Genomic DNA, 49,063 nt, shown 5'->3' with positions numbered 1-49,063 from the left:
TTACGTCAACGGTGTTCGCGGCTAGTTCGGTTAAGCTTATCGTTCTCCAAAAAGTTGACCCGGCACATTGATTCTATTCGGTTCGTGGTCATGCACTACAACCTATCATTACAAGTTTAGGACTACCAGATTATCAAGGAGCATCCTGATGTTAACTTGTATGACGATGATAGCCATCCCTCTAAACTAGGCGCTTACTTTAACGCCTGCATTTTTTACCGGTGTCTGTTAAATCAGAAAACGGGCTTGTTACCTTACGCAACAGATATAGACCCAAAGACGGCTCTCCTATTGCAGAAAGAATCGGATACAAACTGATTACAGGCGAAATGAATACATAGCACTTAAATAGACATGGTTTAATTACTACCGCATCTTATGAGATTTTGTTACAAGCTCACTAACTGCCTCACCAGCACTTTATTGATGCGAACGTAGCTTTCGTGTGTCCAGCCGGCAATGTGCGGAGTAAGTACGACCCGGTCTGACTGACGCAGGTAATCAAAAGCCGCCTGTTGGTCAGGGGTTAGCTTAGCCAACTTCTCATTCTCAAGTACGTCCAGACAGGCCCCACGCACTTTACCATTTTCTAAACCACGTACCAATGCCGACAGCGACGTTATTTCGCCACGGGCGATGTTAATTAGGAAAAACGGCCGAGCAAACTGTTCGATGAACGTATCGTTAATCATCATACGCGTATCGTCAGTCAGAGGGATGTGTAAACTCAATACATCAGCTTCTGCAATGAGTTGTTCCATTGTAGCTTCTTCGGCAAAATCATCACCGTAATTCGTCAGAAACTTGTCGTAGGCCAGCACCCGGCATCCAAAGCCACTAAGCCGTTTAGCCGTAGCCCGTCCGTTGTTTCCGTAGCCAACAATGCCAACGGTCAAACTACCCAGTTCGTAACCCCGGTTACCTTCACGATCCCAAATACCTTGCCGTACTTCGCGGTCGGCTTTCAAAATGTTGGCCAGCAGCCCCAGCAACATGCCAACGGTATGCTCGGCAACGGCGTCGCGGTTACCTTCGCCCGCGTGAAACACCCTGATACCCCGCCGTTCGGCAGCATCGAGGTCAATCAAATCCAGCCCGGCTCCCGCCCGGCCAATGAACCGTAGTTTAGGAGCTCTACTAAGTAACTCTTCGTCAACAGTGGTTTTACTACGAATAATGAGTCCGTCGAACAGCGCGAGCTGTTCCAGCAAACCAGCACGTGTAATGGTAGGTTGATATTCGTAGGTGAAGCCCGCATGATCGAGCATGGCAAAGATCGACGGGTGCATTTCGTCGGCAATGAGAATGAAAGGCTTATTCTGGGACATCCGTTGGCTTTTCGTAACTTGCAGCTATCAAACTGAATAATGTATAACGAAATATGAATACCAATTGGCCTTCTGGCTTATGGATAATTCTGGTTTCATTATGCTATAACATTTGGCGAAACTAACAAAAGTAGATGGAACAACGCCAATCTGAGGAGTCGAACGAACCCCGTGTGGAACCAGACAACGGAATGAACCAGGCCGATAAGTCTGCTACTCAGCAACCTATCCAGAACCAGTTGCCACCTGAGCAGCGTCCGGCTAACCAGCAAAATAACGTACAGCTGAACAACAGCCAGACTGAAGGAGGCCCGGGAAACGAAGCCGCTCGTCCACGTAACGATCGCCCGAATGGCTCGGAGCCAAAGCAGCGCGAAAACCGCCCACAAAACAGTAGAAACAACCGGGACGCCGGACCACGGGACGCCGGACCGCGAGAGGCTGGGCCACGGGACGCAGCCCCTCATAACAGCGGCACGCAAAATAGCGAACAAGCCGAGGTAATTCCTAAACCGCGAAACGACGGACCACGTCAAGAACCCCGGCCAAACGAACGGGATGCCGGACCGCGCGACCGTTCAAATCGAAACCGGAGTGACGTACCAAACGAGCCAGGTGCTCGTGACAGAACGGCTCGCGAACGAGAAAACAACCAGCGGGAGGCTTCCGCTCGGGAGACTAATCATTCGGAAGCACAATCGGCCGAAAATAACCGCAACGGGGGCGATACCGGAGCAACTGGACGCGAGGATCGACTGGTGATTGGCATATCACTCGGCGACTACAACGGCATTGGCCCGGAGGTCATTCTGAAAGCGCTGCAATACAACCGGTTACAGAAGTTATGTACGCCCGTCATCTATGGATCAATGCGCGTACTGAACCGTTACCGCAATTTGTTGAACTTCAAGGACTGGAATCTGAATGGAGCGCCGACCATTGGGCAGATCAGCCACAAAATGACGAATGTTATTACGTGCTGGCCCGACCAAAACCAGGACATTCAGCCGGGTCAGGTAACCCCCGAAGCCGGGCAGGCTGCTTTCGCTTGTTTACAACGGGCCGTTGATGATTTGAAGAATGGTAAGCTGGACGGAATTGTAACGGCTCCTATCAATAAATACAACATCCAGTCGGAGGAGTTTAAGTTCCCTGGTCATACGGAGTACCTGGCGCAGGAATTTGGCGTACAGGACAATCTGATGTTCATGGTCAGCGAACGATTACGGGTAGGCGTTGTAACGGGTCATGTTCCCCTGGGGCGTGTCCGCCAGAACGTAACCCGCGAACGTATTGCGCAGAAATTAACCCTGATGATGCAATCGTTGAAAGTGGACTTTGGCATCGACAAACCCAAAATTGCGGTACTGGGCCTGAATCCCCACGCGGGCGAAGAAGGACTACTTGGCAACGAAGAGCAGGAGATTATTAAGCCACTGCTTACCGAATGGCGGAATAAAGGGCATCTGGTGTTCGGTCCCTATCCCGCTGATGGCTTCTTTGGTACGCGCGGCTACACGAAGTTCGATGCGGTTCTGGCCATGTACCATGACCAAGGCCTGATTCCCTTCAAAGCGATTGCGTTTGAGGAAGGCGTTAACTTCACGGCAGGTATGCCCGTTGTCAGAACATCGCCCGATCACGGCACGGCCTATGACATTGCGGGAAAAAATCTGGCCGACGAAACGTCCATGCTTCAGGCCATTTACACCGCAATTGACGTTGCCCGCCAGCGAAAGGAATATTTAGAACTAGAAGCAGGCGCTTTAAAATAATTTACAGGTTTACAGGTTAAGGGTTACGCTGTGCTGACGCATTGCTTCGTAATCCTTAATCTATACCCCTCAAACCACAATTTTATGCTTAAATCAATGACTGGCTTCGGCAACGCGACTGTAGAGGCCGGTGGCCTGTCTGTAACGGCTGAAGTCAAAACGCTTAACTCTAAGTTTTTAGATATTTACTGCCGAATTCCCCGACAGTTTTCCGACAAAGAGATTGAGTTACGCGCTTTACTAACTCAGCAATTAGAACGTGGCAAGGTCGAACTGTCGCTTAACCTGGCCCGAACCAACGCCGTACGGCCCGGCGTAACCATCAACCGGCCTTTAGTAGCAGCCTACGTCAGCGACCTGAAAGAAACGGCGAACAGTATGCTGATGAGCGTATCCGACAGCGACGTACTCCAGCTAGCTCTGCAACAACCGAATGCGTACGTAACGGAGTCGGCTGATCCAAGCGCTGATTCGTCGGATTGGGCAACCATTCAGGCCGCCGTGCAGGAAGCGCTACGTCGGTGCGATGAGTTCCGTCGGCAGGATGGAGCCGTTCTGGAGAGTAAATTTCAGGAATATATCAAAATCATCAGCGACCGGCTGGCTGATGTCGAGCAGCAGGATGTCCAACGAATTCCGGCCGTACGCGAACGGATGCGCAACAATGTGAAGGAACTGCTGGAGAGTGAAACCTTTGACCATAACCGCTTCGAGCAGGAGTTGATGTACTACGTCGAAAAGTTTGACATCTCTGAAGAAAAGGTACGTCTCAAAAACCACCTCAGCTACTTTTTGGAAGTGTTGTCAACCGAAGAAGCGAACGGCAAGAAATTGAACTTTATTTCGCAGGAGATCGGCCGGGAGATCAACACGATTGGTTCGAAAGCAAACGACGCAGCTATTCAACGGTTTGTGGTACAAATGAAAGACGAGCTCGAAAAGATCAAGGAGCAGACAATGAATGTGATTTGATGGATCATGACTAAGCTTCCGCTCGATTTTTACGAACAGCACGACACCCTTACGCTCGCCCAACTGCTACTTGGCTGCGAACTGGTTCATGAGTCACTTGAGGGAACAACCGCGGGCATTATCGTAGAAACCGAGGGATATATCACCGGCGACCCGGCCTGCCATGCGTATCGTAGAAAGACCGATCGGAATGCGGCCATGTTTGGCCCCGCTGGAACGCTGTACGTTTATCAGATTTACAACCATTACCATTGCATCAACGTAGTGACGGGTCCCGAGGGGGTTGGCGAAGCTGTATTGATTCGCGCGCTCGAACCCACTGAAGGACTTGAACTAATGGAAATGCGCCGGAACGAAGCCTTCAAAACGGGCTTTGCCCGTTACCGGAATAATACCATTGATGCGTCGACGACCGAGGGGCAACGCAACCTGGCCAATGGACCGGGAAAATTGGTGATCGCAATGGGCATCAATCGGGTCGAACATAACTTCTCATCCCTTACCACAGGCCCCATTTCTATCCGGCCAGTTGTGTTGCACGACTTCGACATGGTTACCACGACGCGCATTGGCCTGACTCACGGAGCCGATTTGCCGTATCGATACTACGTTAAAGGAAACCGATACGTCAGCAAGAAATAGACAGCGTTAAGGTTTCAAGTAGGCTACCAAATCAGTTATCGATTGTATATCCAGCGCTTTTGCCTGCTCTCGACGCATCATCAGCGAGTAACTGTTGTTAAAACCCAGCGGCTTTAACCAGGTGAGTTTATACCGCTGAGTGAACTGTCGGTTGACAAAATCATATACTGATTCCGGTTGCATTGATAATGTATCTAATACAGCGGCTGGGGGTTGTAAAATGACCAGCAGACCGGTGCCTGTGTACTCAGGATAAAAGTCGATGGCTCCGGTACGTAACGCGTCGAAGCAGATCTGAGTGCCACCCAGGCCGGTCCGCGAGACGACCCGCAATGCCGTATGCCCTTCGATCAATTGACGATAGATCTCAGCCAGAATATACTGTTCAGTAAAGACCTTTGAACCCATGACGATGGTTTGAGCGCGTTCGACCGGAGCAGGCATCTTGTAGATTCCAGCCTGTTTCAAGAAATACCTCGCCACGTTTTCTGGTGATTCTTTGCGGTAGTCAACTCGGTAGTTTAGGGCTGTCATTACCGAGTCAGTTAGTTTACCAGCCAGGAGATTGAGCGTTGTACCGAGCTCTGGATAACGATCTAGCGTCGTTTGGCGAACAACCGGCGCAGCTCCGTACGGCGGAAATGCATGACGATCATCATTGAGCACCAGTAGATCGAATGCTTTGATCCGCCCATCCGTAGAATAGCCGCTAATGATGTCGACCTGCTTGCGATGGATAGCCTCGTACATCAGATTCTGGTCGATCAATCGGGGAGTTATATGCAGGCCATACGTCTTTTTCAAGCCTGGATAGCCATCTGCCCGACCGTAGAACTCGTGTGCAAATCCGGCAATTAATTTGTCAGTACGGCCCGGTAGCAGATAGAATGCCGATAGAAACGGCAACAGTATAACAAAAAGCACTGCGCCGACCCGCAACTTACGAGCAGATAATCGCTGGAGCCTGGCTAATCCATAGTCGAATCCGACTGCCAACAATGCTGCTGGAATGGCCCCGGCCAGCATCATGTTTACGTTGCTCAGGGCAATACCGCCGAAGATAAACTCCCCTAGCCCACCGGCCGCTACGTAAGCCGCCAGGGTGGCAACACCCACGTTAATAACCGTTGCCGTTCGGACACCGGCAAAGATGACGGGTAGCGCCAACGGTAATTCAACTTTCGTTAAAATCTGATTATCGGTCATGCCTACCCCCCGTGCAGCTTCTTTCACCGACGCGCTAACTTCTGTGATCCCGACATACGTATTGCGAATAATAGGCAGCAGCGCATATAAAAACAGCGCAACTAGCGCCGGACCAACACCAATACCAAACAAAGGTATCAGAAAGCCTAGCAAGGCTATACTTGGTACGGTCTGTAGTACGCCCGCGACACCCAACACCGCGCTAGCCAGCCGTTTGTGACGCGCAATCAGAATACCGAGCGGTACACCTAATAGCAAAGCCAACAACAACGACACAAACGTCAATCCAATGTGAGTTAACGTTTGCTCGAGGAGTTTATCGGCATTCTGGCGTATAAATTCAATCATAAGTCGGAGTCAATCCTATAGCATGACGTTTTGCAGAAGCTAGTGTTGTTTTATGGACCGCTGACTTTTAAGATCACTATGATTTGCGCTGATTCTGCTAAGTAAACTCAATCATAAACAGCAGCGGTCTACTAGTTAGTACAAGTCGAGGAAATCTTTTACAAAATCGGTGGCCGGATTGTGCAGGAGCTCATCGGGGGGACCAATTTGTACAATGCTCCCTTGGTTCATGAGCGCAATGCGGTCAGCCAGTTCCAGCGCTTCACTCACATCATGCGTGACTAACACGACCGTCGTTTCCTTTAATTCGCTTAACCCAAACAGTTCCCGACGGACATGTCGGCGCGTAAACGGGTCAAGCGCCCCGAACGGCTCGTCCATCAGCACGACAGGCGGCCGGGCGGCCAGGGCTCGGGCCAGACCAACCCGTTGTCGCTGGCCACCACTGAGCTCGGCGGGATACCGATTGAGCGCTGTTTCGGGCAGTTGGAGTTTGGCCATCAGTTCACGCGTACGTTCGAGGATGGCACTTGGTTCCCATCCAAGCAGTTTGGGCACAGTGGCAATGGCTTCGGCGACGGTATAATGCGGGAATAAACCGCCATCCTGAATGACATAGCCAATGCGTCGGCGAAGTTCAGGTCCAGACTCCCGACGCACATCGATACCGTCAATCAAAATTGAACCGCCTGACGGTTCAATCAGGCGGTTCATCATTTTCAGCGTCGTTGTTTTGCCACAGCCGCTCGTTCCCAGCAGGACCAGCGTTTCGCCCCGTGCGACGCTGAGTGACACATTATTGACGGCTGTATGAGAGGCAAACTGCTTTGTTACGTTACGAACCTCAATCATGCTCACGAAACGACCTGTACGCCTTTCCAGAAAGCTACCCGGTCTTTGATTTCGCTGGCGGCTGGCTTTGGTTCCGGATAATACCAGGCCGCGTCAGGATTAGTTTTGCCGTCCACAGTCAGCGAATAATACGAAGCCAGCCCTTTCCACGGGCAGGTGGTATGCGTTGAACTGTCCGTTAGAAATTCGTTATTAACCGACTCTTTGGGGAAATAATGGTTGTTTTCTACGACGACCGTATCGTCACTTTCGGCAATTGTCTGCCCGTTCCAGATTGCTTTCATTTTATCAGCTAGTAGGGTTTATTAACGCGTTAACTTCTTCCTGAGTGAGATTTGTTAAGGTCATTACCATAGGCACAGAGAGACCATTGGCCAGGGCAGCACGGGCAATCTGGATAGCCTGTTGATGCTTACCTTGCTCTATGCCCTGCTGAACTCCCTGCTCTATACCTTGCTCAATGCCCCGCTGAATGCCCTGTTCTACACCTTGCTGAATGCCCTGCTCTATGCCCTGTTGAATGCCCTGTTGAATGCCTTGTTCTATCCCTTGCTGAATACCCTGTTCTATCCCTTGCTGAATACCCTGCTCGAAACCTTGTTTTACTCCTGCTTCCAGCGATTTCATTTCGGCAAAACTCAATACGTTCTTTAGGTCCCGATACGACTTTAAACTTTGCTCATACCGGTCGCGTTCCGCTTTACTGAAGTTAGCTACTTCAGCCGCATCAAACAGTTTTTGAAAAACAGATTCTTCCATCTCCTTAGGTCTTTCGTGTAACTGATCGAGATTATTAAAGATGTACTGCCATTTGTCCGCCTTTGTTTTCAACTCATTAAGCGACTTAGTGAATTTGGGCATTTCCAGGTAGATGAATGCCAGCTTATCGTAAAACAACCGGCCATACTGATCTTTTAACTGTACGATAGAAACAACTTCCGATCCATTGTCATTCTCAGGCAAAACAAAATTTAAGATACCGATCGTATAAACAGCAGCCAGCTTAAAGTCCCAGTCTCCGGTTTGCCCCTGTTCCTGAATTGGAAACGAAGCATAAAATATACTTCGGTCCTTGAAATACAATTGTTGAGCCTTTTGTAATTCAACAATGAACCGATCGCCCGTATGGCTGATACAATATACATCAAAAACGGCCTTTCTGTCCAATTCATTTGACCCCAATTGTTCGGTGCGTGCATACCGCAGATCGGCAACCTGATGTGGGGTAGGGAGGAACTGATTTAGAAAGTCAATCAGGATGTCTTTGTTAGCTTCGGTGCCGAATAGTTTCTTAAAGCCATAGTCAGTGAATGGATTAATAAATGTACTCTCTATGCTCATAGTACGGTGGTTATAAAAATCAAATACAACGTTTGTTGTCTAAGCGAAAAGATTATCCTTTCGCTTAGACAACGATAAACTTATTTTAGCACCTGCACTTCGATGACCGAGTTGTCGTACACCCGATGTGTGGCTTTCTGAAAGTCTTCGGCATTGGCTTTGAAGATGTTATCGACGTACTTCTGCGGGTTGCGGTCAATCAGTGGGAACCAGGTACTCTGCACCTGAATCATGACGCGATGGCCCTTCTTGAACGTATGAAGCACATCCTGCAAACGAAACGTAACGTCGGTTACTTCACCGGATTTGAAGGGTTCGGGCTTTTCGAATGAGTTACGAAAGCGACCACGCATGGCTTCTGAGCGCACCATTTGCTGGTAATTCCCTAACGTAATATTTTTATTGGGCATGTACGCATGGTTCGGCTCATCGGGTGGGTACACGTCAATTAGTTTCACAACCCAGTCGGCATCAGTGCCTGTTGTACTCACTTTGAGCTTCGCCGTAATTTCGCCCCCTAACGTAAAATCTTCGGTTAATACGTCGGTCTGAAAGGTCAGCACGTCCGGACGGCGACTTGCAAACCGCTGATCCTCCGACATGTAATTGAAGGGCGTGAAGCCCTGCGTTGTGGTGATGTCTTCTGTGTACGGCACTGGTTTCATCGGATCGCTGACGAATTCAGAGAAGCCGCTTCCGTTGCCCTGCTGTGCTAGCTGACCATTAGCCGACAAGTAGAACTGAACCGTTTGCGCGTTGACAGCAGGCCACTTATCAAAGGTGCGCCACTCGTTCCGGCCGGTGTTAAACAGGTACGCTTCGGGCAATCCAGTCTTGCCATCGCCCGTGCCTTTCAGGAAATGATTAAAAAACTTAGCTTCGATGTTGCGCTGATAGAACGTAGCGATACTGTCACCGAAATAGATATTGCTGTGCAACGTATGACCCGTTTCGCGCGACCAGCGCCCATGTCCAAATGGCCCCATCACCAACGTGTTATACGTTCCAGGGTTATTCTTTTCGACGGTTTTATAGATGTTCAATGGACCGTACAAATCTTCGGCGTCGAACCAGCCGCCAACGGTCATCACCGCGTGTTTAATGTTTTTCAAGTGCGGAATAATGCTACGTTTCTGCCAGAACTCGTCGTAGTTGGGGTGCTCAACCGTTTCCTGCCAGTAAAAATTATCCTTGTAGTATTTATCGGCGTTTTTTAGTGGGCCAAGATCATACTGCCATTGAAACCCATCTTTTGACCCTGTCTGAATCATCTGATTGTTGTACCAGGCCTTCGTTGTTGGCTCGGGATGCTGAACGCCAAACACTGGAAACGTGAACAGATACGCCTGAATGAACGCGCCGTTGTGATGGAAATCATCAAAGAAAAAGTCGGAAACCGGTGCCTGTGGCGACGACGCTTTCAGAGCTGGGTGAGCCGCTACTGCTCCCGCGATGGTGTAAAAACCGGGATAGCTGATACCCCACTGCCCCACCCGGCCATTGTTATTAGGTACGTTTTTGAGCAGCCACTCAATTGTATCGTACGTATCAGAGCTTTCGTCAATAGCCATTGGGCCGGTTGGCTTTTCGGCTTTTTTCTTGCTTTTCGCGGCCGTGACGGGCTGCTGATCGCTGACGGTTGGCGTCATATTGGTCCAGGTGCCTTCCGACGCCCAGCGTCCACGCACATCCTGATATATAAAAATGTATTTGTCGCGCATGAGCGTTTGCGACGGTCCAACCTGATTAGCATAAGCATCAGCGCCATAGGGTGCTACGCTGTAACAGGTCCGCTGCATCATAAATGGGTATTTCTTATTTGCAGAGGCATCTTTCGGCACGTAGACGGCGGTATGCAGCTTAGTGCCGTCGCGCATTGGAATCTTATACTCATACTTCTGGTAGTTTTCCCGAACGAAATCAGAAGCAGGCTGAGTTTGCGCCTGGGTAACAAATGGTACAGTAAATCCGAAGAGGCAGCAAAGCCAATTTTTCATCTTAATTTGAGCTATAATGAGCAATAAACGATGGTAAATATAGCTTTTAGAAGAACCTTTATATACAAAAACGCCTGCTTGTGGCAGACGCTTCTAGTTTTCATTGCTGTGTGTAGTTTGGCAACCCGGCTAACAGCAAGTTCCGGTGATGATAGATATACAAATATCAACGTAACCAGGTATCCAGCCTCTTAAGTCTATCAGCTTCAAACGCAACAGCTTCCGCATTAAACGGCGATAAAGCACGCGCGATTTCATCAGCGTTGACAAATTCCCGTACGCCTAAAATCTCAGGCAATAGCGTATACGAGGCTGTCGTTTTACCGCCGGTTCGGCGTTCCGACCGTTTGGCCCAGCCATAATATAGAGATTTGGCATAACTGCGATTTATGCTACTTCAGGTAAGCAAGTTAATCCGTTTCCTCTAACTGGAATACCTGCTCAACCGGCACGCCAAACACCTGAGCCATTTTTAAGGCCAGCACGGTAGATGGCACGTAACGGCCCGCTTCGATGGAGTTGATTGTCTGCCGACTTACACCGATGCGATCAGCCAGGTCAGCCTGCGAGAGATTGCTCTCGGCCCGCTGCACTTTCAACCGATTTTTCATGCCGCTAACTGGTGATTATTTCTGTAAATAAGCCAGCGAAAACGAACAATAAACACCAACAATACGGTGAACATATTGTAGACCATCACATTAAAAAATGCTTCGTTGTAAAGTGTAAGGGATAGCGATTGCCAAAACTAAATAATTGACATAGACGCTCCATTGCAACGCTTCAAGCCGCAACTGACCAATCATTTCGTCTTCAACCTTTTCTCGTGAGAACGCAATAAGCAGTAGCCCAACAATCACTCCGATGCTGGCTAACTCATCCGTCAGATTTTGAATTTCAACCAGGTTGGTTTTCGAGTTACCCAAGTCGATCGTTATGGGTTCATTTAGAATACTGGCGACCAACCAGCTAACGCTAAAACCGGCGTATAGGGTAGCTAATCCAAGAATAACTGCCGGAAGAAAAATTAACCAACCAATCAGACGGTACCGATGAGGAAACAACCATTTCGTTTTCATAGATATGTAAAGTTTGTTTTACACTCAAACGTAAAACAAACTTTACATATTGTCAACTATGGACGACTATTTATTTTTTCAGCAATTGCGATCTGATAACGAATCAGGCACTAAAAATAAAAAAGTGGGTTAAGACCAGGACAATCAATTGTCCTGGTCTTAACCCACATCACTAGGAACGCTGTTAGCTAACCTTTTATCAGCAAGAGCGAGGGTTATAACTGAAAGATCTTCTCCATCAACATCCATTTTTCGCCTGGCTTAGCCATAGGCAACGGTTGCTGGTAGTGCCACATCAACGTCTCCCACTCCTGCACTTTTGGATTGGCGGCATCGGCGGCTGCTTTCTGGTCGAAAGAAAACGTAGCGTCGGTTTCCATAATCATGAACAACCGATTGCCAACGCGGTAGATTTCCATGTTGGTAATTCCCGACTCACGAATACTGGCATCAATTTCGGGCCAGATACGCTCATGGTACTTTTCGTATTCGGCAATCAGAGCCGGATCATCTTTGAGGTCAAGGGCAAGGCAGTAGCGCATAATTACGGAGCGATTTCAGCCGGAGCGTTAGAACTGTAAAGATCACCTGATTTGATACGATACCCCTGCATGGCGTAGAACACAATGTAGGCGAAGCAAACTAGTGGCACGAGCAAGGCATACACCGCACCGCTGGCAAACAAAGCGCCCGCTACCAACGGCATTAAAGCACCCCCTACAATACTCATGATCACCAACGATGACGCTATTTTCGATTCTGCTCCTAGGCCTTTTGTGGCCAGCGCAAAAATGGTTGGGAACTGAATCGAATGAAAGAAGTACGTAAAGCTCAACGCGATAACGGCCGTTAGGCCACCCACCAACATGGCAATGACGACCATGGCCACGGCTCCACCCGCGTAAATGGCCAGCACAACGTTTGGCCGGATACGCGTCATGAGCGCAGTCCCAACGAAGCGACCGAGCATAAATAACACCAGGGCAAACGAGGCATGGAAACCGGCAATCTGGGTTGGTGACAAATCGGTAGGCGAGCCCGTTAAGGTGTTAATGGCATTCATGTACGCTTCGGCCAGTGCCCAGTGCCCTTCGCGGGAGAAGTCAAGTTTAAGGTCAACGAAATAGCCCCAAAGCGTGGCTTGTGCCCCTACGTTGGCGAATTGTGCGATAACACCTAAGGCCAGATGGCGGTGGCGTAGTACACTAAAAATAGGGATCTTACCAGCAGCCTGTTCTTCTTCCGCACCTACTTCGGGCATCTTAGTCACGGCGAACAGGATCGTTACCAACGCGATAATGATACCAATGACCAGGTACGGTCCCTGTACCGAAAGAGCCTCTTCGACACGAATGGCCTCTGCCTGCGCGGGTGGCATAGCCGTCAGCATTTCGGGGGTGTATTCGGTTTTTGAGAAGATGAACAGCGCCCCAATGATTGGCCCCAAAATAATACTGATGCCGTTGAACGACTGCGAGAAGTTTAGTCGCCACTCCGATTTGGCGGGATCGCCCAGAACCGTTACGTACAGATTGGCCGCCGTCTCCAGAAAGGCAATGCCGCAGGCCATGGTGAACAGAGCCAGCAAAAAGAAGCTGTACACCCGCACTTCAGCCGCTGGATAGAACAGCAGGGCTCCTCCTCCGTAAAGAAGTAAGCCAAAGAGAATGCCCCGCTTGTACCCAAACCGGCGCATCACATAACCGGCGGGCAACGCCATGAAGAAGTAGCCCAGATAGAAAGCGAAATCGACAATACCCGCCTGAAATCGGTTGAGGTCGAGCGCAATCTGAAACTGCTTGATGAGTGAACCGTTCAGGCTATTGGCCAGTCCCCACAGGAAAAATAAACTGGTGACGAGGGCAAAGGCGATGCCGTAATTTCCGGCAGAACCGGGTTTAAGTTTAGGGGTTGTTGTCGGGGTTGGTAGGGCCATTCTTTGTTCCGAATTTAGGAGCGTAAAAGAGATTGCAAGCTAGTTATACTGTAGATTCGTAACTACACGTAGTCAGGCAGTAATTTAGCCATTGTTAATCCAAAAATAGCAGAGCACTAATAAAAGAAGACGCAAAAAGAAAGGCAGTCTACAGCCGATTCTCCCTGCGTCTTTGTGTATTTAAAGCAGTTCAATTAAGGTACGTACGTTTCCAGTACCGTCATGTCGCCATCGGGAACGAGCGTTACGTTATCTACCGAAGCGGGTATCAAGGCACACTGCCCCATCTTCAGCGGCACATCATAACCACCTCCCGCTTTGATTGTTAAGGCACCCGCCACGCAAATCAAAATAACGAATGAATCAATGTGCGTGTAATCGTGCTCGACTTCTTCGTTGAAATTCAACACGTTTGTTACAAAGTAGTCACTCGTAACGGCGTTGACGCTTTCGTTCAGTTTTTTGTCGTACTGGGATTTGTAGTGGTCGTAGTGGTGATAATCGATGGCATCGACGGCTAGCTCGGTGTGGAGTTCGCGCTTTTGACCGGTTGTAGCGTCAACCCGGTCGAAGTCGTAGATTCGGTACGTAGTGTCGGAAGTTTGCTGAATTTCGGCAAGCAAAAGCCCTTTGCCGATGTAGTGAACGCGTCCGGCTGGCAGGAAAAACACGTCGCCCGGACCAGCTGGCTCAATGTTCAGAATGTCCTGAATGGTATTGTCGGCAACCGCTTTAACGTACTCGTCTTTGGTTACCTCCCGATTGAAGCCTGAATTCAGCTTAGCACCTTCGTCGGCCTGCATAATGTACCACATCTCGGTCTTACCGTAACCACTTTGGCGCTCTTTCGCCAACTCGTCGTTTGGATGAACCTGGATGGAGAGGTCGTCGTTGGCGTCGATGAATTTAATGAGCAACGGAAACCGGTTACCGTATTGTTCGTAGACATGCTCACCAACGAGTTCGCCTTTATACTGCTCGACTAATTCGCGGAGTGATTTGCCCTGTAAGCTCCCTTCTTTGACTACTGAAACGTTGCCTTCTACGTCGGAGACTTCCCAGGTTTCGCCACAGTTCGGCAGCGGGGCAAATTCTTTTCCTAATACGGTTTTGATCTTCTGGCCACCCCAGATTTTGTCTTTAAAGATAGGTTCGAATGTAAGCGGATACAGCATGTTGAACGAGCCGTTGAGCGGTTAGTTTGGCTCAACTAGGCGGCAAAATACAGCATTTGTCGGTCTGATTGACGGCCCTACCAAGCTTAGTTAGCCTACGACGAATTTCTCCCAAGAAAGCGTATGGCCCATTCCTTACCGACTATTGCCTCGTTTAGCCTTAACTGGCCGGGGTTTCATGGCGAACCAGCCGATGACAACGAGCGGAATGCCCAAACTGATCCAGGAAAGCACATGCCACCAATCGTCGCCAATCAGTGCAGCTAGTAGCCCTAATAGACTAAGGCCCGTTAGTATCAGTGGAATAGTCCAGACGTGCCAGAATTCAGACTTCATGCGTGGCTCCTTTCTGCTCGTTCAGCGTTAATATCTCCGATTCTTCGAGTTGCTGAGTCTGGCGTTGGTTAGTCGCCGTCATGCGGGCCAGGTGCGCCTTCGTGGCTTTGTTACGCGCAAACCACAGATACAATCCACTGATCAGTACCACAATCGTTATAAGGTCGAACACTGCCCAGATGATTTTTAAGGGTAGCCCACCATAGTCGCCGAAGTGAAGCGGTTGCGAAATAAACAGGGCGTTGGCGTACCAGGGCATGGCCTTCATATCGGTCAGCTTACCGGTTTTAGCGTCAACCAGCGCCGGTGTTACCAAACGCTCGGTCAGCGGGGTGCTTCCTTTCATGAAAACAGCATAGTGGTGCTGACTAGAATAGGGCGACCCTGGATAAGCCACAAAGGATGGACTCATGCCCGGAGCCGCTCGGTACGCTTCCCCCATAGCCTTATCGAGTGGACTAAGTTTGCCGGTCAGGGGAGCCGCGTTTTTGTAGGGAGCAACCATTTCAGCGAGCTGGCCTTGCTGCCAGGCACCCACCACCACTTCGGCCAGTGTATTGATAACGCCAGTAAGACCGACCACTACGGCCCAAGCTACCGTTACCACACCGAGCAAGTTGTGTAAATCAAGCCACTTCAGCCGGGTCGATTTCTCGGTGCGAACCATGCCAAAGTCGAATCGGCGCATAATCGGGCTGTACAACATCAGACCAGATACGATGGCCACGACGAACAACAACCCCATTAAACCCAAAAACAGCTTACCGCCGAGACCCATGAACATATCGACGTGCAACTGAAGCATGACGTACATGAATCCTTCCTGCACTTTTGGCTCCTCCAGAACTTTAGCCGTGCGGTCATCCAGAATAACGAGCTTATAATTATCGGCGGGCGCGGTCAGCGAGTCCGTTAGCGTAAAGGTGGTGGTATTGGGTTCGTGCTCGTCCCAGTACACGTATCGAATCACCTTCGTCGGAAACTGCTGGCGGGCCGTCTGCGCCAGTTGTTCGAGCTTCAGCTTAGGGGTTCCGGCCGGGAGTTCTGGAGCCAACGCAGGCTTACCTTCCAGTTCCTCAATTTCTTCGTGAAAGATCAGCGGTAAACCGGTCAGGCACAGCATCAGCAAAAAAGCCGTGCAAATCAGACTGGTCCACTTGTGAATCTGGAACCACGCTTTCACCTGTTTTGTGGTACTCATAGTCGCCATTCGTTTATACGCTCACCTATAATAACGTAGCCAACCAATTTAACTGGTTGGCCACGTCTGCTTAAAATTTATAACTAACACTGCCCACAAAGCTTCTCAGCTTCTGCGGATTAGCCGTCGTATACCCAATCCAATAACGCTGGTTGGTAAAATTATCTATCTTGGCTGCTATCCGAAACTTCTTACGATCGTAGAAAGCCGACGCATTCAGCACCGTGTAAGCCGGTAGAATGAATTCCCCCTGGCTGATGCTATTGAGAATTTTGTTATCGCTGGCGTAGTTTCCACCAACGCCAAAGCCCAGGCCTTTAACGAGGTAGTCGGGCAGTCGGTAGCTCAACCAGAGGTTTGCCAGGTAAGGCGATGAAGCCGTTGTAGGCCGTCGACCTTCAACGTCAGGAGTAGCTCGTACGAGTTTAGAATCGTTGTAGCTGAATCCGGCCACTACGTTCAAGCCGTTAATGGGGTTCGCAATCACGTCAAATTCAAACCCTTTACTGGTCTGGGCACCGTCCTGCGTCTGCGCAAACCGGGCAGCGGCCAACGGATTGGGGTCATTGCGCAGCAGATCGTTTACCCGAATGTTGTAGTAACTAATGGTAGAGCTCAACTTGCCGTTGAAGGCATCCAGTTTGATACCGGCTTCAAATTGGTTTGCTCGCTCCAGTTTAGCCTGCCGCTGGCTGATACTATCGGACGCCGTTACGTCATACGCATTGTATACACCTCGATTGCTGAAACTATTCTGGTAGTTAGCAAACAAAGAAACCTTGTTTTTAATGGGCTGGAATACAACCCCAAACTTAGGCGAAAGCGCTGTTTGCTCGTAGGCAGTAATTGGTGAGCCTTCAACCCCACCTTTGTTTTGATAGTGGTCAACGCGGAGCGCAGCCAATACGCTGAACTGATCCGTCAGGTTGAGCACATCCGATACGTATCCGCTATACACATTCCGCTTATTCACGATAGGATATGTAAACTCCGGCGGTCCACTGGCGTAGATAGAATCCATGCGAGAACCGTTGAATCGGGTATAATCAAAGTCACGAACGTTGAGTGGCGCAATATCGAACGTACTACCAAAAAACTTTTGGTTTGAATTAATACGCAGGAAGTCAAGCCCTATCACAACGCGGTTACGGAGGCTACCCAGTCGAAAATCGCCATTAAAATTCTGCTGAACTTCGAAGATCTCGTTCGTACTGTTATCCGTCGACTGATCGGCCCGGGCCAGGTAGTTAGCTTTGCCAGCATCAGCAGCATTACCGGTAACGACAGCATCAGGAACCAAGTAGAAGTAGGGGCCAATACCGTTCGAAAAGCTGCGGCTGGAAGTGATGTTGGTCGACGAGGTAAACGTAGGCGAGAGCTTATAGTTGATCTGACCAAACAAGTTCGTGCTTCTCGACTGTAGCGTGAGGCCACTACCCATGTACGAATTGCGATAATCCAGATTCAGCTGGTCGGCCCGACTGGCTCCGAGTTGACTCGCGGGAAAATAGAAGAAGATGATCTGTTTCCCGACACTAGTTCCGCGCACGACTTCAGCGTCTAACAGAATCGACAGGCGATCATTGGGCTTGTACAATAAGCTGGGAGCAAACGCAAAATTCCGCGTAAAGCCCTGCGTCTGGAACGTACCTTCGTAGTTAAACGCTGTGTTAACGCGTAGCATCAGTTTACGGGCCGGATCAATTGGGGTGTTAACGTCGAGGCTCACCCGGTTAAAACTATAGCTACCGCCCGCGTACGTAATCTCGCCACCGAACGTTTCATATGGTTTTTTCGTAACCCGGTTCATCAGGCCACCATAAGACGTCAGGGCGCTACCGAACAACGTAGCCGATGGACCTTTGATCACTTCGAGCTTTTCGAGGTTCACCGCGTCGATGCCGCTGGACACGTAACCAGCTACCCCGTTGCGCAATGCACTCTGCACAATAAACCCCCGGCTGCTGTAAAAGCTCCCTCCATCACCCGAGCGACCCGTGGCCTCCCACATGCGTTGAATACCTGGCGCGTTGCGAACAGCGTCATCCACCGAAAACACAAGCTGTTCCGTCAATAGCTCTTTGCCAATGCTGTTGTATACCTGCGGATTTTCCAGATTTTTCAGTGGCATTTTCGAGACGTAATCGCTCGACGGCCGGGCGAATCGGTTGGTACGGCCTCCGGTGACGATGATTTCCTGCAACTGAGCGGTGTTTTCGGACAACACAAAGTTGAGCGTGGGATTCTCACCCTGGGCAACGGTCAGCGTTCTCTCTTCTGTTTTTAGGCCTACAGCCGTCGCCTGCAAGGTATAGTCCCCGGCTTTAACCCGGTTAATTACGTAATCTCCTTTGGTGTTCGTAATAGCGCCCTGGCCTTTTCCTTTTATGCTGATCGTAACCCCTTCAACGGGTTGACCATCGGAGGTGGTTACGTTGCCCCGAATACTTACAGTTTGCTGAGCTAAAACAGGTAATGATGTAGCAAGTAAAAAAACTACTATGTGGATGGGTCGAAATACGTTCATCGCAATCTTTTAATTAGACTCTTTCTAAAGAGATGCAAATGAACGACGAAATCACTTTCAATGAAAGTTATTTTTAATAATTCTAAATAAATCTATTATATATAGTATTAAGCCCAGAAAAGTCTGTAAAATAACAGCGGGCTGTAGCCTATTTTTAGCCACAGCCCGCTAGTTTTTATGATGCACTACATCAGTTTGTAATCAATGTGAACGTAAACAGTCTCTACGCAGAAATTAACGCTCCTTCTTTCTCACCGTCGCGCATGGGTACCCGCTCAATCTTACCGACAAGGAATATATATGAACATGCCCCGATCAGGCCGAGCGCTCCGATGAAAACGAGGGCCGGTTTAAAATCTCCCCCCTGTACCAGATGTCCAATAACAATGGGCACGACAATAGAAGCCAGATTACCCATGAAATTGAATATTCCACCCGTTAGGCCAACCAGGTGTTTGGGCGACAAAATAGACACGAACACCCAGGAAATCAACGCCATACCCGACCCAAAGAAAGCCAGCGCCATAAAGAAAATAATCATGGCGGTGTCGTTGGTGTAATTAGCCCCCACGATACTCATCGATAAGAGAAGACCAATGATAATGGGCGTTTTGCGAGCCACGCCAATGGATACACCTCTTTGAACTGAGCGATCTGATAGAAATCCTGATAGCAGCAAACCCGCACAGGCCGCCAAAAAAGGCACCGAAGCCAAATAACCCGACTTAATGAAGTCTAGTCCCCGGTATTTCACCAGGTATGTAGGAAACCAGGTTAGAAAAAACCAGAGCATTGAATTGACGGCAAATTGGCCGATATAAACACCCCACAAGGTGCGGCTGGAAAAGACCTGCTGGAAGTTGCTCCACTGCCATACGGAGGCTTTACCACCATTTTTGTTTGCTCGCCGAATCACTGCACCACCTTCTTCGATATACGTCAGTTCGGCCTCATTCACACGCGGGTGGTCGAGCGGGTCGCGGTAGAAGAAGTACCAGACCGCTCCCCACACAATGCCGACTAATCCGGTTGCGATGAACAACCCTTTCCAACCGGCGTAGACCTGAATCATTGTCAAGACTGGCGTCAGAAAGGCTAGCCCAATGAACTGCCCCGACACATACATGGCGATGGCCGATGCTCGTTCGTGGTCGGGAAACCAGCTGGTTACGATGCGGTTATTAATTGGATACGAAGGGGCTTCGAATGCGCCAGTAGCCAGGCGCAGGGCGAAAAGCGAAGCGAACCCTCGGGCAAAACCCTGAAACAGCGTAGCCAGTGACCAGGTAATCAGGCAGAAGGCGTACAAAATGCGTGGCCCAAAACGGTCGGCGATAAGTCCGCCTGGAATTTGCAGGAAAGCGTATGTCCAGCCGAAAGCCGAAAAGATAAGCCCCAGCTGAACGGATGACAACTCAAGGTCTTTACTGAAGGTTGCTGCCGCTACTGAGATGTTGCTGCGATCGAGATAGTTGATCACTACATTAATAAACACAAGGAACAACATCCCGTAGCGCACCCGGGTTTTCTGGTCTCCACGCTTTACTGATTCCATATTGAGAGGATTTAGGAAAAACTCATTGGTCTACTACGCTACTGTTACGTGCTATTTTGCCGTCCAGCCCCCATCCACGGTAAGCATCGACCCGATCATGTAGCTGGCTGCATCGCTGGCCAGAAAGATAGCGGCTCCCTGGATCTCGCGCAGCAATCCCCAGCGGCCTAACGCCGTAGCGCCCACAATAAAGCTTTTGGCTTCGTCGCTGTCGGCAATGGGTGCGTTCATTTCGGTTAAAAAGGGGCCTGGGCAAATGGCATTTACATTAATGTTAAAGGGTGCTAACTCCAGCGCGAGTGCCCGGGTCATCTGCACAACGGCTCCTTTGCTGGCGGTGTACGGTGTACGGTTTGCCAAGCCTACTAAACCCAGCGTACTGGCCAGGTTGATGATACTCCCCCGCCCGCTTTGTTTCATATAAGGCGTTACGGCTCTTGAGCAAAGCCACGTACCGTTTACGTTTACCTCCATCACCTTATTGAAATCGTCCAGCGTAAGCTCGTCAATAGCGCCCCGAATATTGATACCTGCACTGTTAATAAGTATATCAATCCGTCCGAAGGCTTCCATGGCCGCTTTCGCCATCGCTTCGGTTTGATCGGGCTTCGTAATGTCAGCAGGAAACGAAATGGCTTGCACACCAAAATCCTGACGCAGTTCTTCGGCCGCCTGGGCCCCTTCTTCGGCTGTCCGGTTTACCAGCATTATACTGGCCCCCGCCGATGCCAAGCCAGCCGCCATAGCTAAACCAAGTCCTTTTGACCCGCCCGTAATAATGGCGGCTTTACCGCTCAAATCAAATTGCTTAATGCCTGGAAGTATTTCTTTAGTCATTCGTAGTCGTTAGTCACCATTAATTGTCATTAATTGTAAGTCGTCAACAAATGACTATCAATGACAATTAATGACCACAAATAGCAACTTAGTTGAGGGCTAGTTTATCTTTACTGTAAGCAAGGCACGAGCGGATATTCTGCTCTTCGGCTGCCAGACGATCTTCGGCGCTTAACTGGGAGATTCTGGGCAGGGCCGTTTTAGCTTTGTGCTGCCTGACCATTCGGAGGGTTTGCGCTAGTTCTTTTCCCGATACGTCGCCAAACGTTGCCCAATAGTCATCCGTCAGGCACGGAATTTCGAGCGGGTCGCGGGTGATCATCTCCAGGTTAAACGTAACGGCCGGGTTGTGTTGCTTGCAGAGTGCAATCATTTTGGGCAGATCGAGAATACCGGTTCCCAGTGGCACCTCAGAGAGCAAGAACCCATTGGCGTACTCTTCAACCCCCATATCTTTCACGTGCGTACTGAGCACATAAGGCACCAGAGTTTGTACTACGTCCATCGGGTCTTCCAACAAAGCAATGCTGTTGCCGAAGTCGAGGGTTACGCCGACCCACTCGCTGTTAAGCTGTTTTAGCATAGCTGCCATCTCTTTAGACCGCCAATCTTTGTGGTTTTCTAGGGCCAGCTTCACCTTATGTTTGCGCAGAACCGGCTCAGCCAGTTGCAACGATGCCAGCGCCTTCGTCTTGACGTCCTGAAACGCTTCGGCTGAGTGGTAAGTCTCATACCGACGGCCACTTGAACACACGGTTCGTAGAATCTGAGCCCCGGCCTCTTTGGCATTTTTAACGTCCTGCTCAAACCGGGCTATATCATCGGCGTTTTTCGGTACGCTGATTGACCCTTCAAGATACAGGCCCGACTTCTCGCGTTTGTCGCGCACTTTCTGCGCGAAGTCTGTAGTCCAGTTGCCGACCACCACCTGCACTCCGCCCGCTCCAATCTGCTGACAATGGTCGATCAGGTCAATGGCGTTGGCGAACCCAGGATAGTTTTTACTCTCAACTTTCGAGTTCCAGCGGCTACCATATGAGTGAACGACAACGCCCATCCCCGTTTGCTTGAACGCACTGGGCAGCTGCGGCAGCGATAAAGCGACAGCCCCCATAGCGGCTCTTTGGATAAAATCTCGTCTATCCATTCGTATAGATGTAGAGCCCGTCGTTACTTGATGGCGGTTCGCTTCCATTTTCTTTAGTATAAGGGTTCGGTCTCCTTTATTTTCCGCTGGTAGCCTTGGCTTCCAGAACGTATTTATTCAATTCCTTGGCGGTCCAGGGCACAACCCGCCCCTGCGAGGTAATGCGGGTTGTACCAACTGTGCGTTTATTGATTGGCCCGGCGTTGTTGCCCCATTCGTTTCGGATATACATCAGGATAGACGTGATGGCTGCATCATCCATCGTCGAGTGAGCGGGCATAACTGGTAAAATATCCGGCGCGTTATATACTTTACCAGCTACGTCAATTGGCCCTTCCATACCCTGTAGCACGATCAGCGCTAGTCGTTTTTCATCCCCTAATACCCAGTCCGATCCAATCAGTGGTGGCGCAAACCGGTTCAAACCGGCTCCGTCGTTACCGTGGCATCCGGCGCAGGTAGTGAGGTAGTGCTGCCTGCCCATGGCGAAGAGTTTCTGTTCTTCGTCGTTTAACGGGTTCTTTTTCTGAGCGCTGCTTCGCTCGGCGGTGTGTCCGGGCCATTCGAATAAAGAACTTAACGTCTGAAGCCGTGATTGGTCAATGGTAGCTGTTGATTGCGTAAAGATTCGGGGAGCTGACGTAAGCTTGATGGGCTTCATCTTGCCGGTGCTTGCCTGAATTGACATACCTGTAAGCACCGCCTTTTCCTGCCAGCCTATCGACTCTTTTTCATCGTCCAGCATGGTCAAAAGCGCGGTCAACTCCGTAGGATCACCTTTACGTACTATCGACGAAGCCAGCGTTTCCAGGAATATTTCTTTGGTCGGCTGCTGCGTCTGCCATTGGGGTGACTTCATGAGGGTTTGCAAGAAGACAAACTCCTGATTTTGGAGGCTACTCATTACGGCATCGCGAATCAGAGGTAACTCACCGTATCGATCGACAATACCGGCCAGTAGCGTGTGGGCGGTTTTCTGATCAAGTGCCGGCGCCGAGAGCGCCATTTGCAACATTTGCTCAATCGGGGCTTTCTCCCAGGTGGTTAACAAGGCCTGATCGAGTTTGGCGCGAACCTGGTTGTCAGCTTTGGCAATCGGCTCAAGCAGTCGCAGGGCGGCCGTGCGAACCAGCGGGTCCTGATCCGTAACCAGTTGAACGAGCAAATTCGGATCACTCGCTTTCAATCCATCCAGCGTCCACAAGGCATGGAAACGGCCAAAGCTGTTGCTTCCCTTAGCCGCCAGATTGACAAGCGCCCTGGTTGCTTTTGGATCATTTCGCTCAACCAACAGCCGCTGAGCCATATCCCGATACCAGCCGTCGGGGCTCGACAGATAACCAACTAGCTCATTGGTCGACGCTTTCGACAACTTTTTAGGCTTCGATGGTTTCCAGCTTTCGGGAACGATTCGCCAGATTCGGCCGCGATTTATGGGTTGAAGCAGGTGCCGGGCCAGCGTTTGCTCTTTCAGATAAGGCGTTACGTAAGCCGCGTGCTGGATAAGGCCCCGGTACATATCCGCTACATACAGCGCTCCGTCGGGACCGGTAGCCAGATGCACCGGCCGGAATCGTTCATCAGTCGAAGCCAGAAACTCTTTGCCCGGATGCGGATCAGTAGCCGACAGAATAAGCCCCTTGTCGGCCACTACATTACGTTTGATCAGATTGCCAGCGGGTTCGCAGACGAAGACGTTGCCGTAATAAGGAGTGGGCAAGGCCGTTCCCCGGTAGAAAAGGGGGGAACAGGCCGCCGTAAACTCGCGTAAATGCCCTTCTTTGTCTAACGTGCCGGGTATATAGCCCCGGTTGACCGCTGGCGTAGGACGGATCGGATACACCCGCCGATCAACCGTGAGACCGTGGTCAATGCCGGTTGTGGGTTTGTGATTTTTATTCCGCGACAGGTAATTGGGTGGTACTAAATCAGCGTGTAGTTGCGACCAGTTGTAATTGTAATACAGTCGCCCCTTATCGTCGTGGCTGATGCCCCACTGTCCTCGAAACTCAGTGGAATCGCGTTGCCATTTGCCGTCTACCATTCGGTAGCGAAAGCGCGACTTGGCGTTGTAGTACCAGTTATCCATGCTTCGCCAGAGTCCATTCCCCGAATGCTCGGGCAAACCAGCGCCCGCGTAATCCTTATCAATTAAAACTTTCGAATCAGCTTTCAGATCGCCGTTTACATCCTTCGTTTCCCATAAAGCGGCATTTTCAACGACCAATGCGCCACCGGGTATCAGGGTCAGAGCGCGGGGCATCACCAGACTGTCGAGGTAAATGGTACTAACGTCCATCTGCCCGTCGCCGTTCTTATCTTCGAGCACCGAAACCCGCCCGACAGGCTTATTCTCACCTTCGCCGTCAATAGTAGGCATATAGCCTCGCATCTCGACTACCCAAAGCCGACCATTCTCGTCAAAATTCATGACGACCGGGTCCTGCACCAGCGGCTCGGCCGCTACGAGTTGAATTTTAAGACCAGGCTCTAGTTGAAACGTAGCCAACTCTTCGGCTGGTGTTAAGACAGGCGTAGGTTCTTCTGGTAGGTTAGATCTAAAGCTCAAAAGGCCCAGAATACCAGCAATACACAAAGAGATACAATAAGCAGGCTTAAACATGAGACGTCGTTTAGCTTTACTAGTATCAGAACAGATGACAGGTAACTATTTTGTATCTTTTACCAGGTAAAGTAGATCTACTAAACCAAATACTCCTAAGACTTCTAAAAATTTTACAAAGGTAAAATTAGCAATTAACAGCCTTATAAATCACGTCCTTACTGCTTTACTTACCGATTTTACAAACGTATTCTTTTCCTATTTCATGGTAAACCGATTTGCCAATCAGATAGCGCTGGTTGCTGGAGGAGCCGAGGGCATCGGCAAAGGAATTGCCCAACGTATTGCCTCTGAAGGAGCGACGGTGGTGCTGTTCGACATCAACGAAAGCTTGCTCGAACGTACCATAGCTGAATTCAGCGGGCAAGGCTATTTTGTAGCCGGTCACGTGGTTAACATTGCGCAGGAAGACGCGGTTAAAAACGCCGTACAAGCTATAGAAGACAGATACGGTCGTCTGGATATTATGGTCAATTCAGCAGGTATCGTTGGGCCAACCAGCACCAAGATTACCGAGTACTCCGTAGAAGATTTTGATAAGGTGTACGCTATTAATTTACGCGGGGCCTTTCTGATGACTAAGTACGCCATTGCCGTCATGGAAAAGAATAATTACGGGCGTATTCTCCACATGGCTTCCATTGCCGGGAAAGAAGGCAACCCGTTCATGGCGGGCTATTCGGCCATGAAAGCAGGTCTAATTGGTTTAGTGAAGGGCATTGGCAAAGAATACGCCGAAACGGGTATCACCGTAAATGGACTGGCTCCGGCCGTTATTAAGACGGCGATGAATGCTAACACCGCTCCCGAGCAACTGGCGTATATGACGGCCAAAATACCCATGAAGCGCTTAGGCACCGTAGAGGAAGTAGCCGCTATGGCTGCCTGGATTGTCTCAAAAGAATCCAGCTTCACGACTGGTTTCATCTTTGACCTGTCGGGCGGCCGGGCTACCTATTGAGGACCCTTTGCACTCTTAACAAGTCAACTCTTAGAAAAAAGCTTCGACAAGGATTAGCCGAGCCGTATCACGCATCATTGTAATAACGGGCAATTTAATGATTAGAATTATCCAACCGCCGAATCGATGCCTCTGGAAGTCAATTGACCTGAATAAGACAACAAAACGGGCAAACCAGGTTAAAACCGGCCAGCATCGTTTGGTGGTTTATTTATTTGAAATCGATAAACCGCCCCCGTTGGAAAGAAGAAGTACCTAACGAATTAGCTCAGTGCAGAATTAGCTATAACAATACAAACTCAACGCGTCGGTTCTTTCGGCGGTTGTCTTCGTTGTTGTTGGGAGCGACGGGCTCAGTTGGGCCACGCCCAATGGCTTTCAAACGATTTTTACGGATGCCCTTTTTGAGCAGATAATCGACTACTGCCTGGCAGCGCTCACGCGAAAGCTGCACATTGGCATCAAAATCACCCTGGTTGTCAGTATGGCCTAAAACGTCAATCCGTAACGATGGGTACTGGGTCAATACATCATACAGTTGGTCGAGCTCGGCATAGGATTCGGGACGCAATACGGCGCTGCTTTGATCGAAATAGATCTTGTTCAATCGAACACTCTTCCCTTTCTCGACCACGCCAAACGCTGCCGTCTTTACAGCTGATACCGACGACACTGCCGTTGCTACGTTCACTGCCTGTGCCGTAAGTGCAACAGGTTTTGTTTCAACAGACAATGGCTTAGGCGCTAACCTGACCACTACATCGGGCTGCTCTTTGCTGGCTATTAATCGTTGAGTCACCTCCTCATACCCTTCGGCAACCACGGTTAATCGATATGGCACACTGCCGGACAGACGAGTCGTGAATGTGCCGGGTCCGTTAGCTGTAAGCGCAACCGGTTTAGTCCCTGTTGGCCCTTTAAGCTTAACTTGAACTTCAGGCAGGTTCTTGCCCGTTTCACTGTCTACGGCTTGAATATGTATGACGATCGGTACCTTATCCAGCACGGCATCGAACTCATATATTTTACCGGTTAATAGTCCTTCAATGGCTAGCTGCCGATGGGTCGATGTATACCCTGCTGCGTTGATCTGAATGTCGAGTTGATCTGATTGGCTGAAGGCGCGTTCGAGCCGCCCGTTTGGCAAGTTAAACTGCTCAACTTTGCCGGTAGTTTTAGAGATAATGACCGCCACTGCCGACGTCAGTGGCTGCCCAATCCGCTGGTCAAATACCTTGATCACTAGCAAATTTGGCTTTCGAATCGAGTCTGCCAACGTTTTTTGGCTAGCTAAACTCTCTCCGGTCGCCAGATAAAGACATTGTTGCTTCTTAGTATAAAAAAAGCTCCCAGTCAACAACAGCCACAAGGTGGTGAAAAGAGAATACCTAACCTTACTCATTTAGCCCTTGATTCAAACGGTAAAAGTGGCGCGTTTTACAGAGGAAACGACATCAGCTTAACGGCCCAAAAGTAAGTACTGATACACACCACCTGCCTGCGTTTATCAATCGGGTAAGGATTGGTAGCTAATATCACCACTCAATATCTCCTGACGAAGCACGGATTCGTGAATAGCTTGAGAGCGTTCTCTAATCACCTCGGCTTTTTGGTAGAAAACCTGGGCAATTTCGTTCTGAGCCGCTTTATCGAAGTGCTGCCCCAGTCGATTCAGCAACATGGTTGTCTCTTCCAGACTTTGCATGGCTTGCCAAAGTATCGCTTCAATATTGGTAGAGACCTCTGATAAGAGCGCACTAATGGTGTAGGCATGCCCGGTATGGCATCGGAATCGAATAATCTTACCTTCTTTGAACTGTGTCAGAGCTCCATGGCACTCCGGACAGGTAAATGGAGTAAGCTCACCCAAATCAATAATACCCATTTGAAAGGCATTATCCTTACCAGCGATAATGATTTCGGTTTCCAGAAGTTTCCGCTCCTGCTTGGTTAGTTTAGGCGTCGGAGGCACCGGTTGGCTGGTCAGTTGAGATAACAAAGCAGCCATTTGAGACGCCGGTAGAGAGTAGTCGATTTCTACCTGCTGCTCAGCATTGATAGGCATCTGCGGAAACAAGGCATCTTCTGGCTGTTGAATTATAGTTATTCCCCCTAGTCGCTTAATAGACCAAAGACCTGACGTACCGTCATCCAGCACACCCGACAGCACTACGCCGATCGCACGAGAACCGTAGGTGTAGGCCGCTGAGCGAAACAGGGCATCGATGGAAGGACGAAACCGATTCTCTTTAGGGCCACGTTTAACGACCACTTTCTGCTCCTCTACCAGCAGATGATGATCGGGGGTAGCTACATAAATCGTTCCGGGCTGAATCAACTGCCCATCCTGGGCCACCAAGACTGGTAACGCGCACTGGCGGTCAAGAATTCGGTGCAGGTTGCTTGTTGAATAGGGCGGTACGTGCTGCACGACCAGAACAGCCGCTGGAAAACTAGCGGGTAGAGACTCTACGATCTGCGTTAGCGCAGTTATGCCTCCCGCTGAGGAGCCAATAACAATAATGTCCCGGTTGGGATGACTACTTTTCGCTTGTTTCATTCGGTTTGGTGTTTTTATTCAACCCCACTCTTCGTCTGGTACACCGTAGCAAACTTTATTAAAGCAAAAGTCATCTATCTGTCAGCCTGGCGCCATTCCATGAAAGATGATAGGTTCTATCAATAACTATCTCATTAATGAAACGTTGCTTAACTATTCATAACGTTAGTAGATATAACAGAATAACTGCTGCTACGCCAAAAGATCTTTTAGCGTAGCAGCAGTTATTCTGTTATCAACAATAAAATTATTGGTATCCCCTGGCCTGTAACCCGAACAACTCTGCGTAGCGTCCGTCTTTTTCGAGTAGCTCATAATGCGACCCAATCTCAAGTAGCGTTCCATTTTCGAGTACTAAGATTCGGTCGGCCATGCGGACAGTGCTAAAGCGGTGCGAAATAATTACCGACGAACGGCCTTCGGTCAGCTTAGCGAATCGTTGGAAAACTTCATACTCGGCCCGGGCATCGAGAGCCGCCGTAGGTTCGTCGAGAATAATGAGCTGAGCGTCGCGCATATACGCTCTTCCCAAAGCAACCTTCTGCCATTCGCCCCCGGAGAGTTCAACCCCCTTGCCAAACGAACGCCCTAACTGCTGATCGTAACCGCCGGCCAGCTTCGCAATGACCGTATCGGCCAGACTCCGCTGGGCAGAGGTTTCAATGCGCGACTGGTTCGTACGTTCATCAATGTCGCCTACGGCGATGTTCACTCCCGCCGACATCTTAAAGCGCGTATAATCTTGAAAGATGACGCCAATGTTGCGACGGAGCTCCATCAAATCATAGTCGCGGAGATCGTAACCGTCCAGCAAAATGCGCCCTTCAGCCGGGTCATAAAGCCTGGCGAGCAGCTTCACCAGGGTCGTTTTTCCTGCACCATTCTCCCCCACTAAGGCCAGTTTTTCACCAGCGTGTAGGGTAAACGACAAGTTTCGCAACGCCCACCGCTCGGAGTTCGTATATTTGAATCCAACATTCTCGAACACGAAACCCTCCCGAATCGGGCTCGGAAAAGGCCGGGTGCTTTTAGGCGAATGAATCAGCGGTTTGATGGCGAAGTAATCGAACAAGTCCTGCAAATAGATAGCCTCCTGGGTCAGGCTACTGAACTGAAGCAGAATGCCTTCCAGCGAACCCCGTACCTGCCGGAACGACCCCGCCAGAAAGGTAAGATCGCCAAGGGTGATCTGACCGTTCACCGCCCGCATCACAATCCAGACATAAGCGCCGTAGTAGCCCGCTGTGCCGAGCGCCGTCAATAACGTTCCCCAACTGGCCCGACTAATGGCCAATGCCCGGTTTTTTGTGAAGTACTCCCACGATAAGCTCCGGAAACGGTCTATCAGGAATCCCGAAAGGCCAAATATCTTAACTTCTTTAGCCGTTTCGTCGCTGGCCCCAATGTAGCGCAGATAGTCGAGCTCGCGCCGTTCGGGTGTCCAGGAGCGCGAGAGCGAATAGCTGCGCTGGTTAAAATAATTATCGCCAATAAACGAAGGCGTTACAGCCACCAGAATCAGCAGCAACAGCCAGGGGTTATACACCGCCAGACCAGCCGCCAGGAAACCAACCGATATCAGCTCCTGCACTTGGCCAAACACGCCCGATAGCAACACCGTCCGGCCCGTGGTTTGCCGACGAGCGCGCTCAAGTTTATCGTAGAACGTAGCGTCTTCAAACTGTTCAAGATCTAAGGTAGCCGCGTGCTCCATCAACCGAATCGAGGTCTGATTAGCGAACAGATCGCCCAGCAGACCATCCATCAGCGACACCGCCCGGCCCAATGCCGTTGATAAAATAGCTAGTCCGAACTCAGCTGCCACAAACCACCATAGCTGCGTGGTATCGGCCGCGTTTGATATGTCGCCCGCTTTGTTGAGCGCAACTACCTGATCAATGATGAGTTTACCAATATAAAGTGTTGCGGCAGGAATGGCCGCCCGAACGAGTCGTAATGCGGCATTGCCAATAAATAACGCCGGCGAGGTTTGCCATACCAACCGGAAAAAAGCAGGTAGATTACCCAGAGCCGCAAAGCGTTCGCGCCAGCTTACTTCTTCCTTATTATCAGCAGGTTTAACGTGTGGTATTGTTGTTTTTGCCATATACAAAAAAGACACGCGCAACCCACTATTAGTTCACTATCTTTTCAGGCCAACTACATAGATAGTTCACCTGTCAACCAGTCCTACTAGTAGGTATGTATCTAAATAATTAGGCCCACATTTACTGAGCAAACTCGGCCGCAAAGCTGAAGCCATTAAAGTACAGCAGGAAGCCATCGCGAAGATTAAAGCTGCTGGCGAAGACACTGCCGATTATGAAAAAGGGTTAGCCGAGATAAAGAGGAAGTAAAGCACTGCCTGGAGTAGCAACGCCGACTTCAAATAGGTCGGTGTTGCTACTCCAGGCAGTGCGCTAGTTTTAAGCATAGGAACGGCCTAGGTAACTGCACGTAGCAAAAAGAAATTGTCTTTGTGGCTTCAATGTCTAAAGAAGCCAATCCATGTAATTCTCTGGTGAAACAACGTTCATCTCAGTATCGGGATAAGCGGCCTTAAATGATTGATCGCCGTCAATCGAAAAGCCAGTAATCGGTTGCTCAATGTCGAAGACCTGACGGAAGCTGAATTGCATGCCCTTCATCAATTTTTCGGGCGGCTAGCCGAGAAGGCGAAATTAGAAGATAGTTTATCCGAATCGCACTCTATTGAAGATGCAGAAAAGATTCACCAGGAAAAACTGGAAGAAAGAGAAAAGAGACATCAAGCTAAGAAAAACAAGCAACCAGCGACCGATTAAACCAGGCAACCGCATCAGCGAATTACTGCCTACATTTGGTTAATGAAATACGCTGCCCTTTCTGTTCTGTTCTTGTGCTTCCTTTTTGTTCATGCGCGCGCTGATGAGCCCGTTGGCATCCGTTTTTTCACTGGCTCCTGGACTGATGTATTAGCGGAAGCGAAACGCCAGCACAAGCCGATCTATGTCGACTTTCACACAACCTGGTGCCCTCCCTGCCGACGTATGGCGCGCGAAGCCTTTCCCAACCCACAAGTCGGCGAAAAATTCAACGAGCATTTCGTTAGCTATCAGGTTGATGCCGAACTAGGTGAAGGTTTTACATTGGCCAGGCAGTATGCCGTGAGCAGCTACCCGACCGCGCTTTTTATTACACCTGAAGGCGAACTGGTTCATCGGGCTGTCGGTTACGGTGGCGTCAACGCTATGCTAAAGCAGGCCGATATGGTGATGGCTATGCCTAAAATGCGCCGGTCGCTTCGGAAGCGAGGTCACCCCAATTCTTCCATCATAGCAGCTCCAACGTTAACTACTCTGCCCGATTCAACACCGAATCAAGAGCCCAAAGATTCGTTAAGGTGAGTTAACCACCTTTAAAACCCCATCTTAACCTCTTGCCGCTCACCCGATACGGTTTGCTCCTCAAGATTAAAGATATCAGCCAGGGTCATGGGTTCCTTTGTGCGGTATTCCATTCCGAGGTGTTGCAGCAGGTCATTGGCTTTACCCGGAGCCAGTTTGCCGAACGCGTAATCGACCATCAAACGACCCTTACGTAGCAGGGCTTTATCCAGCAGATGCTTACTGGCGTTGAAGGTAGCAATGACCTGAATGTGCATACAGTCAGCGAGCAACCCATCCGTCAGGTTCAGAATGTTTGAAACGCTGTTCGTGTCGCCCCCGGCCTCGCGCGACTGCAGAATTCGTTCGGCATCTTCAATGATGAGTACGGAATCTTTGTTATCCAATAAAAACGGAATGATCTCGGGCGAGGTCAGGTAATTGGTCATGTAAGGAGGCAGAATCAGCATGTCCTTCTTGACCAATGAGCTAAGGTATTTGATGTAGGTTGTTTTGCCCGTTCCGGGTTCGCCGTGAAGCAAGATCAAGCCTTTGCTCTTGGGTTGCGCCAATAGCGTAACCAGCCGTTCGTGCACGGGCGGAAAATCGCTATTGTAATGCAATTCCAGATCAATATCGGGCGGGAGAATTTCAACCCGTTCGGTATGCAGACCGCCTAGTCCACTCTGAATTAAATAGATGTGCGTCTGGTTTTCTTCGTGAACGTATTTATGTTCCTGAACGCCCTGTAACAGCGTTCTGGCCGCTGTTTCGTCGCGATAGAAGCCATAAAGCCGCAGAAACCGCTCGCCAACAAACTCGGCTTTCAGTAACACACCATCGTCGTGCTGGTAAATCCGCTCGACAACATGCCAGCCTTCGTCATTCACCCGAGCCGAGTGGTTTATCAACGCAAAGCCACGGCTATCCAGCAACTCCCGCGCCGACGGCTTGAAATCGTCGCTGAAGTGCAGGTAGTTAGGGTAACTACCAAATGCCTGAACGAAGTGCGGAGCCAACGGAAACTCCCGGTCGAGATCGCTGGGGATGTATAAATTCTGAATAGTTTGTTGGTTGGGCATACGACTGTCGGCCGTCAGGTAGCGAAACATGTCGGCCCTGGAAATCTCGTCGTGGGGTTTCAAACGGGCGTTGAATTACGTTTCTAAGCGACTAAGTTACCGAAAAAATGAGAAATCGCCTAACGCAGGCCTGACCAAACGGAGACGGCAAATTTTTAACATCTGTCCGGATACCGAGTTGCAGAATACGGTTACGTCCTGATATACGAACAGAGTTACCATAGGTTGCTGGTGCTCAACGCGCTCTATCCAAACTTGGGTAGAAAAACTGTTTATTTGAACCGTGATGTTGTCATTCTAAACGCCAATACTCCATGCGCTTAACCATTGAACAAATCGCTGAAGCTTTTTCGAGACATGAATTCTCCAGAACGTACCCTTACTTATTGGATACTATCCAATGGAATTTAGTTGGCAACGATAGCATTGTCGGCAAAGAACGCGTCATAGAAGCCTGCGAACAATCGGCTACTTACCTAAAGACAGTAGACGTTACGTTTCGCAAATTTTTCGTGGTGCCTAGTGATAACTGTGTCGTAATTGACAGCATCGCTGCCTACGTAGATGTTAATCAGCACGTTACTCAGGTAGCCTCTTGCGATCTTTACTTATTTGCGGACGGCAAAATGACCGGGATAACCTCCTACACCATAGAGTTAAACAACCAAGACCAATCAGAAGACTAGCCCGCTTCATTAATACGAGAATTGCAAGGTGTTCGGCGAGAAGCGTAACACCACTTCATGCACGCTTTGCTGAAAATATTGATTTGAATTGGGGCTTTCGGGCGTTTTTGAATAAAAGAGGTAGCCCAGACGTATGGCCTTGGTAAGTTGATATTCAGCCAACGCTTGTAGGTAATTCGTTTGGATAAGGCCCGGACTATTCTGCCGGTACGATAGCCCCAACCCAATCTCTTCATTGAACCAGGCTCTGAGATTTACGTCGAAACCCATGGGCAAGTTGGCTATTTTAGAAATCAATACCGAAGGTATCAAAACGGTTGTTTCGCCAACTCCAAACTTACCTCCGGCCTGAAGCATAACGGGCCGGACACTCCGGTACGTCGCCCGACCGGTGAGGTCAAACGTCTGACCTGTCATTTCTGGAGCAGACAGCCCACCGAAATAACGATCTGACTGGTAGTAGATACCTACACCAAAACTCCCGATTGCCCGGTTAATACTCGACGCGGTGGTAAAATCGTAAAGCGGCAGCACGTTCACGCCCCCCTGAACGCCAATAGAGAGCTTAGCCAATGCGGGTAGATTGAATCGATACGCAACGCTCCCATAAACGCCTGTGGCTAGAAACAAACCCATTCGGTCGTTTAGCGCTTGAAGTCCTAATCCAACACGGCCGTTGGCAATGGCTACATCGGCCGAAACGCTTTGCGTAAGCGGTGCTCCGCGAACTCCAAACCATTTACGCCGAAGAAAGGCCGACAGATGAAATGACTCTCGGCTACCAGCATAGGCCGGATTGATACTCAACGTATTAACCAGGTATTGTGAATACAGAACTTCCTTCTGAGCTTCAGCACAATGGCAACAAAGAGCAAAAGCGATGGCCAGGGCAATAAACTTGGATCGAACGAGAGCAGGCATAGCGTAAACGAATAGGCAACAAATTGCGGTGTTTTGCCTTAAAAACCTAAAATGGCGGGTTCGTTAAAAACGTTTTTAACGAAGCCGCCATAAATTCCTGAAATCTGGGTTAATCTAATTTTAGAATTTTAATTTCCGTCCGACGATTCTGCTGGTGCTCTTCTTCAGGACAGTTTACACCGTCTTTGCACTTGTTCAATAAGGCACTTTCTCCATATCCTTTCGCGACCATTCGCTTGGCCGAAATCCCTTTCGACTTCAGATACGTAACGGCCGACTTAGCCCGATTACTCGACAGTGTCTTGTTATACTGTGCAGTGGCCCGGCTATCAGTATGTGACCGCATCTCGATGGTCATTGTTGGGTATTTATTCATCAGTGCAACCAGCTTATCAAGTTCCGCAGCTGCGTCGGGGCGAATGGTCGCTTTGTTGAGGTCGTAGTATATATTGTCAACTTTAAGCACGTCGCCCTTCTTGAACATATACAGGTCGGTGGAGCCGGTGCCTTCTTTCGTGATGCGGCTACCAGCATTACCCATGTTTGCTTTCATGGCTTCGAGCACGTAGGCACAACCCGTAAAGATCTCGAATTGATAAGTACCATCCGCGCCAGAGGTTGTTTCCTGGATAGTTCCGTCACATTCATTCACGGCCACCACCTTAGCATCAGCGACGGGTTTATTATCTTTTTGGGTTAATACCCGGCCCCGCAACATCATTGTCTTTGCTTTTTCGGCTTCTTTAGGCTTACTCAGGGGAATGTCCAGACGCGATGGCTGGTCATCCGATAAATCTTTCGTAGAAAAACCGACTTTGTTATCCATATACCCTTCCCGGCTGGCCAGAAACTTAAAGTCGCTGTCGGAGTTAAGACAAACGCGCACCAGTCCCTCGGCATCCGTTTTGAGTTCTTTTTGTTTGTCGTTAGCAGCATTATCGAAGGCGATAGACGTATTGGCCAGGGGTTCTTTCGACTCCGCATCGAACACACTAACGGTTAGCTCACGGCATGGATAGAGCGACCCCTCCCGCGTAAACCGATACACATCATCATCGGCACCGCCATTTTTGCGGTTACTGCTGAAATAACCCGTCTTACGTTCGCCATCCGTTACGATACCAAAATCATCCTTGGCCGAGTTCAGGGGTTCTCCCAGGTTGCGCACGGTTCTCGCTTTTACGCCTTCGGCCGTGAGTTGGGCGTAGAACATATCCAGATCACCTAAGCCCGGTTGTCCGTCCGACGAGAAGTACAGGTTACCTTTCTCATCGACAAACGGAAAAAGTTCGTTGCCTTTCGTATTAACTTCCTTGCCCAGGTTTACGGGTTCTCCCCACTTACCATTCGACCACCTGGAAACGTAGATGTCGGTACCCCCATAACCACCGGGACGGTCCGATGAGAAGTAAAGCAGTTGATCATCCTTAGACAGCGCCGGATGACCCGACGAATATTCGTCGTTGTTAAAGGGCAGTTCCTGAGCCTCCCCCCATATTCCGTTCACCTGAGTAGCCGTGTAGATTTTAAGCTTGTTTACACCATCCTTACTCTGACGGTATTGGCCATTGTTAAAGTTGTTTCGCGTGAAAATTACCCGTGAGCCATCTTTAGTGAACGTGGCAGGCCCTTCGTGATATTTTGTGTTGAGTGTTCGGCTAAACCGGTCCGACTCGCTGAGGGGCTGGTCTTCGTAACCCAGGCTGGGGGTAGCTCCGCCATAGAAGCCAACTGTTTTGGTATCATTGGCCGTTGGTGCCGTGAAGTCATCATGCCCGAGCGGCCGGATGAGCTGGGTGCGTACCCGTTTTGTCGATTTAGATCCACCAATGGCTGAGGCTTTTGACCCACGTAACGTTTTCACTTCAGGCACATAATACAGATCCAGAAAAGGAGTGCTACTCCAGTTAAACACCCGTTTGATACCATTGCCGCCGGTACCGGCCGACACAAACACCAACCCCTCTTTGTACAACATCGGGCTGAATTCTGCCTTCCGTGTATTCATGGTCAAAAACTCAACTTTGTAACTACCCGCATTACGAGTTAGCGGACTTACATCGCGGTAGAGTTTAGAAAACACCGGTCCTCGCTTATCTGAAGCCTGCTGATTTCCGTATTTATCGTAAGCTTCCTGTGCTTCACGATACTTTCCGTTGCTGGCCAGGGCCTGAGCGTAGTAGAGATAGCATTGATTGTATTCAGCCGGTAGATCGCCACTGCTGATCAAGTCGCGATACACCCGTTCAGCGTTTTGCATATCGCGAACTTTCTGATAGCTGTAACCGAGTTTAACCTTGGCTGCCCGTAGCGCTTCGCCGGATAAGTCCGATGGTTTTTTAAGAGCCTGTTCGTACAGTTCAATGGCCTTGGTATAGGCTAACTGATCAAATTGCTGATCGGCCTGCTTGGTCAGTGATTGTGCCAGCACGGAACTAGTAACCAGCCAGACAAGTCCGAGTAAAGAAAGGATACGTGTCATACACAGTGGTGTTTGGGAGAGAATACTAAAGCCCAAAAAGAAAAGGTATGCCCTCACAAATGCATTGGGAGAACATACCTTTCCAGTAAGCAAATACTGCGCCGAAATTAGAAGTAGCGCGGTGTCAGGATACGGTTTTTACCAAAGCCAAACTCGTAGCGGATCATAATCTCATGCGAACTCGGCGCTACATCACCCAGCTTGTTCATGGTACGGTCGTAGGCATAGCCGAAGCGGAACTGATCTGTCAGCTGTACTTCCAGCATACCCACCAGCGCATCCGTCGAGTAATTGTCATAGGAGTAGAACTGGCTCCGGCGAACCGAAGCACCAATGGCGATACGATCAGCGAACCAGAAGTTGATGTTTCCGTCAAAGCCTAATGGCGCTCCTTCGGCATATCTAACAAGCATCGACGGCTTCATTTTTACGGCCGGGCTAATACCAACTACAAACCCGGCTGTTAGATAACCTTGGCGACGTTGTACAGAGCGAATATCACCAGATGCATACTCTGATATTTTGTTTTTTATCAATCGCGGAAGTGATACGCCAATGTAAGATCGATCATTACTTAAATAAATACCCGTACCAAAGTTTGGCAGTACTTTCGATACATTACTGGCAAAAGCTGGATCAATTTGGCCAGAGCCATCCGGGTTAGTTCTAACATTGGCTAAATTCCACTGAAAACTTGAAGCCCCTCCCTGCAATCCCAAAGCTAGTGTAGTCTTTTCACCTACTTTAATTCGAAAAGCATACGACGCGAAGGCTCCTGCTTCTTGCATTTCACCAAATTTATCGCCGTACAACTGCAATCCAATGCCAACCCGCTCCTGATTCAGGGGCATGTCCATAGTGAAGGTTGCCGTCTGTGGACTTCCTGGTAATCCCGTCCACTGATTGCGGTAGAGCGCCGACATGCTCAGCACATCACGACTACCAGCGTAGGCCGGGTTAAGGGCCATCATGTTGAACATGTACTGCGAGAACATTTTGTCCTGCTGAGCCCGGACCTGGCTGCTGCCGATCCCGAGGATCAGCAGCAGCACGACTGCCCAATGTTTGGTTGAAAACTGGTTTGACATCGGTATTAGCGGTTAATCGTCATGTATCGTACAAACTTGCGTCCGTCACTTGTCTTAATCACGTAGTAGTACGTTCCGTCAGGCACGCCACTGGCGTTCGAGCTAATGGCTATGCCCGTATTTGGCTTACCATCCCAATCATTCTGGTAGTTGGCGCTTTCGTACACCAGGTGTCCCCAACGGTTGTAGACATCCAGGCTAACGGTTAGTCCCGTTGTACCGCGAATAACGAACAGATCATTGATACCATCGTTATTCGGCGAGAAACCTTCAGGAATAAAGATCGACGACAGCGTTGGTGGCAACGACAGCGGAGTTGCTTCACGCTCGTTCTGATCGGTTGGGTTATTGTTACCGTTTAGATCAGGTGCCAGTCCGTTCGTCGATACATCCGTCACGTTACCGGTTTTGGCTCGTGCCTGAGCGTATACCGTATTTAGGAAGGTCGTCGTACTACCGTTGCTCACTACGTTTACAACCACCAGGATCGTGTCGACTTTGCCGACTGCCAGCGAGCTGGTGCTATCACCCAGCACAATCATCGGATCAGCGCTACCATCGAAGTTGGTATTCAGCTTCAGGGTACTGCCCGTTGAGGTTGTGATTGGTGCTTTCACTACGCTATAGCTTGCGCCCGTCTGGCTGTTGAACACTTTCGACAGCGAGTCGCTCAGGGCTACGTGCGTCAGCGGATCAGGACCGTAGTTTTTCACGACAATCTGATACGTAACATCGAAGCTACCGTCTGCCTTCCGAACCGTATCGCTGACGGCCATAGCTACCCCGATATACGATGTAGTCGACAGATTGTTCAGCACAATCGGCGTTGGCTCACTGTTGTTACGCGGATCAAGATCGTTATCCGGATCGTAATTCGTACCGGCCGTCGACATATCTTCCACTACCTCGTTGCTCTCCGTCATAGCCGTTGCCTTAGCCGTGTTGTAGAACGTTAGCGAATCGGCACTCTTCACATTCACCCGAACCGTGAAGGACAAACTGCTGCTGGCTCCCGCTGGCAGATTGCTTAGCGAATCGACCAGCATCTTTGTGATCAGGCCCTGGCCGGTGTAGACGGAGTCTACGGTCAGACCCGGCCCCGCCTTGACAGCGATGCGGTTGCTCACGATCAGTGCTCCATTGGTAAAGGCTTGCGACAGATTATCTACTACCTGTACCTTCTTGAGCGGTACGGTGCCGAGGTTAGTCAGCTCGATGGTGTATGGAATGTCGTAAACCCCTTCCTCAACCAACGTCGGCGTACCCACTGATTTCGCTACGCCCAGCAACGCTTGTGGCAGATCGAAGCGAACGGCGGTCGATATAGAACCCAGCGGTGTTGGATCGAAGCCACTGTTGGAAATATCCGTAACCGTCTGCGTAGAATCCATCGTGCGGGCAACCACAGTAGCCGATGAGTAGAACGGACCGTTATTGCCATTCGGCTTCACATTTACCGTGATCAGCAGCGTATCCTGCTCACCAGCCATCAGACGACTCGTGTTCGCCAACAGATTAGACTGGTCGTTACCGTTGTAGTTAGCATTGACAACCAGGCTGCTACCGGCTCCGACAACAGGCGCTCCGACAACCGAGTAAGAAACCGGTGCTGCAAACGCCTTCACCAGGCTATCCGTCAGGCTAATGCCGTACAGATCTACAGTACCAAAGTTCTTGATCGTTGCTTTATACGTAACGTTATAGCTGCTGTCAGGCTGTTTCACCACCTTAACTACCCCAAGGGCCAGACCAATGCTTGGTCCTTCTGGTTGTTCGGCACCCAGCGTAAAGCTCGACACACCCGTGTTGTTGGTTGGATCGCCGTCACCATCCGGGTCAGAGTCACCACCGTTCATCGAGAGGTCAGAGACCATCGTTACACTGTTGATAGCCGATGCACTCGCAATGTTTTGGAACGCCATGGTCGTGTCGCCCGCCGTCCGCTGTACCGTTACGTCGAGACGGATTGTATGCGAACGGCCTGGTGCGAGGTAACTGGTTGAATCGAGCATGTTGGCATTGTTTCCAATACCGGTAAAGTTTGCATTCGATTTCAGCGTAGAACCTGTACCCAGGGTTACGTTTGCTGCAACAACCGTGTTTGGCCTGAAGAAGTACGCCAGATCATCGACCACCTCAACGTTGCGGAGGGTATCGTCGCCGAAGTTCGTTACGACGAAGCCGTACGACACTTTAATGAGCGAGTCACCCACGGCCATTGGTGTACCCAGTACAGCTTTCGCCAAACCGATCAGGCCTGGTTTAGCCGACGACGTATCCTGTACGGTTACGCTCGACGAGTTGTTGGCCAAGTTCGGATCGTTTTGGTCTAGATACGTAATCTCGGCCTTATTCACGATCGCGCCTTTTTCCACTACCCGGGCGACAACGGCAAACGATGTAGATTGACCGGCCCGCAAGCTATCGATACGCTTGGTAACCACACCGTTCGACACTTTGTAGGTTGCTGTCGGCTCCGTGATCAGCTCTAAACCTTTAGGCAGAACGTCGCGAACATCGATATTCTTAGCCGTGTGTGGTCCCATGTTTTCTACTTTAATGGTATAGATGACCGGCTGACCATTATTGACAGTTGGCGTATTTACCGTTTTGGTGATGCTTACATCAGCCTTCAGCGTATCGGTTGCACAGTTGAATACTTTCACCTCAATCTTAGATGGTGCACTCACACAACCCGATGCTGCTCTCTCTACTACCCAGTAGGTACCCTCGCACACAGAGTCTGGCCGCATGATGACGTTTGACGTCGTGCATTCGCAGATTCGGTAGATGTACGAGCTACCTGCGTTCGTAGACGCTAGCGCTTTGGTTAGATCAACAATCTTAGACGGACAGGTATTCCGCAGGTTAGACACGATCGGCGGCAGAACAGGCTCAGCCACATTCACCGCTACGTTCGCTGATTTAACCGACGTACATCCTTTCGGATCGAGCAACTGAACGCTGTATTCGCCACTCGATTTAACCACGATGGTCTGCGAGGTTGCGTTGTTGCTCCACCGGTAACCAGCGGCTCCATCCGGCGCTTTTAGTCTCACTGAATCACCGTAGCAGAAGTTCGTATTACCCAGTACCGATACCACCGGTATGGTTTTGCTACCTTCTACAGTCAGAATCATCTGGTCGGTAGCCACCGGACAACTTGCGTTGTTGGTGCTAACGGAGAGGGTCAGCGTCACTTTACCCGACATTACGTCTTCGGCACTGGCCGTGTAGACGGCGTCGAGCGCGTATGGATTGCTAAACGTTCCGTTACCACTGGTTGTCCAGTAGGCTACTTTACCCGCTCCCCCCAGTTTACCTGCCAACTGGTAGGTCTTGGCGGCACAGATGCTGGCATCCGCTCCTGCATCGGCCGTAGCCGGATTCTGCGGATCACATGGCACCTGCACGTCACAGGTATTGATCTGTACGTGGATCGCAACTGGCAGGCTGTAGCAGCCGTTCGCAGTCTTCTCAACCACATAGTACGTACCGGTACCTACGGCAGCCGGGTTACCTACTTTCGACTCCAGACCCAGCGATGCGCTCGTGTAGAACTCGAACACGCCACCGGTTGTCGTTGCCGTACTGGTCACGGCCGTAGTCAGATCCACCGTATTGAACGGACAAGTATTCGTCTTATTAACTACCGTTGGCTGTGCCACTTTTGGCAGTACGGCAATCGCTATAGCATTCGAGGCTTCGCTCTTACACTGGTTCGAAGTGCAGCAGCGAGCGGTGTAGCTGGCAGTATTCGCTGGCGATACGGTGATCGAGTTGCCCACCATATTGTTCGACCAGGTTACGTAGCTGTCGTTCGAGCATCCTGTCGCGATGAGCGTCACTGGAGCACCGAAGCAAACCGTTGCGCTACTGGTACCCGTTGCGCCAACGATCGAGATTGTTGGAGCGGCAGGAGCACCCACCTGAACCGTGTTGTATGCCGACCACTCGCTCAGGCACTCACCTATCTTACACCGTACGCGGTATTGCGACGTCATCGTTGGTGTAACGGTCAATACGCTGCTCGTTGTGCTCGCCGGATCTGACCAGACGTAGGTACCACCTTCGCAACCAATTGCGGTTAACGATACTGGCTCGCCCAGGCAAATCGATGGCTTACTGCTGACAACGGCCGGGATGGCTGGGGTGCCAACCGTTACGTTGATGGCCGTCGATAGACCACTTACGCAACCATTTACTGTGCAGGTCGCCCGCAGGCTTAGATCGCTGATCACTGTTTTCTGGATCGCCTGACCAACTGAGCCGTCAGACCAGTTGATAATACCACCTTCGCAACCGGCTGCGGTTAGGGTTACAGACGAACCGTAACATACCGTTGGCGATGATGCACTCAGCACCGGTGGCGCCATTGAATTCACCACCACTTTAGCACCGGCTACGTCGAGTTCAGCGCAGACATTCCGATCGGCGATGAGTTTGACTACGTCAGCGCCCGTCGTAACGCCTGGCTTGATCACCGACAGATCCAGGTAATTCTTATCGGCTGGGTTGGCGTTGTACACCAGTGTATGAATGGTGTAGTTGCCAGCTTCGGTTCCTACGTTGAACTGCGGAGTTGCACTGGTCTGCATGACCACTAATTCAGGTCCTTTCGTCAGCACATACACGACTGAGTAACTAGCTGGCTGAACCAGACCACCGTTTGTGGCGGCTGAGATTAAGGTCTGTCCATTGGCACCGACACATACCGTTGCGTTCGTGGCGACAAGCGTACCGGCTTTGGCCACACAGTCATCACCTGCGTTCAAGGTGAGGGCTGCCGACGGATCGCTCAGACACTCGCGGAATCGGCACTGAGCGTAGTAGGTCTGACGACCTTCTGGCCGTACGACAATCGACGCCCCTTTGTTGTTGCCGTTGATGTCGTTGGCCGACCAGATTACTTCACCCGTGCAACCCGTTGCCGTCAGGGTAATAGTACCGCCTGGCTCCACCGCGCTTGCCGATGCAACAATCGTTGGTACTGGAACCGGCGTTACCGCAATGGTGTACGTTGGCGATGTTTCGCTCTTGCAAACTCCGTTCTGACAGTATACACTGTATCCTGTCGTCATCGTTGGCGATACGACGATGGTGGTTGTCGTCTCGCCGGTGCTCCAGTATGGCGTACCCTGGCAGTTATTAACCGTTAGTGTAACTTCCTCACCCGAGCAGACAGCACTTGCGCTGCAGGTTACGGTTGGCGCTGGCACTGGCGTTACGGTCACTTTCACCGTGTTCGACTTACCGGTAGCGCACGTTTCAGCTGTTTTACATACGGCGTAGAACTCGCTGTTGGTTGGCGTTACCGTTACCGAAACAATCGGTCCAGTTTGACCATCCGACCAGAGTACAGTTCCGGTGCAACCCGTTGCGCTGAGCGATACCACGCCACCATTGCACAAGGCAGTCGTTGAAGCGGCCACTGTCGGTGCCGGAGCGGTCGACTTGTTCACTGTTATACGAATCTTGTTCGACGCTTCGCTTTCGCAGGAACCCTGTGTACAGGTAGCGTAGTACTCCATTGTCTCGGTTGGCATAATCTCAATGCTTGCGCCAACCCGATTGACACCGTACCACTTCACTGTACCCGCGCAGTTGTCTGCGGTCAATACTACCTTCTCGCCACTGCAAATAATCGGTTTTACCGGGTTCATCTGGATAATCGGAGCCGCTGGCGTCACCACCGTCACCGTCGCCGTGTTCGACGGCTCGCTTAGGCAGGTACGGTATCGGCACTGAGCGTAGTAGCTCGTGGTAGCCTCCGGATTCACCGTGATGCTCGCCCCGGTTTGACCCGCCACGTTCCAGAGAACGGTGCCATTGCAGCCGGTAGCCGTCAGAATAACCTGACCTTTCGCACAAATTGAATCAGCGCTGGCCGTGATCGTCGGAATTACTGGTGCTACTACCTGGATGGTGTAGACTGGTGACGATTTACTCACACAAGCGCCATTCTTACAGTATACAGAGTAGCTGTTGTTGCCAACGGTTGGCGTTACGATAATGCTACCCGTTGTCTGTGTTGTGCTGCTCCAGACTGGTGATCCTACACAGTTATTCACCGTAAGGGTTACTGGCTCACCTGGGCATGCAGTCGTTGTGCTACACACGATCGTTGGCGTTGGCAGATCTGGCGAGATGCCGATCGTTTTCGTTGCTGGACTACTTAGACAGCTACCAATACGGCACTGCGCGGTGTAAGTCGTCCTCGTATTTGGAGTGACCACAATGGAAGCGCCCTTCTGTGCGTTTTCCGACCACTCGATCGTGCCACCAGCGCAACCTGCTGCCGTTAAGGTTACCGAAGTACCTGGGCAAACATTCTCGGCGCTGGCGGTGATCGTTGGTATTTGCGGATCGAGAACAGTTACCACAATCGAGTTCGATGCCGCACTTGTGCAACTACCTACTACACAACTTGCGGTATAGGTCGTCGTCTGAGTTGGGCTGACACTAACCGTCAGACCCGTTTTACCATCCGACCAGCGGACTGTTCCACCCTCGCAATTTGTTGCTTGCAGCGTTGTCGAACCACCTTTGCAAATCTCGGTGATTGCACACGTAATTAATGGTGGTCGAACAGCGCAATCTACCGTTCGTATCGTCACCGACGACGTATCATCGAGGGCGAAGTTCGGATCATTTTCGGGGCTGCTTACAGTAGCCAGGTTTTTGATAGATCCAGCCGCATTGATGGTCGTCTCGATCAGCAGGCTGCGGTCAGAACCAACCGCCAGCGATCCTACTGTCCAGACGCCCGTTCCGGCGTTGTAGACCCCAGATGGTGTCGAGCTAACGTACCCCAGCGATGCTGGCAGTAGGTCGGTCACCTTCACACTGGTAGCTGCAATTTTGCCTTTGTTAGATACCGTCAGCGAGTAAGTTACTTTTTGACCTATGCTATATGGTCCGGCGGTTTCTATTTTCTTCACGACGGCCAGGTTAGCCAGGCAGGTACCTACAGTTACGGTAACCGAGGAACGGGTAGTGCTTACGCAACCATCCAGGCTAACCGCTTCTGCGAAGTAAACTACTGCACCGGCTCGCGATGGCGTTACCACTTGCTTACCACCGCTTTCAGTCGTACCAATCAGTGTATTGTTCTGGTCATACCAGTTGATTCGGAAGCCTGGTGCGAAACCAATTAGTTTCGTGCTGCTACCCTGGCAAACCAGCGTATCGTCGCAGGCCACACCCACTGGAGCCTCTGGCCGCTTGTTAATCTTAACCAGCAGCGAGTTGGTGCCTGGTGTGCAGACCCCTGCTCCGTCTGGATCGTTCGTCGTTGCCGTAATCAGCACAGAACCACTAGCAATATCGGCCGCTGATGGCGTATAGGTGCTGGTCAGACTCGATGGGCTGCTGAATGTACCCGTGCCGTTTGACGACCAGGTTACGCTCGTTGCCGATCCTGACAGGGCAGCCTGTAGCGGAATTAAATCGCCGGAGCAAGCAATCACGCCAGGACCAACATTCACGCCAGCCGGATTTTGGCAATCACAACTTACAATGTTAACGGTTACCACCGTTGGGTCGCTGTAGCAGTTACCCGACTTAGCGAAGAGGTAGTATTGACCAGCGCCTACAGCGGTCAGGTTTGTTACCCGCGTAGCTTGTGAGCGCGTCTGGCTTGTATACCATTCGTAGGTCAGTCCAGCGGTTGTATTCTGAATCTGAACGGTTGCCAGGTTAGCCGTCGTAGCTGGGCAGGTGTTTCTGACAGTACCTACTACAATCGGTGCGGAAACCGTCGTGACCGTCACTACCACTGGCACGCGAGTGCTCTTACAGCTATCAGCCGTAGCTACTTCAACGTAATAAGTAGTTGTTCCGGTAGGGCTCACCGTAATGGCTTCAGCACTTTGTACGGTAGCGATAGCCGTTCCACCGGTTGGTGTCAGATACCACCTTATTCTCGAGTTTGGCACAGCTGTGGTCGCTACTAACCGGATGGAGTCGCCATTACAGATCGTAGTACTGTTCGATACCACGATGCTGTAGTCTGTTGGACAAGCGACGCCAACCGATAGGCTGTACGGTGCTGTACCTGTGCAAGACTTGCTATCCGAAACTACCACAGTAAAGTTTGCAACGGTAGCCGCTGTTGGCGTACCGCTCAGTACACCGGTAGTCGCATTCAGACTCAAGCCTGCGGGCAATGTTCCAGCCGACACGATGTACAAGTACGGAGCGGTGCCTCCTGTTGCGGTTAGCGTCTGGCTATAAGCCGCGCTTATCTGACCGTTCGATAGGGTAAGTGGTGCCAATGCAATCTGCGAGCATACTGTGCACGAAGTTGGTACTGCATACGTGGTGCTTGCCGTCAGTGTAGCTAATGTAGCAACTAAGGTGCGTGAGGCAGGCAACGAACCACTGATACCTGTTGCGCTAAAGGCAGCTGACGTTTGCCCAGCGGTAACTGGTATGGTTGCAATCAATACGCCGTTATCTGTAATTGTGAGTGTACCACTTGGCGTATTAACCAGCGTAACCGTACCGGTTGTACTGTACACGTTCGTAGTTGGATTACAAACAGCTGGGTCAGTAATCGTTAACTGAATCACTGGAGCCAGCCCTATTGGTGTAGTGACTGTAGCCGTGTTGTTAGCCGGGGTAGTATCAACTGGTACTGGACCGTTTGCGTCAGTCGTCGATGTATACCGGCTCACCACTGCTATGTTCTGAACAGCAGTACCCGAATAGCTTGGGCTTATTTGCGCTGTTAGCGTCAGACTTACACTACCGCTAGCCGAGATCGGGCCGGCCACAAGAGCACTTACCGAACTTGGTCCACTGGCGGCAAAGCCGTCTCCGCTAACGAAGCTTACCTGTGCTGGTAAGACATCGTTCACCCGTACATTATATACTGGCTGATTCGAATTGTTTGTTACGGTCAGTTGATATGTCAGCTGACCTCCTGCGTTATATGGTGCAGCACTAATTACCGTCTTGGCAATAGCCACGTCATAAACAGGTATTAGTTTAACCCCAGCATCAACAGAGAGATTGTTCTCCCCAGCCGTTAAGCTAATTGGCGCAGTAGCGCCCGTGGTTGGGTCAGCGTCGCTGTCCAACGCCGTGTTGGTACCACTCAAGGCGCTAGTCAACGTAAAGCCCGAGGGTAGAGACGCTGTATTAAATACTACCGTGTAAGACGTACCTGGGGTCAGGCCCGTGAAGGAGTACAAGCCGCTCGCGTTAGTCGTTGTTGACACTACTCCACCTACACCACCCAAAAGGCTAACTGTTACGTTCGGCACACCTTCTTCGCCAGTGTCTTGTACACCATTTCCGTTTGTATCGAAGAAGACAAAGTTACCCAATGTAGCCCGCTGGCCAATTGGAAGGTCGGCAGTGCCACGGTCGTCCTCGCCCGCATCATTGTTACCCGGTGATGAATCATCGTCAAACGGTGGTGCATCACCTGATATGAGGTTGTCGTCAGCTGCCATGATCTCGCCAACGTTACGCAGGTTACCTCCCGTAAAATTAGCATCGATACTTGCTAGCAACGTCAACGATACCGATTGGCCGGGCTCAATTGGCCCAGCAATGGTTGTTGTCGCTACGCCACTCACTACACTGCTAAAGCTGCCGCCCGCCTGAGCCGTCAGGCCAGGGGGTGTCATATCGGCAACTACTACGTTATAAGCAGTCAGGTTACCCTGGTTAGTCAGGGTAAGCGTGTAGGTTATGTTATCTCCCGGATTGAACGGCCCCTGGCTAACCAACGCTTTCGACAAAGCCAAGTCGAACCGGTTTGGCTTAACCCCTGCATCAATCGAAGTGTTATTTTCACCAGCGGCCAGGATGATTGGCGCAGTAGCGCCCGTGGTTGGGTCAGCGTCGCTGTCCAACGCCGTGTTGGTACCACTCAAGGCGCTAGTCAACGTAAAGCCCGAGGGTAGAGACGCTGTATTAAATACTACCGTGTAAGACGTACCTGGGGTCAGGCCCGTGAAGGAGTACAAGCCGCTCGCGTTAGTCGTTGTTGACACTACTCCACCTACACCACCCAAAAGGCTAACTGTTACGTTCGGCACACCTTCTTCGCCAGTGTCTTGTACACCATTTCCGTTTGTATCGAAGAAGACAAAGTTACCCAATGTAGCCCGCTGGCCAATTGGAAGGTCGGCAGTGCCACGGTCGTCCTCGCCCGCATCATTGTTACCCGGTGATGAATCATCGTCAAACGGTGGTGCATCACCTGATATGAGGTTGTCGTCAGCTGCCATGATCTCGCCAACGTTACGCAGGTTACCTCCCGTAAAATTAGCATCGATACTTGCTAGCAACGTCAACGATACCGATTGGCCGGGCTCAATTGGCCCAGCAATGGTTGTTGTCGCTACGCCACTCACTACACTGCTAAAGCTGCCGCCCGCCTGAGCCGTCAGGCCAGGGGGTGTCATATCGGCAACTACTACGTTATAAGCAGTCAGGTTACCCTGGTTAGTCAGGGTAAGCGTGTAGGTTATGTTATCTCCCGGATTGAACGGCCCCTGGCTAACCAACGCTTTCGACAAAGCCAAGTCGAACCGGTTTGGCTTAACCCCTGCATCAATCGAAGTGTTATTTTCACCAGCGGCCAGGATGATTGGCGCAGTAGCGCCCGTGGTTGGGTCAGCGTCGCTGTCCAACGCCGTGTTGGTACCACTCAAGGCGCTAGTCAACGTAAAGCCCGAGGGTAGAGACGCTGTATTAAATACTACCGTATAAGACGTACCTGGGGTCAGGCCCGTGAAGGAGTACAAGCCGCTCGCGTTAGTCGTTGTTGAGATTGGCCCGGTCAGACCACCTAACAAGCTTACTGTCACATTCGGTACTCCTACTTCGCCGTTATCCTGTATACCGTTTCTATTCGTATCAAAGAAGACAAGGTCCCCCAGGCTGGCGCTTGGCACAAAGAAGCCTGCATCTACTGAGGTGTTGTTCTCACCCAGCGTCAGGGTGATGGGGCCGGTGATGCCTCCCACAATGTCAGAGTCAGTCAGGTCAGAGCCCACATTGGCCAGCGTGGCCGTGTAGCCCG

General features: G+C 50.5%; 33 protein-coding genes and 1 pseudogene. 8 read left to right on the top strand and 26 right to left on the bottom strand.

The window, feature by feature from the left end:
* Nucleotides 1-120: pseudogene (locus tag ACFSUS_RS14140) on the top strand (IS1 family transposase); the annotation flags it as partial.
* 269 nt (nucleotides 121-389) lie between these two features.
* Here ACFSUS_RS14140 and ACFSUS_RS14135 read toward each other — a convergent pair.
* Nucleotides 390-1,328: a 2-hydroxyacid dehydrogenase gene (locus ACFSUS_RS14135; protein WP_381523594.1), complete on the bottom strand. Its 939-nt coding sequence runs from the start codon at nucleotides 1,326-1,328 to the stop codon at nucleotides 390-392.
* A 134-nt stretch (nucleotides 1,329-1,462) separates the two neighbouring features.
* Between ACFSUS_RS14135 and pdxA the strand changes: the two genes are divergently transcribed.
* The 3 genes from pdxA (at nucleotide 1,463) to ACFSUS_RS14120 (ending at nucleotide 4,717) form a co-directional block, all read left to right on the top strand.
* Nucleotides 1,463-3,103, top strand: a complete 1,641-nt coding sequence (gene pdxA, locus ACFSUS_RS14130) for a 4-hydroxythreonine-4-phosphate dehydrogenase PdxA (RefSeq protein WP_381523592.1) — start codon at nucleotides 1,463-1,465, stop codon at nucleotides 3,101-3,103.
* A gap of 84 nt (nucleotides 3,104-3,187) precedes the next feature.
* Complete coding sequence (locus ACFSUS_RS14125; protein WP_381523590.1) at nucleotides 3,188-4,075, top strand: YicC/YloC family endoribonuclease; 888 nt, start codon at nucleotides 3,188-3,190, stop codon at nucleotides 4,073-4,075.
* Nucleotides 4,076-4,081: 6 nt separating this feature from the next.
* Nucleotides 4,082-4,717: a DNA-3-methyladenine glycosylase gene (locus ACFSUS_RS14120; protein WP_381523588.1), complete on the top strand. Its 636-nt coding sequence runs from the start codon at nucleotides 4,082-4,084 to the stop codon at nucleotides 4,715-4,717.
* Nucleotides 4,718-4,723: 6 nt separating this feature from the next.
* Here ACFSUS_RS14120 and ACFSUS_RS14115 read toward each other — a convergent pair whose 3' ends face one another.
* The 17 genes from ACFSUS_RS14115 to ACFSUS_RS14035 form a co-directional block, all read right to left on the bottom strand.
* A complete protein-coding gene (locus ACFSUS_RS14115; protein WP_381523587.1) occupies nucleotides 4,724-6,271 on the bottom strand; it encodes an ABC transporter permease/substrate-binding protein in 1,548 nt (515 codons plus the stop codon).
* A gap of 135 nt (nucleotides 6,272-6,406) precedes the next feature.
* Nucleotides 6,407-7,123 (bottom strand): ABC transporter ATP-binding protein, encoded by a 717-nt coding sequence (locus tag ACFSUS_RS14110; protein ID WP_381523585.1) that lies wholly within the window; start codon nucleotides 7,121-7,123, stop codon nucleotides 6,407-6,409.
* Nucleotides 7,124-7,125: 2 nt separating this feature from the next.
* Nucleotides 7,126-7,407 carry a DUF427 domain-containing protein gene (locus ACFSUS_RS14105; protein WP_381523583.1) on the bottom strand — a complete coding sequence of 94 codons (282 nt, stop codon included), beginning with the start codon at nucleotides 7,405-7,407 and terminating at the stop codon, nucleotides 7,126-7,128.
* A gap of 4 nt (nucleotides 7,408-7,411) precedes the next feature.
* Nucleotides 7,412-8,464, bottom strand: a complete 1,053-nt coding sequence (locus ACFSUS_RS14100; RefSeq protein WP_381523581.1) for an Rpn family recombination-promoting nuclease/putative transposase — start codon at nucleotides 8,462-8,464, stop codon at nucleotides 7,412-7,414.
* An 80-nt stretch (nucleotides 8,465-8,544) separates the two neighbouring features.
* The gene (locus tag ACFSUS_RS14095; protein ID WP_381523578.1) at nucleotides 8,545-10,461 is read right to left on the bottom strand and encodes a CocE/NonD family hydrolase; all 1,917 of its coding nucleotides are present in this window, start codon (nucleotides 10,459-10,461) and stop codon (nucleotides 8,545-8,547) included.
* Between the two features lie 410 nt (nucleotides 10,462-10,871).
* A complete protein-coding gene (locus ACFSUS_RS14090) occupies nucleotides 10,872-11,072 on the bottom strand; it encodes a helix-turn-helix transcriptional regulator (protein ID WP_381523576.1) in 201 nt (66 codons plus the stop codon).
* Between the two features lie 90 nt (nucleotides 11,073-11,162).
* Nucleotides 11,163-11,540, bottom strand: a complete 378-nt coding sequence (locus ACFSUS_RS14085; protein WP_381523574.1) for a hypothetical protein — start codon at nucleotides 11,538-11,540, stop codon at nucleotides 11,163-11,165.
* A gap of 215 nt (nucleotides 11,541-11,755) precedes the next feature.
* The gene (locus ACFSUS_RS14080; RefSeq protein WP_381523573.1) at nucleotides 11,756-12,082 is read right to left on the bottom strand and encodes an L-rhamnose mutarotase; all 327 of its coding nucleotides are present in this window, start codon (nucleotides 12,080-12,082) and stop codon (nucleotides 11,756-11,758) included.
* Nucleotides 12,083-12,084: 2 nt separating this feature from the next.
* Nucleotides 12,085-13,476 carry an L-fucose:H+ symporter permease gene (gene fucP, locus ACFSUS_RS14075; RefSeq protein WP_381523571.1) on the bottom strand — a complete coding sequence of 464 codons (1,392 nt, stop codon included), beginning with the start codon at nucleotides 13,474-13,476 and terminating at the stop codon, nucleotides 12,085-12,087.
* Between the two features lie 194 nt (nucleotides 13,477-13,670).
* Nucleotides 13,671-14,651: a type I phosphomannose isomerase catalytic subunit gene (locus tag ACFSUS_RS14070; protein ID WP_381523570.1), complete on the bottom strand. Its 981-nt coding sequence runs from the start codon at nucleotides 14,649-14,651 to the stop codon at nucleotides 13,671-13,673.
* Nucleotides 14,652-14,786: 135 nt separating this feature from the next.
* Complete coding sequence (locus ACFSUS_RS14065; RefSeq protein ID WP_381523566.1) at nucleotides 14,787-14,987, bottom strand: hypothetical protein; 201 nt, start codon at nucleotides 14,985-14,987, stop codon at nucleotides 14,787-14,789.
* On the bottom strand, nucleotides 14,977-16,188 hold the full coding sequence (locus ACFSUS_RS14060) for a PepSY-associated TM helix domain-containing protein (protein ID WP_381523565.1): 1,212 nt from the start codon (nucleotides 16,186-16,188) through the stop codon (nucleotides 14,977-14,979). The genes ACFSUS_RS14065 and ACFSUS_RS14060 overlap by 11 nt, the downstream gene beginning before the upstream one ends.
* A gap of 70 nt (nucleotides 16,189-16,258) precedes the next feature.
* Nucleotides 16,259-18,715 carry a TonB-dependent receptor domain-containing protein gene (locus tag ACFSUS_RS14055; RefSeq protein WP_381523563.1) on the bottom strand — a complete coding sequence of 819 codons (2,457 nt, stop codon included), beginning with the start codon at nucleotides 18,713-18,715 and terminating at the stop codon, nucleotides 16,259-16,261.
* Nucleotides 18,716-18,938: 223 nt separating this feature from the next.
* Complete coding sequence (locus ACFSUS_RS14050; RefSeq protein WP_381523561.1) at nucleotides 18,939-20,270, bottom strand: MFS transporter; 1,332 nt, start codon at nucleotides 20,268-20,270, stop codon at nucleotides 18,939-18,941.
* 51 nt (nucleotides 20,271-20,321) lie between these two features.
* Complete coding sequence (locus tag ACFSUS_RS14045; protein ID WP_381523559.1) at nucleotides 20,322-21,107, bottom strand: SDR family NAD(P)-dependent oxidoreductase; 786 nt, start codon at nucleotides 21,105-21,107, stop codon at nucleotides 20,322-20,324.
* An 88-nt stretch (nucleotides 21,108-21,195) separates the two neighbouring features.
* Nucleotides 21,196-22,254 (bottom strand): sugar phosphate isomerase/epimerase family protein, encoded by a 1,059-nt coding sequence (locus ACFSUS_RS14040; protein WP_381523557.1) that lies wholly within the window; start codon nucleotides 22,252-22,254, stop codon nucleotides 21,196-21,198.
* A 76-nt stretch (nucleotides 22,255-22,330) separates the two neighbouring features.
* Nucleotides 22,331-24,877, bottom strand: coding sequence for a DUF7133 domain-containing protein (locus ACFSUS_RS14035; protein ID WP_381523555.1), 2,547 nt, complete (start codon nucleotides 24,875-24,877; stop codon nucleotides 22,331-22,333).
* Nucleotides 24,878-25,082: 205 nt separating this feature from the next.
* Here ACFSUS_RS14035 and ACFSUS_RS14030 point away from each other — a divergent pair, with 205 nt between their 5' ends.
* Complete coding sequence (locus ACFSUS_RS14030) at nucleotides 25,083-25,838, top strand: SDR family NAD(P)-dependent oxidoreductase (protein ID WP_381523553.1); 756 nt, start codon at nucleotides 25,083-25,085, stop codon at nucleotides 25,836-25,838.
* A 283-nt stretch (nucleotides 25,839-26,121) separates the two neighbouring features.
* On the opposite strand, the gene ACFSUS_RS14025 is transcribed toward ACFSUS_RS14030, so the two are convergent.
* From ACFSUS_RS14025 to ACFSUS_RS14015, 3 genes are all read right to left on the bottom strand, one after another.
* Nucleotides 26,122-27,081, bottom strand: a complete 960-nt coding sequence (locus tag ACFSUS_RS14025) for an OmpA family protein (protein ID WP_381523551.1) — start codon at nucleotides 27,079-27,081, stop codon at nucleotides 26,122-26,124.
* A 264-nt stretch (nucleotides 27,082-27,345) separates the two neighbouring features.
* Entirely contained in the window at nucleotides 27,346-28,398 is a 1,053-nt protein-coding gene (locus ACFSUS_RS14020; protein ID WP_381523549.1) for a chemotaxis protein CheB, read from the bottom strand.
* Nucleotides 28,399-28,645: 247 nt separating this feature from the next.
* Complete coding sequence (locus ACFSUS_RS14015; RefSeq protein WP_381523546.1) at nucleotides 28,646-30,505, bottom strand: ABC transporter ATP-binding protein; 1,860 nt, start codon at nucleotides 30,503-30,505, stop codon at nucleotides 28,646-28,648.
* A gap of 460 nt (nucleotides 30,506-30,965) precedes the next feature.
* Between ACFSUS_RS14015 and ACFSUS_RS14010 the strand changes: the two genes are divergently transcribed.
* Together ACFSUS_RS14010 and ACFSUS_RS14005 are read left to right on the top strand one after the other, a co-directional pair.
* On the top strand, nucleotides 30,966-31,202 hold the full coding sequence (locus ACFSUS_RS14010) for a low affinity iron permease family protein (RefSeq protein WP_381523544.1): 237 nt from the start codon (nucleotides 30,966-30,968) through the stop codon (nucleotides 31,200-31,202).
* A gap of 42 nt (nucleotides 31,203-31,244) precedes the next feature.
* On the top strand, nucleotides 31,245-31,784 hold the full coding sequence (locus tag ACFSUS_RS14005) for a thioredoxin family protein (RefSeq protein ID WP_381523542.1): 540 nt from the start codon (nucleotides 31,245-31,247) through the stop codon (nucleotides 31,782-31,784).
* 11 nt (nucleotides 31,785-31,795) lie between these two features.
* Here ACFSUS_RS14005 and ACFSUS_RS14000 read toward each other — a convergent pair whose 3' ends face one another.
* A complete protein-coding gene (locus ACFSUS_RS14000) occupies nucleotides 31,796-32,908 on the bottom strand; it encodes an AAA family ATPase (RefSeq protein ID WP_381523540.1) in 1,113 nt (370 codons plus the stop codon).
* 251 nt (nucleotides 32,909-33,159) lie between these two features.
* Between ACFSUS_RS14000 and ACFSUS_RS13995 the strand changes: the two genes are divergently transcribed.
* The gene (locus ACFSUS_RS13995; protein WP_381523538.1) at nucleotides 33,160-33,531 is read left to right on the top strand and encodes a hypothetical protein; all 372 of its coding nucleotides are present in this window, start codon (nucleotides 33,160-33,162) and stop codon (nucleotides 33,529-33,531) included.
* 9 nt (nucleotides 33,532-33,540) lie between these two features.
* Here ACFSUS_RS13995 and ACFSUS_RS13990 read toward each other — a convergent pair whose 3' ends face one another.
* From ACFSUS_RS13990 to ACFSUS_RS13975, 4 genes are all read right to left on the bottom strand, one after another.
* Complete coding sequence (locus tag ACFSUS_RS13990) at nucleotides 33,541-34,452, bottom strand: PorP/SprF family type IX secretion system membrane protein (protein WP_381523536.1); 912 nt, start codon at nucleotides 34,450-34,452, stop codon at nucleotides 33,541-33,543.
* A 109-nt stretch (nucleotides 34,453-34,561) separates the two neighbouring features.
* Nucleotides 34,562-36,934 carry an OmpA family protein gene (locus ACFSUS_RS13985; RefSeq protein ID WP_381523534.1) on the bottom strand — a complete coding sequence of 791 codons (2,373 nt, stop codon included), beginning with the start codon at nucleotides 36,932-36,934 and terminating at the stop codon, nucleotides 34,562-34,564.
* 107 nt (nucleotides 36,935-37,041) lie between these two features.
* Entirely contained in the window at nucleotides 37,042-38,022 is a 981-nt protein-coding gene (locus ACFSUS_RS13980; protein WP_381523532.1) for a PorP/SprF family type IX secretion system membrane protein, read from the bottom strand.
* A 5-nt stretch (nucleotides 38,023-38,027) separates the two neighbouring features.
* The gene (locus tag ACFSUS_RS13975) at nucleotides 38,028-49,007 is read right to left on the bottom strand and encodes an SdrD B-like domain-containing protein (protein ID WP_381523531.1); all 10,980 of its coding nucleotides are present in this window, start codon (nucleotides 49,005-49,007) and stop codon (nucleotides 38,028-38,030) included.
* Nucleotides 49,008-49,063: the final 56 nt, after the last annotated feature.

The organism is Spirosoma soli (assembly GCF_042684525.1).
Classification (GTDB): Bacteria; Bacteroidota; Bacteroidia; order Cytophagales; family Spirosomataceae; genus Spirosoma; species Spirosoma soli.
This window is presented reverse-complemented; position numbering and strand designations above follow the sequence as displayed.

Coding starts and splice junctions, on each gene's coding strand:
- ACFSUS_RS14135 (WP_381523594.1), bottom strand. CDS start 1,328: ATGTCCCAGAATAAGCCTTTCATTCTCATTGCCGACGAAATGCACCCG.
- pdxA (WP_381523592.1), top strand. CDS start 1,463: ATGGAACAACGCCAATCTGAGGAGTCGAACGAACCCCGTGTGGAACCA.
- ACFSUS_RS14125 (WP_381523590.1), top strand. CDS start 3,188: ATGCTTAAATCAATGACTGGCTTCGGCAACGCGACTGTAGAGGCCGGT.
- ACFSUS_RS14120 (WP_381523588.1), top strand. CDS start 4,082: ATGACTAAGCTTCCGCTCGATTTTTACGAACAGCACGACACCCTTACG.
- ACFSUS_RS14115 (WP_381523587.1), bottom strand. CDS start 6,271: ATGATTGAATTTATACGCCAGAATGCCGATAAACTCCTCGAGCAAACG.
- ACFSUS_RS14110 (WP_381523585.1), bottom strand. CDS start 7,123: ATGATTGAGGTTCGTAACGTAACAAAGCAGTTTGCCTCTCATACAGCC.
- ACFSUS_RS14105 (WP_381523583.1), bottom strand. CDS start 7,407: ATGAAAGCAATCTGGAACGGGCAGACAATTGCCGAAAGTGACGATACG.
- ACFSUS_RS14100 (WP_381523581.1), bottom strand. CDS start 8,464: ATGAGCATAGAGAGTACATTTATTAATCCATTCACTGACTATGGCTTT.
- ACFSUS_RS14095 (WP_381523578.1), bottom strand. CDS start 10,461: ATGAAAAATTGGCTTTGCTGCCTCTTCGGATTTACTGTACCATTTGTT.
- ACFSUS_RS14090 (WP_381523576.1), bottom strand. CDS start 11,072: ATGAAAAATCGGTTGAAAGTGCAGCGGGCCGAGAGCAATCTCTCGCAG.
- ACFSUS_RS14085 (WP_381523574.1), bottom strand. CDS start 11,540: ATGAAAACGAAATGGTTGTTTCCTCATCGGTACCGTCTGATTGGTTGG.
- ACFSUS_RS14080 (WP_381523573.1), bottom strand. CDS start 12,082: ATGCGCTACTGCCTTGCCCTTGACCTCAAAGATGATCCGGCTCTGATT.
- fucP (WP_381523571.1), bottom strand. CDS start 13,476: ATGGCCCTACCAACCCCGACAACAACCCCTAAACTTAAACCCGGTTCT.
- ACFSUS_RS14070 (WP_381523570.1), bottom strand. CDS start 14,651: ATGCTGTATCCGCTTACATTCGAACCTATCTTTAAAGACAAAATCTGG.
- ACFSUS_RS14065 (WP_381523566.1), bottom strand. CDS start 14,987: ATGAAGTCTGAATTCTGGCACGTCTGGACTATTCCACTGATACTAACG.
- ACFSUS_RS14060 (WP_381523565.1), bottom strand. CDS start 16,188: ATGAGTACCACAAAACAGGTGAAAGCGTGGTTCCAGATTCACAAGTGG.
- ACFSUS_RS14055 (WP_381523563.1), bottom strand. CDS start 18,715: ATGAACGTATTTCGACCCATCCACATAGTAGTTTTTTTACTTGCTACA.
- ACFSUS_RS14050 (WP_381523561.1), bottom strand. CDS start 20,270: ATGGAATCAGTAAAGCGTGGAGACCAGAAAACCCGGGTGCGCTACGGG.
- ACFSUS_RS14045 (WP_381523559.1), bottom strand. CDS start 21,107: ATGACTAAAGAAATACTTCCAGGCATTAAGCAATTTGATTTGAGCGGT.
- ACFSUS_RS14040 (WP_381523557.1), bottom strand. CDS start 22,254: ATGGATAGACGAGATTTTATCCAAAGAGCCGCTATGGGGGCTGTCGCT.
- ACFSUS_RS14035 (WP_381523555.1), bottom strand. CDS start 24,877: ATGTTTAAGCCTGCTTATTGTATCTCTTTGTGTATTGCTGGTATTCTG.
- ACFSUS_RS14030 (WP_381523553.1), top strand. CDS start 25,083: ATGGTAAACCGATTTGCCAATCAGATAGCGCTGGTTGCTGGAGGAGCC.
- ACFSUS_RS14020 (WP_381523549.1), bottom strand. CDS start 28,398: ATGAAACAAGCGAAAAGTAGTCATCCCAACCGGGACATTATTGTTATT.
- ACFSUS_RS14015 (WP_381523546.1), bottom strand. CDS start 30,505: ATGGCAAAAACAACAATACCACACGTTAAACCTGCTGATAATAAGGAA.
- ACFSUS_RS14005 (WP_381523542.1), top strand. CDS start 31,245: ATGAAATACGCTGCCCTTTCTGTTCTGTTCTTGTGCTTCCTTTTTGTT.
- ACFSUS_RS13995 (WP_381523538.1), top strand. CDS start 33,160: ATGCGCTTAACCATTGAACAAATCGCTGAAGCTTTTTCGAGACATGAA.
- ACFSUS_RS13990 (WP_381523536.1), bottom strand. CDS start 34,452: ATGCCTGCTCTCGTTCGATCCAAGTTTATTGCCCTGGCCATCGCTTTT.
- ACFSUS_RS13985 (WP_381523534.1), bottom strand. CDS start 36,934: ATGACACGTATCCTTTCTTTACTCGGACTTGTCTGGCTGGTTACTAGT.
- ACFSUS_RS13980 (WP_381523532.1), bottom strand. CDS start 38,022: ATGTCAAACCAGTTTTCAACCAAACATTGGGCAGTCGTGCTGCTGCTG.